Annotated in this window: 60 protein-coding genes, 1 tRNA gene and 1 pseudogene (2 of these 62 running past the window's edge); 18 read left to right on the top strand and 44 right to left on the bottom strand. The window is 48.1% G+C overall.

The features are described 5' to 3' along the window. The 3 genes in view from ACJ2PR_RS01105 to ACJ2PR_RS01095 are tightly spaced (at most 60 nt apart) and all read right to left on the bottom strand, a layout consistent with a single transcriptional unit that may run on beyond the window. Positions 1-266, bottom strand: partial view of a hypothetical protein gene (locus ACJ2PR_RS01105; RefSeq protein ID WP_446867775.1) — the 5' portion only. It extends 49 nt beyond the left edge of the window; only the first 266 of its 315 coding nucleotides appear in the window; its start codon is at positions 264-266; its stop codon lies off the left edge, out of view. Beyond that, positions 266-1,690: a radical SAM protein gene (locus tag ACJ2PR_RS01100; protein ID WP_446858866.1), complete on the bottom strand. Its 1,425-nt coding sequence runs from the start codon at positions 1,688-1,690 to the stop codon at positions 266-268. The genes ACJ2PR_RS01105 and ACJ2PR_RS01100 overlap by 1 nt, the downstream gene beginning before the upstream one ends. 60 nt (positions 1,691-1,750) lie before the next feature. Further along, positions 1,751-2,506 (bottom strand): prolipoprotein diacylglyceryl transferase, encoded by a 756-nt coding sequence (locus ACJ2PR_RS01095; RefSeq protein WP_446875603.1) that lies wholly within the window; start codon positions 2,504-2,506, stop codon positions 1,751-1,753. Positions 2,507-2,583: 77 nt separating this feature from the next. On the opposite strand from ACJ2PR_RS01095, the gene ACJ2PR_RS01090 reads away from it, so the two are divergent. Further along, entirely contained in the window at positions 2,584-3,294 is a 711-nt protein-coding gene (locus tag ACJ2PR_RS01090; protein WP_446875602.1) for a M15 family metallopeptidase, read from the top strand. A gap of 268 nt (positions 3,295-3,562) precedes the next feature. Next, the gene (locus ACJ2PR_RS01085; protein WP_446867779.1) at positions 3,563-3,844 is read left to right on the top strand and encodes a hypothetical protein; all 282 of its coding nucleotides are present in this window, start codon (positions 3,563-3,565) and stop codon (positions 3,842-3,844) included. A 109-nt stretch (positions 3,845-3,953) separates the two neighbouring features. Here the strand turns inward: ACJ2PR_RS01085 and ACJ2PR_RS01080 are convergent, their stop codons facing one another. From ACJ2PR_RS01080 to ACJ2PR_RS01055, 6 genes are all read right to left on the bottom strand, one after another. Next, the gene (locus ACJ2PR_RS01080; RefSeq protein WP_446867780.1) at positions 3,954-4,373 is read right to left on the bottom strand and encodes a peptidylprolyl isomerase; all 420 of its coding nucleotides are present in this window, start codon (positions 4,371-4,373) and stop codon (positions 3,954-3,956) included. Positions 4,374-4,636: 263 nt separating this feature from the next. Beyond that, positions 4,637-5,131, bottom strand: a complete 495-nt coding sequence (locus ACJ2PR_RS01075; RefSeq protein WP_446875601.1) for a TspO/MBR family protein — start codon at positions 5,129-5,131, stop codon at positions 4,637-4,639. Between the two features lie 144 nt (positions 5,132-5,275). After that, positions 5,276-5,437 carry a hypothetical protein gene (locus tag ACJ2PR_RS01070; RefSeq protein WP_446875600.1) on the bottom strand — a complete coding sequence of 54 codons (162 nt, stop codon included), beginning with the start codon at positions 5,435-5,437 and terminating at the stop codon, positions 5,276-5,278. After that, complete coding sequence (locus ACJ2PR_RS01065; protein WP_446858860.1) at positions 5,430-5,696, bottom strand: hypothetical protein; 267 nt, start codon at positions 5,694-5,696, stop codon at positions 5,430-5,432. The genes ACJ2PR_RS01070 and ACJ2PR_RS01065 overlap by 8 nt, the downstream gene beginning before the upstream one ends. A 51-nt stretch (positions 5,697-5,747) precedes the next feature. Continuing rightward, positions 5,748-5,906, bottom strand: a complete 159-nt coding sequence (locus ACJ2PR_RS01060; protein ID WP_446858921.1) for a tetratricopeptide repeat protein — start codon at positions 5,904-5,906, stop codon at positions 5,748-5,750. Positions 5,907-5,926: 20 nt separating this feature from the next. Next, positions 5,927-7,294 (bottom strand): tetratricopeptide repeat protein, encoded by a 1,368-nt coding sequence (locus ACJ2PR_RS01055; RefSeq protein ID WP_446875599.1) that lies wholly within the window; start codon positions 7,292-7,294, stop codon positions 5,927-5,929. A gap of 217 nt (positions 7,295-7,511) precedes the next feature. Between ACJ2PR_RS01055 and ACJ2PR_RS01050 the strand changes: the two genes are divergently transcribed. Both ACJ2PR_RS01050 and ACJ2PR_RS01045 read left to right on the top strand, forming a co-directional pair. After that, positions 7,512-8,492, top strand: a complete 981-nt coding sequence (locus ACJ2PR_RS01050; protein ID WP_446875598.1) for a carbohydrate kinase family protein — start codon at positions 7,512-7,514, stop codon at positions 8,490-8,492. Positions 8,493-8,572: 80 nt separating this feature from the next. Next, entirely contained in the window at positions 8,573-9,055 is a 483-nt protein-coding gene (locus tag ACJ2PR_RS01045) for a CYTH domain-containing protein (protein WP_446875597.1), read from the top strand. 39 nt (positions 9,056-9,094) lie between these two features. Here ACJ2PR_RS01045 and ACJ2PR_RS01040 read toward each other — a convergent pair whose 3' ends face one another. The 12 genes from ACJ2PR_RS01040 to ACJ2PR_RS00985 all read right to left on the bottom strand — a co-directional run bounded on the left by ACJ2PR_RS01040 (position 9,095) and on the right by ACJ2PR_RS00985 (position 17,752). Continuing rightward, the gene (locus tag ACJ2PR_RS01040; protein ID WP_446875596.1) at positions 9,095-9,238 is read right to left on the bottom strand and encodes a type II toxin-antitoxin system HicA family toxin; all 144 of its coding nucleotides are present in this window, start codon (positions 9,236-9,238) and stop codon (positions 9,095-9,097) included. Beyond that, positions 9,178-9,402, bottom strand: a complete 225-nt coding sequence (locus ACJ2PR_RS01035; protein ID WP_446875619.1) for a type II toxin-antitoxin system HicB family antitoxin — start codon at positions 9,400-9,402, stop codon at positions 9,178-9,180. The genes ACJ2PR_RS01040 and ACJ2PR_RS01035 overlap by 61 nt, the downstream gene beginning before the upstream one ends. Positions 9,403-9,493: 91 nt before the next feature. Next, positions 9,494-9,991 (bottom strand): gluconokinase, encoded by a 498-nt coding sequence (locus ACJ2PR_RS01030; RefSeq protein ID WP_446875595.1) that lies wholly within the window; start codon positions 9,989-9,991, stop codon positions 9,494-9,496. Between the two features lie 144 nt (positions 9,992-10,135). Beyond that, positions 10,136-10,741, bottom strand: coding sequence for a 3-isopropylmalate dehydratase small subunit (gene leuD / locus ACJ2PR_RS01025; RefSeq protein ID WP_446875594.1), 606 nt, complete (start codon positions 10,739-10,741; stop codon positions 10,136-10,138). A gap of 76 nt (positions 10,742-10,817) precedes the next feature. Continuing rightward, on the bottom strand, positions 10,818-11,177 hold the full coding sequence (locus ACJ2PR_RS01020; RefSeq protein WP_446875593.1) for a hypothetical protein: 360 nt from the start codon (positions 11,175-11,177) through the stop codon (positions 10,818-10,820). Between the two features lie 297 nt (positions 11,178-11,474). Next, positions 11,475-12,638, bottom strand: a complete 1,164-nt coding sequence (locus tag ACJ2PR_RS01015) for a glycosyltransferase family 4 protein (RefSeq protein ID WP_446875592.1) — start codon at positions 12,636-12,638, stop codon at positions 11,475-11,477. Between the two features lie 123 nt (positions 12,639-12,761). Next, on the bottom strand, positions 12,762-13,553 hold the full coding sequence (locus ACJ2PR_RS01010; protein ID WP_446858852.1) for a class I SAM-dependent methyltransferase: 792 nt from the start codon (positions 13,551-13,553) through the stop codon (positions 12,762-12,764). Positions 13,554-13,563: 10 nt separating this feature from the next. Then, positions 13,564-14,517 (bottom strand): PhoH family protein, encoded by a 954-nt coding sequence (locus ACJ2PR_RS01005; protein WP_446867789.1) that lies wholly within the window; start codon positions 14,515-14,517, stop codon positions 13,564-13,566. Between the two features lie 303 nt (positions 14,518-14,820). After that, complete coding sequence (locus tag ACJ2PR_RS01000; RefSeq protein WP_446867790.1) at positions 14,821-15,204, bottom strand: KH domain-containing protein; 384 nt, start codon at positions 15,202-15,204, stop codon at positions 14,821-14,823. Further along, the gene (rpsP, locus tag ACJ2PR_RS00995) at positions 15,197-15,484 is read right to left on the bottom strand and encodes a 30S ribosomal protein S16 (protein WP_446858849.1); all 288 of its coding nucleotides are present in this window, start codon (positions 15,482-15,484) and stop codon (positions 15,197-15,199) included. The genes ACJ2PR_RS01000 and rpsP overlap by 8 nt, the downstream gene beginning before the upstream one ends. 172 nt (positions 15,485-15,656) lie before the next feature. Continuing rightward, complete coding sequence (ffh, locus tag ACJ2PR_RS00990) at positions 15,657-17,150, bottom strand: signal recognition particle protein (protein WP_446858848.1); 1,494 nt, start codon at positions 17,148-17,150, stop codon at positions 15,657-15,659. A 158-nt stretch (positions 17,151-17,308) separates the two neighbouring features. Continuing rightward, positions 17,309-17,752, bottom strand: coding sequence for a hypothetical protein (locus tag ACJ2PR_RS00985; RefSeq protein WP_446858847.1), 444 nt, complete (start codon positions 17,750-17,752; stop codon positions 17,309-17,311). 63 nt (positions 17,753-17,815) lie between these two features. On the opposite strand from ACJ2PR_RS00985, the gene ACJ2PR_RS00980 reads away from it, so the two are divergent. After that, on the top strand, positions 17,816-19,015 hold the full coding sequence (locus tag ACJ2PR_RS00980) for a DUF2252 domain-containing protein (RefSeq protein WP_446875591.1): 1,200 nt from the start codon (positions 17,816-17,818) through the stop codon (positions 19,013-19,015). Between the two features lie 147 nt (positions 19,016-19,162). Here the strand turns inward: ACJ2PR_RS00980 and ACJ2PR_RS00975 are convergent, their stop codons facing one another. Then, a complete protein-coding gene (locus ACJ2PR_RS00975) occupies positions 19,163-19,552 on the bottom strand; it encodes a histidine kinase (protein ID WP_446875590.1) in 390 nt (129 codons plus the stop codon). A 218-nt stretch (positions 19,553-19,770) separates the two neighbouring features. Here ACJ2PR_RS00975 and ACJ2PR_RS00970 point away from each other — a divergent pair, with 218 nt between their 5' ends. Then, the gene (locus ACJ2PR_RS00970) at positions 19,771-20,367 is read left to right on the top strand and encodes a hypothetical protein (RefSeq protein WP_446875589.1); all 597 of its coding nucleotides are present in this window, start codon (positions 19,771-19,773) and stop codon (positions 20,365-20,367) included. A 112-nt stretch (positions 20,368-20,479) separates the two neighbouring features. Here the strand turns inward: ACJ2PR_RS00970 and apcB are convergent, their stop codons facing one another. Further along, positions 20,480-20,992 (bottom strand): allophycocyanin subunit beta, encoded by a 513-nt coding sequence (apcB, locus tag ACJ2PR_RS00965; RefSeq protein ID WP_446858843.1) that lies wholly within the window; start codon positions 20,990-20,992, stop codon positions 20,480-20,482. Between the two features lie 562 nt (positions 20,993-21,554). Here apcB and glnA point away from each other — a divergent pair. Together glnA and ACJ2PR_RS00955 are read left to right on the top strand one after the other, a co-directional pair. After that, entirely contained in the window at positions 21,555-22,973 is a 1,419-nt protein-coding gene (gene glnA, locus ACJ2PR_RS00960) for a type I glutamate--ammonia ligase (protein WP_446858842.1), read from the top strand. 215 nt (positions 22,974-23,188) lie between these two features. Next, the gene (locus tag ACJ2PR_RS00955; RefSeq protein WP_446875588.1) at positions 23,189-24,304 is read left to right on the top strand and encodes a class I SAM-dependent methyltransferase; all 1,116 of its coding nucleotides are present in this window, start codon (positions 23,189-23,191) and stop codon (positions 24,302-24,304) included. Positions 24,305-24,602: 298 nt separating this feature from the next. On the opposite strand, the gene ACJ2PR_RS00950 is transcribed toward ACJ2PR_RS00955, so the two are convergent. Together ACJ2PR_RS00950 and ACJ2PR_RS00945 are read right to left on the bottom strand one after the other, a co-directional pair. Beyond that, positions 24,603-24,683: transfer RNA gene (locus tag ACJ2PR_RS00950), tRNA-Leu, on the bottom strand. A 157-nt stretch (positions 24,684-24,840) separates the two neighbouring features. Then, entirely contained in the window at positions 24,841-27,051 is a 2,211-nt protein-coding gene (locus ACJ2PR_RS00945; protein WP_446875587.1) for a BamA/TamA family outer membrane protein, read from the bottom strand. 403 nt (positions 27,052-27,454) lie between these two features. On the opposite strand from ACJ2PR_RS00945, the gene ACJ2PR_RS00940 reads away from it, so the two are divergent. Together ACJ2PR_RS00940 and ACJ2PR_RS00935 are read left to right on the top strand one after the other, a co-directional pair. Further along, complete coding sequence (locus ACJ2PR_RS00940) at positions 27,455-28,276, top strand: cysteine hydrolase family protein (protein ID WP_446875586.1); 822 nt, start codon at positions 27,455-27,457, stop codon at positions 28,274-28,276. A gap of 125 nt (positions 28,277-28,401) precedes the next feature. Next, positions 28,402-29,301, top strand: a complete 900-nt coding sequence (locus tag ACJ2PR_RS00935) for an FG-GAP repeat domain-containing protein (protein WP_446875585.1) — start codon at positions 28,402-28,404, stop codon at positions 29,299-29,301. A gap of 57 nt (positions 29,302-29,358) precedes the next feature. Here ACJ2PR_RS00935 and ACJ2PR_RS00930 read toward each other — a convergent pair whose 3' ends face one another. Both ACJ2PR_RS00930 and ACJ2PR_RS00925 read right to left on the bottom strand, forming a co-directional pair. Beyond that, positions 29,359-29,781, bottom strand: coding sequence for a hypothetical protein (locus tag ACJ2PR_RS00930; protein ID WP_446871404.1), 423 nt, complete (start codon positions 29,779-29,781; stop codon positions 29,359-29,361). A 296-nt stretch (positions 29,782-30,077) separates the two neighbouring features. Then, the gene (locus ACJ2PR_RS00925; RefSeq protein WP_446875584.1) at positions 30,078-30,710 is read right to left on the bottom strand and encodes a Uma2 family endonuclease; all 633 of its coding nucleotides are present in this window, start codon (positions 30,708-30,710) and stop codon (positions 30,078-30,080) included. 23 nt (positions 30,711-30,733) lie between these two features. Between ACJ2PR_RS00925 and ACJ2PR_RS00920 the strand changes: the two genes are divergently transcribed. Continuing rightward, positions 30,734-30,994 carry a DUF2584 family protein gene (locus ACJ2PR_RS00920; protein WP_446875583.1) on the top strand — a complete coding sequence of 87 codons (261 nt, stop codon included), beginning with the start codon at positions 30,734-30,736 and terminating at the stop codon, positions 30,992-30,994. 72 nt (positions 30,995-31,066) lie between these two features. On the opposite strand, the gene ACJ2PR_RS00915 is transcribed toward ACJ2PR_RS00920, so the two are convergent. The 3 genes from ACJ2PR_RS00915 to cysS all read right to left on the bottom strand — a co-directional run bounded on the left by ACJ2PR_RS00915 (position 31,067) and on the right by cysS (position 35,385). Beyond that, positions 31,067-32,404: a TldD/PmbA family protein gene (locus ACJ2PR_RS00915; RefSeq protein ID WP_446875582.1), complete on the bottom strand. Its 1,338-nt coding sequence runs from the start codon at positions 32,402-32,404 to the stop codon at positions 31,067-31,069. Then, positions 32,401-33,840 carry a TldD/PmbA family protein gene (locus ACJ2PR_RS00910; protein ID WP_446875581.1) on the bottom strand — a complete coding sequence of 480 codons (1,440 nt, stop codon included), beginning with the start codon at positions 33,838-33,840 and terminating at the stop codon, positions 32,401-32,403. Before ACJ2PR_RS00910 ends, ACJ2PR_RS00915 begins: the two co-directional genes overlap by 4 nt. 93 nt (positions 33,841-33,933) lie before the next feature. Further along, the gene (cysS, locus tag ACJ2PR_RS00905; RefSeq protein WP_446875580.1) at positions 33,934-35,385 is read right to left on the bottom strand and encodes a cysteine--tRNA ligase; all 1,452 of its coding nucleotides are present in this window, start codon (positions 35,383-35,385) and stop codon (positions 33,934-33,936) included. A gap of 151 nt (positions 35,386-35,536) precedes the next feature. On the opposite strand from cysS, the gene ACJ2PR_RS00900 reads away from it, so the two are divergent. The 3 genes and pseudogenes from ACJ2PR_RS00900 to dtd all read left to right on the top strand — a co-directional run bounded on the left by ACJ2PR_RS00900 (position 35,537) and on the right by dtd (position 37,804). Next, positions 35,537-36,685, top strand: a complete 1,149-nt coding sequence (locus ACJ2PR_RS00900; protein ID WP_446875579.1) for a CobW family GTP-binding protein — start codon at positions 35,537-35,539, stop codon at positions 36,683-36,685. A gap of 55 nt (positions 36,686-36,740) precedes the next feature. Then, complete coding sequence (locus ACJ2PR_RS00895; protein ID WP_446858829.1) at positions 36,741-37,025, top strand: (2Fe-2S) ferredoxin domain-containing protein; 285 nt, start codon at positions 36,741-36,743, stop codon at positions 37,023-37,025. A 26-nt stretch (positions 37,026-37,051) separates the two neighbouring features. Then, positions 37,052-37,804: pseudogene (dtd, locus tag ACJ2PR_RS00890) on the top strand (D-aminoacyl-tRNA deacylase). Here dtd and cpdA read toward each other — a convergent pair. The 9 genes from cpdA to ACJ2PR_RS00845 form a co-directional block, all read right to left on the bottom strand. Beyond that, positions 37,798-38,649 (bottom strand): 3',5'-cyclic-AMP phosphodiesterase, encoded by an 852-nt coding sequence (gene cpdA, locus ACJ2PR_RS00885; protein WP_446875618.1) that lies wholly within the window; start codon positions 38,647-38,649, stop codon positions 37,798-37,800. The pseudogene dtd and the gene cpdA sit on opposite strands and share 7 nt — an antisense overlap. Before the next feature lie 588 nt (positions 38,650-39,237). Next, positions 39,238-39,909, bottom strand: coding sequence for a sugar transferase (locus ACJ2PR_RS00880; protein ID WP_446875578.1), 672 nt, complete (start codon positions 39,907-39,909; stop codon positions 39,238-39,240). Positions 39,910-40,078: 169 nt separating this feature from the next. Continuing rightward, entirely contained in the window at positions 40,079-40,837 is a 759-nt protein-coding gene (locus ACJ2PR_RS00875; protein WP_446875577.1) for a WecB/TagA/CpsF family glycosyltransferase, read from the bottom strand. A 202-nt stretch (positions 40,838-41,039) separates the two neighbouring features. Further along, positions 41,040-41,588: a hypothetical protein gene (locus tag ACJ2PR_RS00870; RefSeq protein WP_446875576.1), complete on the bottom strand. Its 549-nt coding sequence runs from the start codon at positions 41,586-41,588 to the stop codon at positions 41,040-41,042. Positions 41,589-42,567: 979 nt separating this feature from the next. Further along, complete coding sequence (locus tag ACJ2PR_RS00865; RefSeq protein ID WP_446875575.1) at positions 42,568-42,825, bottom strand: hypothetical protein; 258 nt, start codon at positions 42,823-42,825, stop codon at positions 42,568-42,570. 124 nt (positions 42,826-42,949) lie between these two features. Next, positions 42,950-43,186, bottom strand: coding sequence for a hypothetical protein (locus ACJ2PR_RS00860; RefSeq protein ID WP_446858822.1), 237 nt, complete (start codon positions 43,184-43,186; stop codon positions 42,950-42,952). 364 nt (positions 43,187-43,550) lie between these two features. Beyond that, on the bottom strand, positions 43,551-44,186 hold the full coding sequence (locus tag ACJ2PR_RS00855) for a hypothetical protein (protein WP_446875574.1): 636 nt from the start codon (positions 44,184-44,186) through the stop codon (positions 43,551-43,553). An 883-nt stretch (positions 44,187-45,069) separates the two neighbouring features. Further along, entirely contained in the window at positions 45,070-47,628 is a 2,559-nt protein-coding gene (gene leuS, locus ACJ2PR_RS00850) for a leucine--tRNA ligase (RefSeq protein WP_446875573.1), read from the bottom strand. A gap of 102 nt (positions 47,629-47,730) precedes the next feature. Next, on the bottom strand, positions 47,731-48,372 hold the full coding sequence (locus ACJ2PR_RS00845) for a Uma2 family endonuclease (RefSeq protein ID WP_446866271.1): 642 nt from the start codon (positions 48,370-48,372) through the stop codon (positions 47,731-47,733). Positions 48,373-48,490: 118 nt separating this feature from the next. Here ACJ2PR_RS00845 and ACJ2PR_RS00840 point away from each other — a divergent pair, with 118 nt between their 5' ends. Further along, positions 48,491-48,961, top strand: a complete 471-nt coding sequence (locus ACJ2PR_RS00840) for a gamma-glutamylcyclotransferase family protein (RefSeq protein ID WP_446875572.1) — start codon at positions 48,491-48,493, stop codon at positions 48,959-48,961. Between the two features lie 30 nt (positions 48,962-48,991). Here ACJ2PR_RS00840 and ACJ2PR_RS00835 read toward each other — a convergent pair whose 3' ends face one another. From ACJ2PR_RS00835 to ACJ2PR_RS00825, 3 genes are all read right to left on the bottom strand, one after another. Beyond that, positions 48,992-49,549, bottom strand: a complete 558-nt coding sequence (locus tag ACJ2PR_RS00835) for an anti-sigma factor family protein (protein WP_446875571.1) — start codon at positions 49,547-49,549, stop codon at positions 48,992-48,994. Between the two features lie 233 nt (positions 49,550-49,782). Then, positions 49,783-50,442: a sigma-70 family RNA polymerase sigma factor gene (locus tag ACJ2PR_RS00830; RefSeq protein ID WP_446858815.1), complete on the bottom strand. Its 660-nt coding sequence runs from the start codon at positions 50,440-50,442 to the stop codon at positions 49,783-49,785. 202 nt (positions 50,443-50,644) lie between these two features. Continuing rightward, the gene (locus tag ACJ2PR_RS00825; RefSeq protein WP_446875570.1) at positions 50,645-50,806 is read right to left on the bottom strand and encodes a hypothetical protein; all 162 of its coding nucleotides are present in this window, start codon (positions 50,804-50,806) and stop codon (positions 50,645-50,647) included. A 438-nt stretch (positions 50,807-51,244) separates the two neighbouring features. Here ACJ2PR_RS00825 and ACJ2PR_RS00820 point away from each other — a divergent pair, with 438 nt between their 5' ends. Continuing rightward, on the top strand, positions 51,245-51,760 hold the full coding sequence (locus ACJ2PR_RS00820; protein WP_446875569.1) for a L,D-transpeptidase: 516 nt from the start codon (positions 51,245-51,247) through the stop codon (positions 51,758-51,760). Positions 51,761-51,841: 81 nt separating this feature from the next. Here the strand turns inward: ACJ2PR_RS00820 and ACJ2PR_RS00815 are convergent, their stop codons facing one another. Continuing rightward, a complete protein-coding gene (locus tag ACJ2PR_RS00815) occupies positions 51,842-52,384 on the bottom strand; it encodes a late competence development ComFB family protein (protein ID WP_446858813.1) in 543 nt (180 codons plus the stop codon). A 486-nt stretch (positions 52,385-52,870) separates the two neighbouring features. Here ACJ2PR_RS00815 and ACJ2PR_RS00810 point away from each other — a divergent pair, with 486 nt between their 5' ends. Next, the gene (locus ACJ2PR_RS00810; protein ID WP_446875568.1) at positions 52,871-55,192 is read left to right on the top strand and encodes a cation:proton antiporter domain-containing protein; all 2,322 of its coding nucleotides are present in this window, start codon (positions 52,871-52,873) and stop codon (positions 55,190-55,192) included. 30 nt (positions 55,193-55,222) lie between these two features. Here the strand turns inward: ACJ2PR_RS00810 and ACJ2PR_RS00805 are convergent, their stop codons facing one another. Further along, complete coding sequence (locus tag ACJ2PR_RS00805; RefSeq protein ID WP_446858811.1) at positions 55,223-55,438, bottom strand: Hfq-related RNA-binding protein; 216 nt, start codon at positions 55,436-55,438, stop codon at positions 55,223-55,225. A 148-nt stretch (positions 55,439-55,586) separates the two neighbouring features. Here ACJ2PR_RS00805 and dapF point away from each other — a divergent pair, with 148 nt between their 5' ends. Further along, positions 55,587-55,735 carry the start of a diaminopimelate epimerase gene (gene dapF / locus ACJ2PR_RS00800; RefSeq protein ID WP_446875567.1) on the top strand. It continues 694 nt past the right edge of the window, so only the first 149 of its 843 coding nucleotides appear in the window; its start codon is at positions 55,587-55,589; its stop codon lies off the right edge, out of view.

Here is a 55,735-nt window from a genome sequence, read left to right as displayed (position 1 = left end):
GCTGTGATTACTGCACCGATGATCACGCCTTTCATGCGTCCCCACTGTTGTCTTCTTGCAAATCGAACGGCGATCGGAACAATATAAATTAACTGAGATAATCCGATTCCAAAGGTCAAGTACACAAAAATAATTGGAATTGAAGGGAGTTGAAGGTTTGTAAACAGCGCTGCCATTCCTACAAAGAAAATAACTGCTAGAATGTTGAGTCCAAATGCCAGAAAAACGCCTCCAACAATATCTCTCAATTCGCTTTGTTGTGACATTACACTTGCTCCTGAAGTCGATTTGAGACGAGAGGATAACCTACACTTCCTTCGCGGTAAAACATATTGTAAGTATCAAAAGGAATGATTCTACCGTCAGGGTGAGCAATGTGAATACAGGAACGCTTGACCGATCGCACGTCAAAGTTAAACGGATCTAGAAACTGCATAATAATCACTCGAAACACATTCTCATAGGTAATTCCTGACGGCACTGGCAGCATCGGTAAACAACACAAAAGCTGTCTTAAAGTTGTCGCCGAAGAACTTGGAGAATGACTGGTTGAAAAAAGTTTGAAAATCTGTTTTTTCAGGTCTTCATTTTGTTCATATAAAACTGAGTTTGGCATCACTTCTAAAAACGCTGTAGGGTCGAGTAACCCAGTTAAAGGAATCACTTTACCGTTAACTTTTAGCGCGTATGCCAGTGCCAAACAGTCCGGATGACAAGGAACAGGCAGCAAATCTTTGGGCTGAAAATGAGGACTTTGTTCTAGAATGGCACGACGAACCTCGGTCAGGGTGTAGCGATCGCGCTTCGGGTCAAAATCCTTCAGTCTTCCAGCGGCTTGAATGGGCTGAAAGGTGACACCTCTCACACATCGCTGTTGTAGTCCGTATTCAATAATCTTGCCAATCTCGTGATCATTCAATCCTTTTTTAAGCGTGACGACCAACGTGGTTGAAATCTTGAATTCATTGAGGTTAGCGATCGCTTTCTCGCGAATATTTCTTAAGTCTGCTCCTCGCAATTCTTTCAAGGCTTGTGCTTCAAAACTATCAAACTGCAAGTAGATTTCGATACCCGGCATGTATTGACTGAGGCGTTCACAAAAGGCACGATCGGTCGCAATTCTCACGCCATTGGTATTAATCATCAAGTGTTTAATGGGCTTGCGCTTAACGATTTCTAGAATTTCAAAAAACTCTGGATGAATCGTCGGTTCACCACCGCTAATTTGTACAATATCCGGTTCTCCTTCATTCGCAACCACGTTGTCTAGCATTTGTTCAATTTGTTGTAGACTGCGATGTTGGCGCGGTTGATTCGCAGAGGAAAACTCTTCAGCCCCGGAGTCTGCATAACAGATCGGACAAGAAAGATTACAGCGATCGCTCACTTCCACCAAGGTCAAACAACTATGCTGTTCATGATCAGGACATAGCCCACAATCATAAGGACAGCCATACCGGATTGGTGTATTGAATTTGCGCGGCATATCTCCTGGTTTAATAAACTCTTGACACTGTTTGTAATAGTCAATGTCGTCAGCAATTAAAACTTCTTCTTGACCGTGAATCAGACAGTGTTTGACTAAATAAACATTCTCATCTCTGAAAATAATTTTTGCTTCAACTTTCGTTAAACACTTCGAGCAAACACTATTGGTTAAAGCGTAGAAGAGGTAGGGGCGAGTAGGCATGATGAGGGATGAGGGATGAGGGATGAGGGATGAGGGATGAGGGATGAGGGATGAGGGAGGTTATAGTTTTGAGAATTGGAATAACTTGGGAATCGTGGCTCGGTAGCATAAGAGAGCGAATAGACAGGCGATTTGAATGGCGCTCAGGTTGAGAACGGGGTGGAAATCAGGTTTGATGAAGTCAATGAGAAAGCGAAAGCTTAAATAAGCGATCATATAAAACTTGAACAAATCACCAGATTCTGATTGGAAGCGCGCATCGCTTTGCGAGAGCCGTTGGCAACGCCACCTCAAAAATATTAACAACGCAAATAGAAATGCAATCTCGTATAACTGAGTGGGATGACGGAGAATTCCATCTCCAAAGTCAAAGCCCCACGGGAGCATGGTGGGAGTGCCATAGGTTTGATCACTTAACCCAGTTAAAAAACAGCCGATGCGCCCGATCGCCGTTCCCAAAATCAACGGATAAACGAAGGCATCTCCAGTCGATTGCTTGACCCCGATAATTTTCTTGATCAGTTCAACGCCTGCTACTGCACCAATCAGCGCACCCACCACCGTTTTACCCTGTAGCAACAGTAACCAGAATTGTTCTTGATGTTGCCAAAATAAATCAATGTGCTGCAAAATGACGAGCAGCTTTGCGCCGATCAATGCACCGACTAATCCACCGACGACGATCGAACTTCTTTGAGTAGCGGGAATAATGTCCTTCCGAAAATTTCGCAAACTGAGGCGCAGAGCGACACTGTAAGCGATCGTCTCAAACAAAAAATGTGGATGAATACCCCAGATGTAAACAGGAAAATTCACGCTGATTTTGAATGACAGAAGACTGCTAAACTATACGCGACTCAGACCCAAAAGCAGCCGACTTGTCACACTCTTTTATGCTTTCTATGAAACCTTATCAGCAAATTGCGATCGTAGAGTGCGGCGAACCTCTAGTTGCGATTCCAGCTAATTTCTCGCTTGTGTCGCCTCATCCTTATCAAAAATTGGGTGCGCCTTATGGAGAAAAATCGCCCTTTTATCTGCGTCAGGGAGTGGTCGATCGCTTGCTCACGGCTCAAAAAATGCTGCAAAAAATCCATCCCGGTTGGCAACTTCAAATTTTTGATGCTTACCGTCCGGTTGCGGTTCAACAATTCATGGTGAATTACACTTTTTTAGAACTTGTGCAATCCAGAAGTTTAGATCCAGCCAGCCTGACCGATGAGCAGCGTCAAGAAATTTTTCAGCAAGTCTATCAATTCTGGGCAGTCCCAAACCTTGATCCCACAATGCCACCGCCTCATAGCACGGGAGCCGCGATCGATATTACTTTAATTGATGAATTGGGAGACACGATCGACCTGGGTTCAGCGATCGATGAAATCTCGGAGCGATCGCACCCCAATCATTTTGCAAATAGTACTGCTTATAAAGAACAACAATGTCATCAACATCGCCAACTGCTTGAGAAAGTAATGCTCGCGTCTGGATTCAAACAACACTGGAATGAATGGTGGCATTTCTCTTACGGCGATCAGATTTGGGCATGGCTGATGGGTCAAGACACCTCAACCCGACCATTGACCGCCAAATATGGGCGAGTTTGAGAACGTTGAACAAGCGCCTTTTGCATTAACCCCGTAAAACCCGCAGAAAATATTAAAGACTTAGTCAAGAAAACACCTTGTTTATTTTAATTCTTCGTGAGGCAGGCTAAAACTGGACTGCAATCTTTCTCTCCAAGCAAGTTATGGCGGACACCTGAACGACAACAATGAAATTGTTCTATACCCCCGATCAGGAGAAGGATTCCATCCGCTGGATGCGTTGGAATATAAAACCCTGATTGCTTACCAGACCACCCAGGGGAATCCGATGAAAGCAAGGGAATTGATCAAAGTTTGGCGCACAAAACGGCTGAAAACCTCGGTCGATGAGAAGCTAATGCGGCTCAAACAGTTTAATCTTCCGAAGCAGTTCGTTCTCCTAGTCTTTAAAGCTGCTGCACCGTTGATAGGGCTGTTTTTGGAAAAGACTGGAACAACTCTGAATGCTAAGGTTTTAGCAAAGTTCGGAATGTGGCTCAGGTGGCAGGGGTTCGATCGCGTCTTCCTGATCTACCAGGAATGCGAATCCGCCTTGAAGCGTGGTTTTTAGTATGGGTGGATCACCAAATGGTGAGAGCTGTTAGCGTTTGGGAGATCAGCTTTGGGTTCTGAAAGGTGAGAGCTGCGGTTTAACTCATCCTCCAAAACCCAAGCGTCTCTTAGGCTTCGATCTTCACTGAGATAATTTTGTCACCTTGACGAATTGCATTCACGACATCCATATCCTGGGTTTGCCCAAAGGTGGTGTGTTTTCCGTCTAGATGAGACTGAGGCGAATGGCAGATAAAAAATTGACTGCCGCCTGTGTTGCGTCCTGCGTGAGCCATCGACAACGTACCCGCCAGATGCTTATTTTTGTTGATTTCACAGTTGATTTCATAGCCAGGGCCGCCCGTTCCAGTCCCTTGAGGACAGCCGCCTTGAATCATAAAATTGGGAATGACCCGGTGAAAATTAAGCCCGTTATAGAAGCCCTTGTTGGCCAAATCGACGAAATTCTGAACCGTGTTGGGAGCATCTGCATCGAACATGTCGATATGAATAGTGCCCTTGTCCGTTTCCATGATTGCGCGAGTCATATGTTGCTCCTTTTTTGCACTTTCTGATCCTACAACGTTAAGGAGAGATGAGGGAGAACAGCGTTCCGCTGCGCGAGGAAGGATGAGGGATGAGTTAGGCTTCTCAATACTTTCTTAATATCAATTAGAGGAAGCTTCCGTTTTGATTACAGATTTAGATTGCCTCCAAATTCCTCTCCTCTTAAAGTCCTCCAGATTGGGGGGTTGGGAGGCAGAAGCGTTGTACAACAAAGCAGAAAAAACCAGATCAAATTCATGTTTTCTCAAGCAGATTCAGGATTGAGTTTGCTCATTTCCCAGGTGGTGTAGGTGCCGATCGGACTCCACAATAAATAAGGCACTAACAACAAAGCAGCCCAGCCTGAAACTTGCCATACGAGAAGCGTGAGCGGGATTCCCAGCAAAAACCCTAATCCCCCAATGAAGGTGCCTACTTTCAAACTGCGCGTTCGGAACATGACCGGGGAATAGAGAATAATTGCAATCTCAACCAGCAGATAATACGCCATTAAGGGCCAGCTTTGAGTCTGCTCCCACACACTGTAGGCTGACCATGCACCGCAAATGAAGACAATCGTCCAAATCACAGGAATCAGCTTCTCAAACGTCAGCCAGCGAGGGCGGCGCAAGCGATTGAACCATTTGATATCTTTGGGACTGAGAAGACTACCGCCCAACGCCACCAAAAACGTTACGAGTCCGATGACCATCCACGATTTGATCATAATTCTCAGCCCAAAAAGAACAGACGACATCATTTTTTTGCCATTCAGCGTTATTGTGTCAGAGTTCTTCCAGCGTGATCATCAATCTTGAGAGCGATCGTTCTCGTCTCTTGATGCTTCTAGAGGACGCTTTTGATCCACAATTCAATTTGCAAAAACTCAACTATCCAAACAGCATTAGGCCAGCAGTTCTTCGATTTCCTTGTCTGTGAAACCAAATTGTCTGAAGATTCTCAATACATAAGCTGGAGCCATTTCACCTGCACCGATATCGATCGGGACAATTCTTTTCTGGTCTTCAACGGTTCGACAGTAGAGTGAAGGGATGTTTTTAGGCATAGACAGCCCGTAATTCATAAGTTTCTGAGGTTGGTTCTTGAGAGCCGATGTTTAGAAACTCATGCAATGCTCTGATGGAGACGGGCTCTGAGTAAATATCTTTGTCTGACTCATCGACCATTTGAAGGGAGTCGATCGCTGCTTTGAGCTTTTGAATGGCGGTGTCTTGAGTGTCTCCCTGCCCAACGATGCCATTTTCGAGACATAGGGCGACCCAATGGCCTGCGCTTTGTCTCAAGACGAGGGTGTAGAAGTCCATCAGTTTGAACCAGTAAGGGATGTTTTTAGTGTATCAGCCGTGTTTGAGAGTTTATGGATGTTTGGGGTTGTGAATGGCTTGCCACCATTGATGGGCACTTGTGGCGTGGGGATGATCCTGTCCGAGGGTACGATCAAAAATTGCGACGGTTCTGGGTATTAGGGGCTTTGCTTCATCCAGTCGATTCAGGCTGTCGTAGAGAACTGCCAGATTTCATAAGCTGATCGGGGCTATCTGAGGGGCGGGGACTCTCGGAGCGACGGGGCAGGGGGGATGGGAGAGATGATTGGATTGGTAGGAAATGAGGGAATGCGAGGTGAGGGAATGGGAGACGCGAATGGGGAGGCGTTGATTGATTTGGCGAGGTCTAATGCTTGTGAGAGGAGAGGAGAGGCTTTTTCGGGTTGTCCGGCTTGGGTGTAGCGCTTGGCTATCTCAGGAAGAAGCGTCGCTAGAAGCGTAGAAGTCTTGATTGTATTTGCAATCTTTAACGCTGTATCAGGCTGATTGAGCTTGAGGTAGTGTCGCGCAATCTCAACCAATGCCTGATCTTTACGAGACCCGTCTGGTAACGTTTGGCTAATTTGTAGTGCCGATTCGATTTGACCTTGTTTGGCAGATTCAGCCGCGATCGTCGCCAACACATTCTCCTTAAGATTAGAGTCTTGAATGCTCTGAGCGATCGTCACTGCCAAAGACAACCGCTGCTTGACTTGGTCAGATCTGTCAGACTTATCCAAAAATAGCCGCCCTCGTGCTGCACTTTCCGCCGCTTCGTATCTCGCACAATCATCACGTTCCAACCCAATTAACTGAGCAAACTGGCTTGTTTTACCAGAATCCAAAGCTGCCCACATCAGGTCTGACAACGTACTACGATGAGCACCGTCACGCTGCGATCGACTGACTCTAAAGGCTTGCTCATAGTCTCCTGCCTTAGCGTACTGGAGCGCCAATTGATTCATTGCTGTCTCTTGAGCATCACGGCCCGAAATCGTTAGAATGGCTTGCCTTGCTTGATCGGATTGCCCCACCAAAGCCGATTTGAGTGCAACTTGGGTCAAAGCCTCTACCCTCGAAGCATTCTCTTTGAGCGATCGTCCCAACTGCATCGCCGTCTTAAAGTCACCCGCCGTCACATAGCCCTGAGCGATCTCAATCATCGCAGCATCGTAGTCATAATTATTTTTGAGCGATCGAGCCGTTTTGAGCGCCAGAGCCAACGTAGAACGGGCTGCTTGCGGCGGTTGAAGATTCGCAATCTCGACCAGCTTTGTCGCCTTCAAAAACGGATCTTTGACTGAAGTGATCACCCCCAACGCTCTATCGACTTGCGCGATCGCAGCATACTGCACCGCAACAGATGCCAAAGGTTCGTCCGCGGAATTTGCCAAAAGCGATGGCATTCGATAAGAGAGAAGACTCAGAGGACGAATCGGGCGCATCAAGGTACAGAGAGAACTAGCAGGAATGAAGAGTCTCGAAGGCGGCAGGGCAGCAGGCGATCGACGCGGCCTTGGGGCAGCCGAGAGAAGACCGGGCATCAACCCCAATTGCAGACCGACCAACAGCACTGAGACCGTGAGCTTTTGAAGCATGAGTTCTTCGCCGATTCAAAGACAACCTATCGAGAAAAATTTTACCACTGAGAAAAAGAAGATCTGTGTGATTTCTCGTAGGCTCAAGAAACTTTTGAGAAATCTACCTTATGGGAGGGGCGTTTGTTAAATCAATCCAGCAAATTCGATTGTAAGATTCATCCTTCTGTATAAGTAAGTTGCACAGTATAAAAATACTATTCGCAAAGGAACTGCCGTGACTCATCCCCGTGTCATTTGTCTAGGCGAAATCTTGTTCGATCGCATCTCCAATCAGCCCGGTCGATCGCTCGAAGCCGTCGATTCTTGGACATCATATCCGGGAGGCGCTCCGGCAAATGTGGCTTGTGCATTGCCAAAATTAGGGACTCCTTCAGCGTTTGTCGGCTGTGTAGGACAGGATGAAATGGGGCGATCGCTGGTCGAGTTGCTTAATTCAATTCCGGTAGACACGACGGGCATTCAGTATCATCCGACTGCGCCAACTAGAACGGTCATGGTGTTGCGATCGGAAACAGGCGATCGTAGTTTTGTGGCCTTCGGAGACCAGCGCAACTCAGCAGAATTTGCAGACACGCATCTCCAAGCGAGTCAGTTGCCTTCTGCATTATTTGAATCAGCCGACTTTCTAGTTTTGGGCACATTAGAACTCGCGTATTTTGACAGTCGAGCCGCGATCGCGCGTGCACTAGAACTGGCAGAACAATTTTTTGTCAAAGTGGTTTTAGATGTCAATTGGCGACCCGTCTTCTGGTCAGATCAAAACGCGGCCCCGCCGATGATTCACGAATTGATCAAGCGAGTTGACTTTCTCAAACTAGCCGACGAAGAAGCCCAATGGCTGTTTGACACAACCGATCCGGGCGCGATCGCTCATCGGATTGGTACGCTAGAAGGCGTATTGGTCACGGCTGGCGACCAGGGTGCTGCTTACTGTCTGGGCGACAACGAAGGCAAAATTCCCGCTTTTGAAATCGATGTCGAAGAAACTACGGGAGCCGGAGACAGTTTTGTAGCGGGGTTTGTTCATCAGCTTTGTCAGCGAGGCATTCACAATTTGAGTGATCCAGAGGTTGCGAGACAAGTCGTTGCGTATGCCAGTGCTGCGGGAGCGTTGACGACCACTCGATCGGGTGCGATCGATGCCCAACCCACTGCCGCAGAAGTCGATGCGTTTTTGTACATGCAAGGTAAATAAAGGGATGAATGAGGCAAAAAGCAGAAATCACTGTTTAACTTAAAGATTGTCAGTAATAATTTATCTCTCGTCATTTGAGTATGGCTGTTGAAATTGAACGAAAGTTTTTAGTCAAGAACGATCGCTGGCGCACACTAGCCACCGGAGTGTTGTACCGTCAGGGCTACATCATCAGTCAACCGGGAAGAACGGTGAGAATTCGCGTGGCTGGAGATCAAGGATTCTTAACCATCAAAGGAGATACCAAAGGAATCGCTAGAGCAGAATTTGAATATGAGATTTCAATCACTGATGCGAATGAACTGTTAAACACGCTCTGCGAACCTCCGATAATCGAAAAATATCGCTATAAGATCAGTTTAGGAAACTTAGTTTGGGAAGTCGATGAATTCTTGGGAGAAAACCAGGGATTGATCATTGCTGAAGTCGAATTACAGAATGCAGAACAAGCGATCGACCTTCCCGACTGGATTGGCGAAGACGTTTCCCACGATCCGCGCTACTACAATTCCAACTTATCAAAACATCCCTTTAGCCGCTGGTCAATAAAAACATCTGATTAAAGCACAATCGCCCACACACGGCAATCTGCTCATTTTCCCTTAGCTATAGAAGTACGGATACAGTTCTGCTTCAGGAACGTACTGGCTTGCCTGGCGAAAAATAGCCTTGCAGGTTCCTGCATCTAGTTCTCGATGGTTTGGAATTGTGAAAGTTTCATTGCCATCGTCGCCAACCCGACGCAACTTAACGTGCAATCTAGATGTAGAGCAACCGCCTCTTGTAGATTACTCACCAACTCATCAAGCGTGTCAGCCTGGGTGACAACGGCGACCTCTGAGCATTCAGCTACATAACCACCCTGTTCGCTCGACTGGACAATGGCGGTAATCGTTTTGCGTAGATCCATAAAGACCCATGAGCGGGAATGTCCGCACCATTTCAACTACCTCTGCCACAATTGTAATCGACCTATCAAAACCAGGAATCTAACGAATCGATCAATTGCGATCCCACAAGTCGAGCATGAGTAGAATCTGATGGGCGGTCTCTTCGGCAGATTGGTCGATGTTGACTTCATAAGCGTTGTGAGGTTCTTCGATCGTCGCCAATTGAGTAGACAACATCGAAGGCGACATAAAGTGCGGTTTACGATCGCGAAAGCGTTGTCGCAGCAGTTGTGTAGACCCTTTGAGATAGACAATCTTGACCTCATCGTTATCCAGTCGTAGCCGATCTTGATAGCTGGCTTTGAGCAGCGAACACGCCAAAATTAAATTGCTGTTTTCTCGCAAACTATACTCAACTGCATCTTGAAGACATTCTAACCACACCTGGCGATCGTCATCCGTCAACGGTACGCCCCGCATCAGTTTGTGAATATGTTCCATCGAGTGCATATAGTCAGCATCAATAAAGTTCCAGTCGAGCATGTCGGACAACATTAGCCCGATCGTCGATTTACCAGAAGCCGTTACACCAACTAGAAGAATCACCATAGCTTGAGGGATGAGGGATGAAGGATGAAAAGTGAACGATTTCGTTCTCATGAGTGGCAAAAACTTCCAGAAGGCAATTATTTCTTCTTGACCACCTTACCGAAACTCACAAACAAGTCTATTTTGCCTCATCCCTCATCCCTCTTAAGCCGCTATTTTACTCCAGGTCACATAGGGCAGGTTAGCAGCCGTTTTCTGGATTTGATCTTTCTGAGCGACTAGCTGACCGCAAGCATCCCACGTTCCAGAAGTCAGCATCATTCGCGCTCCGTCACCCATTGCGATCGCGCCCTCAAATTCGCCGCTCGTCACCTGTAATGTTTCCAAATCCACCTTAATTTCAGCCTGCGGATTGTCAGTGAGAATTTCTTGTAGCTGCTTCGTCACGCTGGAATCAGCCGTCACACAGGGAATACCCATCGCTACACAGTTTCCAAAAAAGATTTCGGCAAAACTCTCACCCACGATCGCCCGAATGCCCCATTTAGCGATCGCTTGTGGTGCATGTTCTCGACTAGAGCCACAGCCAAAGTTTCCATTCACGACCAAAATCTTAGCGCCTTGATACTGCGGCAGATCAAAGGGATGCTGACCGTTTGCCTGAGTGCGATCGTCAATAAACACCGCTGCACCCAACCCATCAAAGGTTACAGAACGCAAAAATCGAGCGGGAATGATGCGATCGGTGTCAATGTCGTTGCCCACCAGCGGAATCCCACGCCCTGAAACTGTCTTCACTTCGCTAACCATAATCCACTCTTTGCTGCAATTTGTCTATTTTCTCACTTTTAGTTTCTCACTTTTAGCATCTGTTAGAACTGCAAACTTAGGGACTATCTCCCTGTAGCTCTTGTAATTTCGCCTCCATTTCTACCAAACGCGCTGCCATTTCTTGTCGAGCCGCCGCTTCCTGATTTGCCCGTTCTTCTGTCTCTCGAAGTGCCTGATCTAACTCTTTATGCGCCATCAGTTTTTGACCCGTTGTTGGATCATAAAAGCGAAGTTCACCACTAGAATTGACGCGCAAATCTAACCCCAAAGTGTCACTGTGAATAGAAGTTACATCACCTTCAACAACGCTAGATGGAATGGGATAGTAATTACTTTCGTCAAGCCGTAATCCTTGTAGTTGAGGAACGAGATAGTCACCTGTGGGATCATATTGAAAATATTCGCGAACGCCCAAGAATGCATAGATTCCTTTTTTTTGCGCCCTGATCGTTACTGCGGGTTGATTTCGACGTGATTTCTAGAACAAAGTCGGGCGGTTTGTCTCCTTCTTCCCAGGTTTTGTAGGAGACATCCGATCGCTCCCGAAAATAACCTCTCAAAGATGTGCGAGCGTAGATCAGATACTCACACTGAACATCACCCTCTGTATCTCTCAAATGTCATTCACCAATCTTTTTTTGCTTTTGATCCGTGTCAATAGACTGCTAATTCTGCTTCATTACTGTTCTTATTTCTATCGTTCAACTCTGCATCACAGCACTTTATTAAACATTTCCAGGTACTTTGGACGCAGCGTATCCCAGGAGAAGCGATCGTAAACGCTTTGATGACGGCGGTCGCTCCGAGTTACCTGCAAGGGGTCGCACTGCTCAAAATCCTGGCTTGCTAATACTTGAGTGATTTGTTGTGCAAGCATTCCACGTTGACTAAAATCAGCTAAACAGCCTTCCTTACCAACGACAAACTGTGTCACTTCATAGTCGTGCGCCAAACAAGGTAAGCCATACGCCATCGACTCAACCAGCACTCGCCCAAAGCCCTCTGACACCGAAGCCAGCACAAAACAATCTGCAACTTTGTAGTAGTGATCAATCTCACTCAACGCCACCGTTCTCACCTCAAAATTGTCGCCTAGCAGACGCTTTCCAAGCTGAATGACTTCGACGGATTCTGAGGACTGTTGCCCCATTAATAGCAAATAAGGACGTGGCTCAGGCAGGCTTGCGACTTCTTGAATCACATAATCCATGCGCTTGTGGGAGCGATCGATCGTCCCGACAGACAGCACCAAAGGACGATCAGTAGGCAGATTTAACTGCTGGCGTAATGTTGTTTTTTCGGTCGCCGTCAGCAGACATAAATCACGGGAAATATTGAACCCCAAAGGAAGCAGCGTTTGCGTATCAGCAGGCACACCATGATCGAGAGCGCGTTGAAAATGGGCAGGCGCTAACCGTTGAACGTGATCACAGCGAGGAGCAGCCGGAGACATCGGCCCGCCATCGCAAAAGATCAACTTGTAAGATTGCTTCGTTAATCGCCGCCAAACGCCCAAAAAGTTGCCAACGCTATCGTCGCTAAAGTAAATGATGTCCGGCTTGTGGCGTTGAATATGAGGCAAAAGACTCAGGGTAAAGGCTGCCTGCTCAACGTAGTATGCGTCGTAGTTGCGTCGTCCTCTTACCCGTTCTCCGATCGCCAAAACAAGTCTCCCTAATTGAATGCCAATCCAGCTTTTGCGAGGAATGTTCCACAAGAGAATTTCTTTTTTTGCCGCCGATCCGCCGCCTTTAAATAGCGTGATGTCGATCGACGATTCTTTAGACAGTTCATCAAAGCATTCTCGCGCAAAGGATTCGTAGCCTCGCTGCACATTCCCCAAGCCAGAACAAACCAAGAAAATCTTCGTTTTCATAGTGCAACCTTTAGTGCAAGCTTTATAATGCAACCGCCGTTTTAGAACCTCCTACTTATCTGAAGTTATACAGGGATCTGCTAACAGTTGGACAAGAACCACATAGACTGCACTAAAATTTCATTAAAGCTTGTAAGCAACCACAAAAAAGGTCGTGGCTTCATCCCACACGCCCTGATCAGTGACGAGAGTTTCGACGATCGCATCAAATTCATGTTTGAGCTGTTGAATGCGATCCGACTCTAGCGCTACGAATGGATCGTCTGGATGTAGCCAAAATTGACCATTCCAACGACTTTTAGCATCCTCAAGACTCCGGTAAGTTCCTCGTTGCTCGGTATGAATTTCAACCGCATGGAACCCTATTTCACCCAGTAGTTGACGAATTCTTTCAGGCGTTCCAAGTGGAATGTGGAGATTGGGAAGGGAAATACCACAGCGGTCACAGGCCTGACTAATTGCAGGCGTGAGAAAGGACGTTTCAGAAAAACTGGTGAATGCTAAAACCCCGTGTGATTTTAGATAACGAAACCATTTTTGTAACGCTAACGGAATATCAGCAAGCAGTACGATCGCATATGAACAATAAATCCCGTCGAATTGATCCGGTGCAAATTCGATCGTCTCAGCGTCCGTTTCAATCCATTCAATATTCTGTAACTCAACTGATTTCTGTTTTGCTAGATTCAGCAGATTCGTAGCGATGTCAATCCCAATCACATGTCCATCAGCACCCACGATTTGAGAGGCCGCGATCGCCACGGTTCCTGTCCCAGTGGCTACATCTAAAATCTGCTGTCCAGGCTGAGGGGGCGCATAGTTGATCAGACGCAGGGCCCGTTCGCGAGTCACCTCATTATCGTAGTCAGTTCTGGAATTGTAGAAGTTGGCAACTCGCTGTTTGTACGCATCCATAATTTACCGTCTAACTCTCAAACTTTTCGTAAGCTTCCACGATTTTCTGCACCAGTGGATGACGCACCACATCTGCCTTTGAGAGATTGCAAAACGCTACGCCATCCACCGATCGTAAGATTCGTTCTGCCATTCCCAACCCTGATGTTTGATTGTAGGGCAAGTCAGTCTGTGTCAAATCGCCCGTTACGACCATTTTGGATTTAAACCCGATGCGCGTCAGTAACATTTTCATTTGCGCTGGCGTTGTATTTTGTGCTTCGTCAATGATCACAAAGGCGTTGTTTAAAGTGCGGCCTCGCATGTAAGCGATCGGAGCCACTTCGATTACACCTCGCTCCATCAAGCCTGCAATTTTTTCAGGATCGACAAATTCATACAGCGCATCATACAGCGGTCGCAGATAAGGATTGACCTTCTGCTGCAAGTCTCCTGGCAAAAAGCCCAACTTTTCTCCCGCTTCGACCGCCGGACGAGTCAAAATCAACCGTTCGTATTCATTAGCCAATAGGGCCTGAACCGCCAAAACCGCCGCCAGATAGGTTTTTCCTGTTCCTGCTGGCCCAATACAAAACGTCAAATCATGCGTCCGCACCGCTTGAATATATTGCCGCTGCCGAAATGTCTTCGCTCTGATCGCATCTCCGCGTCGAGTCCGCGCCAGCATATCTCGCTGAAGGTCTTGCAGTTCGTCTTCGCGATCGGTATCCAATGCCTGACGAGCCGTGAGAATATCAACGCTGGTAATCGGCTTGCCCTGAGTCCAATAATCCTTAAGCGCCTGAATCAACCGATGGCACAACTCCACTTGATTAGCAGTTCCAGAAATCAGCAACTCTTGACCCCGCAAAACCAGCGCTGCTCCTGTTTGACGAGCCAACGTCTTCAGGTTATCTTCCTGGGTTCCTGAGAGAGCGATCGCGCTTTCAATACTGGGCAATTGGACGGTTAAAGTGTCTACCATGCAGATTCTAAAAGTTTTGTAATCGACAATAGGAACTCAAACTACTAGTCTGTCAGGAATGAAGTGAGGGATACTAACATCTCTGAACCGATGACAGCAGTTTTCTCACCCCTCATCCCTCTCGCGAAGCGTGCCGCCAGCGGCAACCCCTCATCCCTCTTTTAATGAGGTACTAACCCTTCAAACCGGAAATTAAAACGTTAAAGACACCCGAATTCCTGTCTTAATGTAGACATTTCAGGTGCCTTCTTTCAATTCTTATAGGTTGCGCCCTTGCGAACGGCGATCGACTTTAAGCAGCGTTTACTCACTCAGCTTGGGGCGAGGTTTTGGCACACTTCTGGGAGCCGTTGATCGAGACGGAGCTTCGCCGCGTGACCCGACTGAAGGCCTTTCAGAGTCAGACTCTCGATCGCTCTGACTGCCAAAAATATCTAAAACAGCAGAATAGCCCGCCGCCTTTGCCACACCTTCTAGCACCGATCGAATCGCCTGAATATTGCGCCCACCGCGACCAAACACACGCCCTTTATCCGACCCGTCAAACGCCAACCGAACCCAAACCCGCGATCGATTTGCCACAACTTCGCAGTCTACTCTGAGAGACTCTGGTGCCTCCAAAAAGGGCTTCACCAAAAACGTGACCAGCCCCGCATAGTCAGGATGAATAGAAGAATTATCAGCCACTGACCTGCTCACTGACGGGTTCACTCACTGGCTCACTGCTTGCGGTCGCAAAGACGTTTTCTCTTCTGAGAATGCTCCGGACGGTTTCAGTCGGTTGTGCGCCTTTGCTGATCCAATCCAAAATTGCGGGGACATTCAGCCGGGTTTCATCGGTTCTGGGGTTATAAAAGCCAAGCTCCGCAAGGGGTCTACCGTCGCGTCGGGTGGTGCTTTGCGCGGCTACGATCCGGTAGCTGACTTCACGCTTTTTGCCATATCGCTTTAATCGCAGTTTGATCATGCTAAGAAAGTGAACTCCTGTGAATTACTAAGTTGAGAGTCGATTAACGGTTTGCTTGGGGCAATTCGATAACCTGCACTGAAAAGATCATGGACTATCCATATTATCACAGCCCGATCGCGGTTTCTTAATTTGAGGGAAGCGATCTCTTCGAGTTACCCGCAAGTGGTCGCTACAGATTGCCAAATCCTTTCTTTTTCTTGTCTTTGTTTTTCTTCTTTTTGCCAGGGTTGCCCATTGCAGGATAGCCGCGCCAGCCGGGAGGAGGGGCCTGGCCGTAGGGATTGCCACCACCCATTCCAGGCATTCCGCCGCCCATTCCGGGCATTCCGCCACCCATCCCAGGCATTCCGGGCATTCCAGAAAAGTTGCCCTGACCCATCTGCTGCATCATGTTCCGCATTTTTTGGAAGTTGCTCACCAGATCGCTGACATCTTTCTCCCCAAAGCCCGATCCTTTAGCGACCCGACGACGACGACTGGGAGAACTAGCCAACAGATCGGGATCTTTGCGCTCTTGCACAGTCATCGAGCCGATCATCGCTTCTGCTTTTTTAAGCTGCGTTTCTCCTTGCTGGAGTTGTTCGCTGCTCAGTTTGTTCATACCGGGGATCATTTTGAGAACGCCGCCCAAAGATCCCAGATTTTTGAGTAAGCGAGTCTGTTTGAGAAAGTCGGTAAAGTCAAACTTGGCAGAGAGAATTTTCTCCTGCATTTTCTCGGCTTCGGCAAAATCGACTTCTTCGCGGGCTTTTTCGACCAGCGTCAGTACGTCGCCCATGCCAAGAATACGGGAAGCCATGCGATCGGGATAAAACGGCTGCAACGCATCAACCTTTTCGCCAACCCCAATAAATTTGATCGGCTGCCCAGAAATTCGTCTCACTGACAGGGCCGCACCACCGCGGGTATCCCCATCCATCTTGGTGAGAATTGCACCCGTGATGCCAATCTGCTCATGAAAAGTGCGCGTCAGGTTAGCGGCTTCTTGCCCCGTCATCGCATCGACGACTAACAGCGTTTCGTGGGGCTGAATGGTTTCTTTGATTTGAGCGAGTTCGCCCATCATCGACTCGTCAATTTGGAGCCGCCCCGCCGTGTCAATGATTACAAAGTCAAAGCCTTCTGCTCTGGCTCGTTCGACCCCCTGACGCGCAATCTCGACGGGGTTGGCATCTTTGCCCAATTCAAAAACGGGAATGTTGATTTGTTTCCCTAATGCGACAAGCTGATCGATCGCAGCAGGTCGGTAGACATCTGTTGCCACCAATAGCGTTTTGAATTCTTCTTTCTTCAAATACAGAGCAAGTTTGGCGGTGGCGGTGGTTTTTCCAGTTCCTTGCAGACCTGCCATGAGAACGATCGTCGGTTTGGTCGTCGCCTCAGCCAGGGGAACGTTCGCCTCCCCCATCACCTCGACCAGTTCGTTGTAGACGATTTCGATAAACTGCTGATCAGGACGAACGCCCGAAATCACCTGTGCGCCAAGGGCTTTTTGCTCCACTTCAGCGACAAAATCTTTGACGACTTGTAGATTGACATCGGCTTCGAGCAAAGCACGACGAACTTCCCGCAAAGCGTCTTTTACATTGGATTCCGAGATTTTGTCTTGACCTCGAATCTTTGTCCAGGCTTGTTCTAAGCGGTCGGCGAGAGCGTCAAACATAATTCAAGTAGGGGCAGGCGATCGGCTTTTTCAGAAGAATACGATAGAGCAACCGTAAAAAATGCTCATTTATTTAGATTAGCGTGTTCTGCTCGATCGCTGCCGAAACTTGAAAGATGTTTGAACAGCCTCCACAGGATCAGGCGTATCAATCGCGCTCAATAACACTGATGCACCTCAGAGATTGCCTGACGAATTGAGTTCCATTCGCTGATCAAGCTCGTCTCGTCTCCTCGAATCTTGCGCCCTTTAAGATTGGGATAACGACTATAAAGCACCCCATCTGCAACACTGTCTAGCAGACGAATGGGCAATACCCACTGAAAGGTAACCTTGCCATCGCCACAGTCTCCATTTTCAATCAAGTTCCCTTTTAGCCTAATTTGAATCGCTTGCCACTCCTGGATATAAATAGAATCACCAGATCGAATCTTGCGCCTCAGCCCAACATTAACTCTGTAGAAGTAGTGGTCTGTTAGCTTGTCAAGTGCGCTCTGTGGCGGACTGCTTTGCGCCCGGACTCTATCTCGAACTCCATCGGGTAAGGTAACAGAGAATAGACTGATGGCGACGATCGTAATGGCCCGCAGAGATCGGTTCATAGCGTTAGCAAAGCGTAGAGTGATCAGTTAATCGATTCTTGCAAGCAATTTCAGGACTTTTTCATGACCAGAGATATCGTTGCTCAGATTCAAGCCTTCAACCAGGGGCGCAACCCAGAGCTGCTCAAGCTCAAATATCAATCGATGGCCACGAATGCGTTCGTTTTTTTGCGGGGCACTTGCCATCTGTTTTATCAAGATTTGCCTGCGGACGCTGCGATCAATAATGCTCCCCCGGTCTGGAGTTGTGGTGATCTACATCTGCAAAATTTTGGCAGCTACAAAGGAGACGATCGCCTTGTTTATTTTGACCTCAACGACTTCGACGAATCGGCTCTAGCGCCCTGTACGTGGGATGTAACCAGATTTCTCACCAGCGTTTTGGTCGGCGCGCATACTTTGGATATCAGCGACGAAGAAGCCCAGGGACTCTGCAATTATTTTCTAGAAAGCTACACCGCTGCCCTCGCTACAGGTAAAGATCGCACCATTCATCGTGAAACCGCTAAAGGGTTAGTGGCTGACTTGCTCAATCGGTTGAAACTGCGCGATCGCAAGTCCTTTCTCGCCGATCGTACTGACCTCAAAGGCAAACAGCGCAAGCTGAAATTAATTCCAGAAAAAACTACTCCGGTCACGTCTGAAGCGCGATCGCAGGTCACCGATCTAATCCACACTTGGGCAACGACTCAGAAGAATCCCCAATTTTTCAACGTATTGGATGTCGCCCATCGCATTGCAGGAACGGGAAGTCTGGGACTCGATCGCTACATCATTCTCGTTGAAGGCAACGGCTCACCTCACGCCAACTATTTGCTGGATTTGAAGGCGGCGCGATCGTCCTCACTCTACCCCCATCTCCAGATTCCCCAACCCAACTGGAGCAATGAAGCAGACCGAATCACCAGCATTCAGCATCGCTTTCAAGAATCACCGCCCGCCTTGCTCAACCCCTTACCGCTAGACGGCAAATCCTATGTGCTGCGAGAACTCCAACCGACCGCCGATCGCGTCGATCTCACCGCCTGGAATGGCAAAATCAAACGCCTTCAGCGAGTCATGCAAACAATGGCAGAAGTCACCGCCTGGGGACAGTTACGCAGTGGAGGCCGACAAGGATCAGCGATCGCTGACGATCTAATCGCCTTTGCCCAAGATGCTCCCAACTGGCACAGCGTTGTATTAGATTACGTTCGCTCCTACGCCGCCCAAGTTGAAGCAGACTACATCGTTTTCCGAGACGCTTTCGACCAGCAAATTTGAAGCGGTTCAGTTCGCCTGAATTCGATGAAATACTTCTCCTTAATCTTTCTGAAACCTTGAACCGAAAATTTATCTTAAAGTCCCCCAGAATTGGGGGGTTGGGGGGCAGAAAGACACCATAACGAAGCGAAAACCCTTGATCAGGCGCTAACTTCCGACTCTGAGTGAAGAAGCTACTGTACGATCGCACGCCTGTACGCCCAACTCTGGATGCTTACGATACTCGTCGCTTGTCGCCCAAACACAAACAGTACGATCGGCACCCACAAAGTATAAATACTCTGCCGTTGGATCATATTTCAGTCCGACTTTAAGATTTGAGAAATCATCCTCACAAATCTCGTAGCCAAACCGCACAATAATTTGCGCCACCAGGCATTCTGGCGTATCGATCGATTCTCCAGATGTGTCGCGTTCTTGCCAAAACTTATCCAAAAATCGCTCCAAAATGGGCAAAACTTTTTCGGGTCTGCCGCCTCTGCTGGCGTAAACGATCGCAGGATTACCCTCAACAATAATGTGACAAGCAGTGTTCATGGGGAGGGATGAGGGATGTAAGGAGGGCTTTGCCCCGCATTCGCGAGGAAGGATGAACGTATCATTTCACATTTTTTGTAGTGCGGCCTAATCCCTGATCTTTGGGGCCTCATCTTTCAAAGTTAGGGGATTTACGGTTCTGAATGGGGAACAGTTGTGAGGACAATATTCTTAAGTTTTGATACAAACCTTCACAGTTAGCTAGAAAGTTGTACTCTATGGTGTTTCAGGTTCCTCCCTCGGCGATCGCAGCCTCCAAGCAGATTACTGATCATCCTCGCTGCCGGATTCTCAAACGCACCCAGTATCGCTCCTGTCACATTCAGATACCAGATGACAGTCAGCGGCTCGCAGCCATTTGTGTTGAGGAAAAATATTACAGTTTTTTTAAGCTAATCAAAGATCACCCAAAAACCCTGCAAGTTGCGGCTCGACTGGTTTATCGGGGCAATGAGGTCATGATTACGCAGACTGTAAAAGGAGATGTTCTTTGGGTTTATGAACCAGATGCCCAGACAAAAACGTTGCCCTATGAGTCTGCTAATCGTCACTCTGAAGACGGCCTCTGGAGGATCTTGAACTCTTCTCAGCAATATCAGGTGTGTCAGATTCGCGTACCAGATGTCGCAAAACCTTTGGAGGCGATCGTCGTTGACCACAAATATTACGGCTTTATGAGAAGACTTCGCACTGAGAATGAGGCGATCGAGTTTGCAAATCGTCTTGCCAAGAAAGGCAACGAGTCCATGATTACCAAGAGCGATCGTGCCTGTGCTATTTGGATTTTAGAACCCGATGCCACACTCAACCAGTAGTCAGTTGCTCAACCCCAGTACTTATCTGAGATGCAGGGATGCCAATGCCAACAAATCAGTTGTTTTCATCCCTCCTCGCGAATGCGGGGCAAAGCCCTCCCTCATCCCTTCCCTAGAGATCCTTCTCGCCCAACTCACGAGACATATAATCAAACGGCTGATCGACAAAATCTGGCTTCTCAACGCCCGTCGCCGCAGACACCTGCTCTTTCACGATCTCCTTCATGATCTGAATGCCGCGCACTGTTGGCCCGCAGGGCACGCCGAGGGAATTGTACGTTTCCCGCAGACCTTCTAAAACACGCTCATCCAATACATCGGTATCACCCGCGACCAGAGCATACGTGGCATAGCGCAGGTAATAATCCATGTCTCGCAGACAAGCGGCGTAGCGACGAGTCGTATAAGCGTTTCCACCGGGGCGGATCAGTTCAGGGAGTTCTTCAAAGAGTCTTGAGCCAGCTTGTTTGACGATCGCCGCCGCATTGGAGTTGATCACAGCAGCGGCCTGCACTCGCCCCATCCCCGTGTCAAAGTAGGTTTTCAGGCTATCAATGGCGTTGCGATCGAGGTAGCGACCCGTCACATCGTAGTTTCTAATCAGGCTTGTTACTGCGTCCCGCATGAAATTTTTCTCCCTATAATCCCTGTAAACCTTGACAAAATAAACTTGAGAGCGCCGACCTACAGCGATTCGTCGATCGCTCACCGTCTATGGAATTTAAGGAAAAGTCTACCACGTGGGGTTGAGCCTAATTTTATGGAGGGGACGATCGTGAAGCATCTATTTAAGAATTTTTACATTGCTTAACATCGCTTAGAACGAAGCCACCCTACTGAGACTTTTCTCCGGTAGCATTTGTAATCCTTAATCTGAGTTTAATTCTATAGAATCCTCAGTTTTTTGTAGCAAAGGATACAAAACCCCTGTAAGCCTCTTTCTACCATGATGCAGGTGACTAAAACCCTGGCGCTAGAATCCTTGCCAAAGCCGCAAATTCCAGCCGTTAGACGACTAGTTTCTAGCGTAAAGAAAATGGACTTAAGAAAATTCTGAATGAATCTCTCCACAGGGTTGCAGGTTAAGGCGAGTGCTTCTTTAATCTGAGACATTCGGAAGGTTTCGCAAAGCTAAGTTTTCAACCCCAACGCTCTCGCAACGCAAGACACGAATTAAGGAGTCATTCATGGCAACCCCGCAGGAAATCCTGGCAAAGATCAAAGACGAGAACATCCAACTGATCGATCTAAAATTTATCGACACGCCGGGTATTTGGCAGCACTTGACGCTGTACCAGGATCAAATTGACGAAAGCAGCTTTACCGAAGGTGTGCCGTTTGACGGATCGAGCATTCGGGGTTGGAAATCGATTAACGAGTCAGACATGGCGATGGTGCCCGACCCTAACACTGCCTGGATCGATCCTTTTATGGAAGAACCGACCCTGAGCATGATTTGCAGCATTCGGGAGCCTCGCACCGGGCAGCCCTACAGCCGCGATCCGAGATCGATCGCCCAAAAAGCCCTCGACTATCTCAAATCCACAGGGATTGGCGATATGGCCTTTTTTGGCCCAGAAGCAGAATTCTTCATTTTTGATGACGTTCGCTACGACCAAAATCAGCATGAAGGCTACTACCACGTCGATAGCGTCGAAGGCGTATGGAACTCTGGTCGTCAAGAACCGGGCGGCAACTTAGCGTATAAGCCTCGCAACAAAGAAGGCTACTTTCCTGTCGCGCCGACCGACACCTCTCATGACATGCGGACTGAGATGCTATTGACGATGTTGAAGTGCGGGGTGCCGATCGAGAAGCATCACCACGAAGTTGCGACAGGCGGGCAGTGCGAGTTGGGCTTTAAGTTCGGTGAGCTAGTACAAGCGGCTGACTGGCTGATGACCTACAAATACTGCATCAAAAACGTGGCCAAAAAGTACGGCAAGACCACGACATTTATGCCCAAGCCCGTGTTTGGAGACAACGGATCGGGAATGCACTGTCACCAATCGATCTGGAAAGACGGACAGCCCACTTTCTTTGGCGACGGATACGCAAGTCTGAGCCAAAATGCTCTCTGGTACATCGGCGGCATTCTCAAGCACGCGCCTTCTCTGCTGGCCTTTACTAACCCCACGACCAATTCTTACAAGCGGTTAGTTCCAGGCTTTGAGGCTCCGGTTAACCTGGCTTACTCTCAAGGTAACCGTTCTGCTTCGGTGCGGATTCCGCTGTCTGGTGGCAACCCCAAAGCCAAGCGTTTAGAATTCCGTTGTCCCGATGCGACGGCGAATCCTTATTTAGCGTTTGCGGCGATGCTCTGTGCAGGAATTGACGGCATCAAGAATCAGATCGATCCGGGTGAACCGTTGGATGTAGATATTTACGAACTCAGCCCCGAAGAGTTAGCAAAGGTTCCTTCGACACCGGGTTCTCTCGCAGAAGTTCTCAAAAATCTGGAGAAAGACCACGAGTTCTTAACGACGGGTGGCGTGTTTACCGAGGACTTTATCGAAAGCTGGATTAGCTACAAGCTCGATCGTGAGGTCATTCCCATGAGCATTCGTCCTCATCCGTATGAGTTTGCGCTTTACTACGACTGTTAGTAAGTGACTGTTCAGGCGGGATTGGGTGAATCTGTTTTGAGCGGCGATCGAAATTTAAGTCGATCGTCGCTTTTTTGTTGGCAAAATAAATCGGTTGTATTGACTTGGATTTGAGAAGAGTAAAAGTACTGGAAAATCTGTCGATCGGGGGTGAAACTCTCTCATCCTATTCGTTACACTTATTCACATAGTTGATTAATGTTTCCCAACCTACCATGCCTGAAACGTTGACAAAGCTGGCATATCAAACTTTTTCTCAGGGCAAAAGCTACTTTGGATTGGCACACAAAGCCCTCAGTATGCAAATTCTAAAGCTCGTTGACCCCGCTCCCTCCGAAAAGAAAACGACTCCCATTTCTGCTGATTTGCTGCTCAACATTCAGCAGCGCTTTAATCGAGTGCTTGAAGCCGACTGGCAGGATGCCGAAAATGGGGTGTATCCCGATAGCATTTTGTTTGACAACCCCTGGGAAGACTTTTTCCGGTTTTACCCGTCTGTTTGGTTGGATATGCCCCAGATTTGGGATCGGGCTAACCAGAAGCGTCACCAGGAGTTTTCACCTCAAGTCGAGACGAGTGGCTATCCCAGCTACTATGTGCAAAACTTTCATCATCAGACAGACGGCTATCTGAGTGATATGTCGGCCAACCTGTATGACTTGCAGGTGGAGTTGTTGTTTAATGGGGCGGCGGATGCCATGCGGCGACGGGTGCTGGCTCCCTTAAAGCAGGGATTGCAAACCTTTAGCTCGATTGACCCGCGTCAGATCAAAGTGTTGGATGTGGCTTGTGGAACAGGGCGGACGCTTAAAATGCTGCGTGGTATGTTGCCCAAAGTTTCTCTATATGGAGTGGATTTGTCTCCAGCTTATTTGCGTAAAGCTAATCAAATGCTGTCCCAAAATCCGGGTGAGTTGCCGCAGTTGCTTCAGTCGAATGCAGAAGAGTTGCCTTATCTGGATCACTACTTCCATGCAATTACCTGCGTTTTTCTATTTCACGAACTGCCCCCACAGGCGCGCCAGAATGTGATCAATCAATGCTTTCGAGTGATCAAGCCAGGTGGAACGTTTGTGATTTGTGACTCGATCCAAGCCAGCGACTCACCCGAAATGGCTCCTTTAATGGATGGGTTTGCGACCACGTTCCATGAGCCTTACTACCGTCACTACACAACGGATGACTTGGTAAAACGGCTTCAAGATGCGGGCTTCTCAGACGTTTGGACGCAGGTTCACTTTATGAGCAAGTACTTGATTGCCCACAAGCCCGCTGAGACTGAGCAAATCCGTCAAGATTTCGAGCAGACACAAATTCCGTTAGAGGTTTAGTTGACGCGAATTTGATGAAATCTCTCGCTGCGGTGGTCAATTCGGCAGCCCCATAAATTCCCCACTCGTGAGGGATTTTGGGTCTGCCTTAATTTGTAACGACAGCGAAGGATTTCATCGAATTCACGTCAGAATTGGCAGCATGGAGGCAGACGACTTGACCACTGCACCGAAAAAATCTTGTCGAACCAATTTTTAATCAGCTTGCTTGGGAGCTAGGAAGTGAAGTTGCTTCTCCTCCTGACTCCAAAATTTCTAAAAAGAAAAGGCACCTCATCGCGAAGTGCCCTTTTTTTGATGCGGATGGCGAGACTCGAACTCGCAAGGCAAAGCCACACGCACCTCAAGCGTGCGCGTATACCAATTCCGCCACATCCGCATAGGCTGGTTTGATCACCAGAGCAAAAGCCGTTTGATTGAGGTTGACTTAAGCCTTAACTAGCATAACAAAAGAATGGAGCTTTGAAGCGCGGAGTTTAGAGATTGATTGTTTTATCAGAAGTTTCAGAAGTAACTTGAGACAAAACCCAGGTGAATTAGAATTTTTGACCCACTCCAAATTGAAGTCGAGTTGCCCCTTGATCATTCACCCCAAAATCGGCTCGAATAATTCCTAGAGGAGAGTTTAGTCGGAGTCCTGCACCGATGCCAAATCCGGCTCCCGGACGATTACGATCGACCCCCGGTTCGCCCAAAACGCCCTTAGCTGACCCCAAATCAGAGGCAAAATCAGCAAACAGGGCACCGCCGACAATTCGGTAAATCGGAAAGCGATATTCTGCCGAAGCTAATAGGTAACTGCGACCAATACCCACTTCGCTGCCACCGTAACCCCGAACTGAATTAGGCCCGCCCAGCGTAAAGGCGTTGTAGGGAGGCAAATCGCCGATCGTCGTCCCTGCCTGCACATTAAAAGCGAGAACTTCTGGCTGCTTTTGAGTTTGCATTGAGTTCAACAGATTGACGGGTCGGTACTCGGTGTAGTTGGCTTGCAGACGATTAGAAAGAATGTTGCCCTGACCGATCGGTAACGACTGCTCAGTACTCAGCGTCAATAGCGATCCTTGAGTGGGGTTGATGGTGTTGTCGCGCAGGTCGCGGGTCGCGTTGAATCCGACCGTCACCAGATCGTCAATGCCCGTTCCACTAAACGAAAGCGGACTGCCATCACGATCACGCCTTGTCACATCACCAGCAGCATCTCGTAAACTAACGCGGGTGTAATTGAGTCCTAGTGAGCCGTTCCAGTTATTGCCCAGGGGACGATTGACCTCAACGCCGCCGCCAAATCGACCTTCTCGCGCTCGATCGCCGTTGGCCAGTTTGCTCTCATCGTCGTCAAACACACGAGAAATGCCTCGTCGTCGGAAAAAGTTGGCGCTGTAGCCCAGTTTGTCAGGTTCAGTCGAGCGGTATGGGCTGACAAAGCGACCGTCGAACTGTACATCCTTCGTCCCGGCTAGAACGTTACCGCTGATCGTTTGTCCGATGCCGCCGACGTTGCGATCGCTGTAGTTGACACTGCCATAGATGCCCAAATCATCATTGAATCCGCCACTCAGGTTAGCCGATCGACTGCGGGCTTCGGTCACAACATAGACAACATCCAGCTTGCGGGCATCGCCTTGGAGATCGACTCGCGCATTGCTAAACAAGCCTGTGTTGACGAGCCGTTGTAAATCTTGGCGAGCCACGTCTTCTCTAAAAATTTGCCCCGGACGAGTCTGCAACTGCTGCTTGATAAAGCTTTCTTGAGTTCTACCGCGAATCGGCTCGCCTTTTTCGTCAACAGTTTTGCCCTGCTCATCGGTAAATTGGACTTTGATCTCGCCGATCGTGCCTTCTGCCACTTCGATCGTCACTACGCCGTCTCGACTCGGAGAAACCGCCACCACTCGCGCCAGATTAAATCCATTCTTGGCGTACCACTGATTAATTTGGTTTGCGCCTTGATTGAGAGCAGCGGGACTGACGATCGCGCCCAGTTGAGCTTTGAGAAAGTCGTTGGCGATCGCGGGAGTGAGGCTCTGCGCGCCGACAAGTTGGAGAGAACGAACGACGATCGGTTGGACTTGAAACGTCACACTCAACCCATTGGAATTCGGCCGACTGTTTACACTCGCATTGGCAAATAATCCCGTGTTCAAAATGGCGGCGACATCTTGCTGAAGCTGACTATTGCTGGTTGTTCCGCCTGGTTGGGTACGAATATTACTGCGAATCACCTGTTGAAGTTCGGTATTTGCGCCTGTGATTTGCACATCGGTTGCCGTCACGACCAGATCAGACGTGGGCTGAGGCGCATTGCGAACGGGAGGATTCGACGGCGCTGGGGCTTGAGGAACAATCCAGGTCGGCTGGTTAATCGAAGGTTGAGAACTGGGCTGAACCGGGGGCGGATTGATCGAAGGTTGAGGTTGAGCCAAGGGCGAATTTGGGGATGTCTGAGCGGTTTCTGTCGTGGGAATTTGATAGTCCTGATAATATTGAGCAGACCGATCGCCGGGTTGCCCGGTTGCTGAGGTGGTTTGAGGAGCCGTTTCTGAGAATTGCTGAGAGACGATCGTTTCCGGAGGTGCGATCGCTTGTACCCGAACAGAGGCTCCCCCTTCAGTCGGGACAACTACGTCTGATACCGCTCCGTTAGCCAAATTTGCAGCTTCGGGAACGTTGGCATTGGCAGGTTGTGAGACATCCCAAGCAGAAAGAGCAGCAAGGGTACAGGCGGCAACGGTAGGGAAACGCATGGGGGTGAAGGATGAGGGAGGGCTTTGCCCCGCATTCGCGAGGAGGGAGGAGGGAGGAAGTGAGATATTTATAGTCCAAAATGAAGGGTTTGAGCGGCTAATTTAGCGATCGGGACTATCACCAATGACAGATTTTGATGGCTGCGGTTATGAATCGTCGTCAGTTAATTTATCGGATTGGGTTGGTGCGATCGAGCGTCAAAATCCTCAACTGATCAGACATGCCAAGATCTGAAGTATCTTTTGAAATTTAGAGTTTGATTTCAATTATTTCTCGATTGGACAATCAATTCGTAATGCGATGAACAGCTTTTCAGCCAACATTCGTAGTAATTAATGAAGAGCGATCGTGCCTGAGAGTTCCCTTTGGGGATCGCTGGTTTTAACTGTACTGAACAATTTTATGAATTCACCGCTTCACACCTTGGGCGTTCCTCCAAATGCCTGGTTAGTTGATGAAACGACCGCAGATCTGACCCGTTCTCCTTTGCGATCGCATCCGATCATCGTTGCCACAGATACCAAAAAGCTGCGCGTTGATTTGGCTAAAACAGCGATCGTCGTCATCGATATGCAAAACGATTTTTGTCATCCTGATGGGTGGTTAGCTCATATTGGCGTGGATGTTTCTCCTGCGCGTCAGCCGATCGCACCGTTACAAAGATTTTTACCTGTGCTGCGAAGTCTTCAAGTACCCGTGATTTGGCTGAATTGGGGCAATCGTCCTGATCTTTTGAATATCAGCGCGGCAACTCGCCATGTTTACAATCCCAGTGGTGTAGGCGTTGGATTGGGCGATCCGCTACCCAAAAATCAGGCTCCCGTATTGATGAAAGGCAGTTGGGCCGCTGCGATCGTCGATGAATTGGAACCTCAGCCCAGCGATGTCAGCGTGGACAAATATCGGATGAGTGGCTTTTGGGATACGCCTCTAGACAGTATCCTTCGCAACCTCGGTCGGACTACACTCTTGTTTACGGGTGTTAATGCTGACCAGTGCGTGATGGCGACTTTACAAGATGCAAATTTCTTAGGGTACGATTGTCTGTTGATTCAAGACTGCACCGCCACAACTTCTCCAGAATTTTGCTGGCAGGCAACGCTGTATAACGTCAATCAGTGCTTTGGATTTGTCACCACCTCGACCGAAATCACGCAGGCGATCTCTTCGAGTTACCCGCAAGGGGTCGCTTTGAGTGACCCTCAAGGAGTCGCATCAACCTGAGAAACGCTTGCGAACTGAAAGTTTTCCGGTTTTGGGGTCGCCTGCTTTGTAAGTTTATTGTGGTCAAGAAATACTGCAATTGCGTGCATCTAAGTGCTAACCCAATGAGGCTTTAGGTACAAAATATGGTGATCTCAACTAACCTGAATCCATTAAGGCTGCCCGATTTTAATCGCGATGGCACGACTGATGTGTTCTTACGCAGCGATAACAACAACGCGATCGCGCTCCTCGACAATCTGGGCACCGTCAAGCAAAGAAGCTCACTTCCGTCCCTAGAGAGCAAGTCTGGCTGGACAGAACCAACTCTGGTTGATTTTGACAAAGATGGCACGACTGACCTGTTTTGGCGCAACGGAACCACAGGTGAAAATCTAGCCTGGCTGATCAAAGACGGCACCTTGCAAAAATCCGGCTCTCTGCCCACATTAGCGCCCATTTGGGACTACAGAACAGGCGACTTTAATGGGGATAGTAAGTCTGATATTCTTTGGCACAATCAAGCGACGGGTGAAACGGTGGTCTGGCTGATGGATGGGTTGGCGATCGCTCAATCTGGCAAGCTGCTATCCCTGCCACGAATTTGGGAAGCCGCGATCGCAGACTTTAACGGCGACGGCAAAACTGATATTTTCTGGCGCAACACTCAAACTGGCGCAAACAGTATCTGGATCATGGATGGCGCTAACGTAGTCAAGTCTGGTTCTCTAAAGTCACAGTCGCTCACCAATCAATATGAGATTGTCGATTTCAATGGCGACGGCAAAACTGACATCTTTTGGCGAGAGCGCTTTACTGGAAAGAATGTCGTTTGGGTCTGGGGAAAAGATGCGATCGGATCAGACAATCAAGCGATCGATCTCCCCTCGACACCGGGAGACTGGTCTTATCAAATAACCGACTTTAACGAAGACGGTAAAACTGATTTCTTCTGGCGCAATCCTCAATCGGGCGATAACGAAGTCTGGACTTCTGACGGCGCAAAAGTAAAAGTCAAGGCTTTTAAAGGAATTGGAGGTTTTTAATCTCCAATTCCTTTAATCTTCAAGAACAGGATGACCCTTTAATTTTGAGTCATCAACTCAGCCCTGCAAATCTCTGATTTCTTTGGCATTTCTAAACTGTTCCAAAGTCGTTTGCAGGAATGTAATTCTTCGATGCTTTTGGCTCACAATCGGTTGAGCTAAACACTCTAATGGAGTAATTTCTAGTTTGTAATAGCGTTTTTCAGATTGAGGTTCTGTAGGAAACAAGTGGGCGCGATCGACGATTTCGATCTTTTCCACTCGCGCATAATAGCGAATTGCATAAGCTTCATTTTCAAACACTTTAGTCTGATAAAACGCTAACCATTGAGGCTCCCAGCACTTTTTCAGAAACTTCTCAACACTTGCGATCGGAATTCGATACCAACGATACTCGCGCGCAATCTCCAGATCTCGCTGATTGTTCATAACAGCCACGAGAACTCGATCGCCGCTTTTGGCTACAGAACAGTTTGCCATAGAGAAGTGTTGAGCAGTTTCAATCTAAGAATTCCCTTTTTTAGACGTAAGTTTTAACGTGAATTCGATAGAGTTTTTTCGCTTCAGTATTTAACGCTTCTGCCCCCCAACCCCCAAATCTGGGGGACCTCCGGACAGGATTTCTTGCTCAAAGTCCCCCAAACTTGGGGGATTTAGGGGGCTGTCTGGAGTGATCGCCACAGCGGGGGACTTCATCGAATTCACGTTAAGTTTTACCTTATTTTTGATTGGTAGCTGACGATCGTCAATCCACTTAAACGCATTAATAATTGATCCTAATCGTCGGAAATTTGCGACGGTGATCCATTATTAGCGGCATCACTGACTGCAAAATCTACATCTTCATACAGCGCTTCTATACTGATCTGAAAATCTAAACTGGCTAACTGAATGCTCTCCTTTTGATCGTAGGAATAAAACACCCAAACGCCTGCTTCGCTACGACGAAAACATTCAACCTGCTGTCTTTTTTGGCTGATCAACACATATTCTTGTAGCGAGTCTAAATGTCGATAAGCTGCAAATCTATCCCCGCGATCGAAGGCTTCTGTCGAGTCAGACAACACTTCTACAATCAGACAAGGATAGGATTTTGAGTGAGAAGATGAACGATCACGATCGTCACAGGTCACCATCACATCTGGATAGTAGTAACAGTTTAGCGGTGGAATGTACGCTTTCATGTTTTCCATAAACACACGACACCGACCGCCTCGAACATGACTTCTCATTTGAGTAAACAAATTGCCCGCGATCGTATTGTGAGAATCGCTTCCTCCTGACATGGCATAAACTTGTCCATCAAAATACTCATGCCGAATTTGACTTTTCTCCTCTCCTGCTAGATACTCTTCTGGAGAAATGGCTGAGTGCTTGAGTTGGGCAATCATCGGCTTTAATGAAAACACTAATGTTATTTTAGGTCAGACGTATGGGAATGCCTTGCCAAGTTAACAGTATTCTAAAATTGAATCAAGATTATCCATCTGAGTTAACGCTGGACGCAACGCATCAAGCAACGAAACCAGGATACCGAATTTTTGCGATCGACGTTCCCATTCCCCTTGTCGATGACCACTGGAACGCTTACGCAGATGTAATTATTGAAAAACTCACCTGGCAACAGCAAGAAACACACCTCACCTTTCGGATCAGTCGCATTTACACACAACCGTTTGCGCTAAAGTCGTGAATACTTAGTGAGTAGCTGGATGAATCAGAAAATTAACAGAATTGAGAATTCAAAGCTCAAAAATCTGCGACGCTACAGCGTATAGGTAAAGTCATCGACGATCATTCCCGGAGTCCAGCTTCCGCCCAGATTGCGACTGCCATAGGTGCCGACATCGGGGATGAATTCTTGAACACTCGTCAAGGCGACCAGGTGACTGCCCCAAAACTGATAGACGCTATCATCAAAGCGCAAATTCTCGATCGGAGCCACAATCTCACCATTTTCCACCCAAAAACAAGCGTAGCGAGTCATGCCCGTAATCCGACCTGTGGGACGATCGCTCCAGTTTAAATAGTGCAAATTGGACACATACAAACCCGTATCCAGCGCAGCGAACACTTGATCAACGGGCAGATCTCCGGGCGTGATTTCGGGCGATCGCAATCCCTCATCTTGATTGGCCCCATTCGCAGTTAGATTGTATTCTTTGGCAGTTTTTGAAGACACCAGCAGATTGACCAATTGCCCAGACTCGATTAGCGCCAGTTCGAGAGGAGCCGTTTCGCCTAGCTCGTTAAATCGGGGCACCAACCCATGATGAAAGTTTTCTTTGAGCGTAAATTGAGGCGACAGTTTCTTTTCTCCGCGCCGCAACGCCCCAAAACAGCTACCCCCCTGCTGATAAGAAGCCTCACTCACGCCACCCCACGACAGCATTGAGAGCAATTCAGCGATCGCCGCAGGTGCCAGATAGGTGCGATATTGCCCCCGCCGAATCGATTTGGGAGGTTGGGCCAGACGGTCTAGCTGCGATCGCGATTCCTGCATTTTAGCCAGGTAAGCGGCTTGATCCCAATGACTGCCGGCCAACGTTCCCTTCAGGGCTTGCCCCTGGGAAGTAAACAGCGAGTAGTCGAGCGAAAAAGAATCGGTAGCAAACCAGTGCCGCTGTCCCATTGAGTCGGCATAAGCGCGAATGGTCAGTCCGGCGGCATACAGTCCTGTAAAATCCAAATCAGCGACCGGGGGCAACAGCGTCGAAACCACTGCCTCAGCCGAAAGAAGCTGACCCTCATGCACTTCTCGACTCACACCATTTCCAGAAGGTAGCACCAGATAGGGATTGACCGGAAGCTGAGGAACTTCTTGACGAAGCGCTGAGAGGGCTTGTTGGGACTGCTCGCGATCGACCGCTTCTTCTCCCGTAAACGGAAACTCCACATAGCTACTGCGCTGATCGTGCATCAACGTCAAATGAACGCTGCCATCGCTGACAGTGCCCGTTTGCCGGACTTTGGCGTGATTAAACCGGGTAAATTGGCTCTGTTCACTGTTGAGCGTCAAGGTAAATTGTTCGTCGGGTCTGAGTTGGTCGGCGATCGTCGCGGACAACTGATTAAAACTGGTTTCCATTGCGTCTGTCGTCATGACCCACCCCCAAACACTTCTACATTGGCAAAAACGGCCATCGGCGACCCGTGACCGACCCAAATGACCTGGTTGGGTTCTCCTTTGCCACAGACGGGCGTACCATACATCTGCCAGGTGTCGCGATCGCCCAGCTTAACAAGACTGCTCCAAAACTGCGGCGTGACTCCTCGATAGTTCGGGTTTCTCACCGTTTTGGTCAGCTTGCCGTTTTCGATCAGTTTGGCGTACTCACAGCTAAATTGAAATTTGTGACGCTGATCGTCGATCGACCACGATCGATTCGATTCCATATAAACGCCGTGATCGATCCCGCCAATGATTTCGTCAAAGCTGGCTGTTCCTGGTTCGAGGTTCAAATTAGCCATGCGATCGATGGGGGGGCGATTCCAGGAAGACGCGCGAGTGCTGGATACACCCAAAACGCCCGATCGCGCCTGACTTTCGAGTCCGCCCAAACCGCGCTGCAAAATGCCTTCTTTGACCAAATATTCACGAGAAGCGGGTGCCCCGGTATCGTCAAAATGATAGCTGGCAAACTCGCCCGACACGGTAGGGTCAAAGGTAATATTCATCAAAGGCGACCCATAGACTCGCTGTCCAAAGTCTTCTAGCTTGATAAAGCTGCCGCCTGCATAGTTGCGCTCGTCGCCCAAAATCCGGTCTAGCTCTAAGGGATGCCCCACACTTTCGTGGATTTGCAGCAGCATTTGATCAGGAGCCAGTACCAGCGTGGTCGTCTCCGTGGGGCAGTCCTCTACGGTAAGAAGCTCGATCGCCTGTTCGCCAATTTGTTGCACTCGCTCCCACAGGTCAGGCGTAACCAAATATTCCAGGCCGCCTTGATAACAGTGAGCCAGCCAGCCGTTGTGCGATCGTCGCTGAATGATTCCCCCATCTTGGGCGGTGGCTGCGTAGTCGGTGCCAATTTGCCAAAATTTTTGCTCAACTTCAGACCCGTTGCTGCTGACAAACCAAGTGTCTTTTTCGGTGGTTAAAGCAGTAGCGCTGGCTTGAACGATACGATCGTCTACTTTGAGCGTGTGACAAATCTTGACCAAAATTTCGTTAATTTCCCCTGGTGTCAGCGCGTCAAAAGGTTTGAGAATTGGTGAAGTGTATTGACCAACCACTTTAGGACGGGCCGAGAGAGCCGTGGCGTGAATATTCCATTCGCTGGCGGCGATCGCTTGTCGGTAGGCTGATTCGGCGGCGGCCTGCACGCTGGAAAACTTGAGTGAATTGGTTGCTGCATAGCCAATCTGACCGTTGACCAAGACTTCCACCATCAGCCCTTGAGTGATACTGGTGCCGTTGGTTTCAGGAATGCCATCTCGAACGGAACGGGTGGTAGAGGCTTCTCTCGTTGCCCTCAGCCCCACCCAATCGGCAGAAACCGTAAGCGCTGAGAGCAGTTTTGACAATTCAACAATCATTATTTGCTAGAAGAGGAATCATGAACAGTTTTTCCTGAGTGAATAATATTAGCTCACCCAGGTAAAAGCAGAATATTTGAGGATTCTAACAGTCTAACTGCGATGCCAGAGGGTTTCACCCCCCGCTTTGTCGATTAGCGTGATCCTCTGGGCTTGAAGCTCGTCGCGAATACGATCGGCTTCAGCAAAGTTTTTGGACTGCTTAAATGCTCGTCGTTGCTGAATTTTGGTTTCGATTTCAGCGTCGCTGATTTGATTAGAATCGCTCGTTTCGACTTCAAGTTCTGCCTCTAATCCCAGCACGTCAGCCAGTTCAATTAAGGTCAACCACTGCTGTTGAAGAGTTTGGGCATCAGTTCCAGATGGCTCTCCGTGAACCAGCAGATTCCCTGCTTTCTGCAATTCTTTAGCAATCTCAAACAAAACCGCCAGTCCGCCAGACGTGTTGAAATCGTCGTCCATCGCAGCTTGAAAGGCACTGTGAGCGGGAGAACTCTGAATTTTTGCCTCTGAATCCCAGCCCAACTTTTCGCCATGTTGATATCCAAACAGCAGTCCTTCTTTCAGTCTGTGCCAGCCATTTTCGGCGGCGGTTAGCGACTCGTCAGTGAAATCGATCGGTTTGCGATAGCTCGCTCCCAGGACAAAGAACCGAATCACCATCGGATCAAGGCCCTTTTTGTCCAACAAATCGCGAATCGTGGTGAAGTTGCCCAGCGATTTTGACATTTTCTCGCCGCCGACATTCACCATGCCGTTGTGCATCCAATATTTCGCAAGCGGTTGACCTGTGACGGGTTCAGACTGAGCAATTTCGTTTTCGTGGTGAGGGAAAATCAGATCTAAACCACCGACATGAAGATCGATCGCGTCTCCCAAAAATTCGCGTACCATTGCCGAACATTCAATGTGCCACCCCGGACGGCCCGCGCCCCAAGGCGATTCCCAGGCAGGTTCTCCCGGTCTAGCGGCTTTCCACAGCGCAAAGTCAAACGGGTTTCGTTTCTTTTGACGATCGGGATCATCCGATTCCACCCGTCCACTGGCCCCCGCTTGCAGATCGTCTAGCTTGCGACCAGAGAGTTTGCCATAGGAGCGATCGCGCCCCACTTCATAGTAAACGTCGCCCTCTGATGGATACGCAAAGCCTTTCTGCTCCAATTCGTAAATCAGTCGTTTGATGCCGTCCAGCGTCTGCGTAGCGCGAGGATAAGCGTCAGCCTCCATCACGTTTAGCCGTTCCATGTCCTCAAAGTAGGCTTGAATGTAGCGATCGGACACCTCCTGCATCGACGATCCTTCTTGCCGCGCCTTGTTGAGAATTTTGTCATCAATATCGGTGAAATTCTGCACATAGCGCACCTCATAGCCTCGCCATTTCAAATAGCGGCGCACCGTATCCCAGACGATATACGATCGCGCATGACCCAGATGGCAATAGTCATAGACCGTTACGCCACAGCAATACATCCGCACCTGACCGGGTTCGATCGGCTCAAAAGTTTCTTTGCGGCGGGTGAGCGTGTTGTAGAGCGATAACGGCATGGGGATGAATGAGGGCAGATTGGAACTTCAGTTTGGCTTAAGAGATAATCATACAAGTCTAGATCAGCGATAATCAGAAAGAGTGGTTTAAGGGGGGTTGAGTAACCATTTTCCCCGTTTCCACTCCCTGCTCTCTCATGTGAAATGCCCTATGCAATCAGCAGCGACTTCTTCCGATTTGGCCATGGATACGCCTAAAACTGGGCTGCCCGTCACGATCATTACAGGCTTTTTGGGTAGCGGTAAGACTACTCTACTCAACCACATTTTGACCAACCAGCAAGGGCTAAAAACTGCGGTTTTGGTGAATGAGTTTGGTGAGATTGGCATCGATAATGAACTGATCGTCCAGACCAGCGATGACAATAATATGGTGGAACTCAGCAACGGTTGTATTTGCTGCACCATTAATAATGATCTGGTCGAAGCGGTTTACAAAGTTTTGGAGCGAGAGGAGGCGATCGAATACCTCGTCGTCGAAACTACGGGACTGGCTGATCCGCTCCCTGTGGCGCTGACCTTTTTGGGAACTGAGTTGCGCGATATGACTCGGTTAGATTCGATTATTACCGTCGTCGATTCTGAGAACTTTAGTCTGGATTTGTTTAACAGCGAAGCAGCTTACAATCAAATCGCTTACGGGGATATCATTCTGCTCAATAAGGCTGATCTGGTAGATGAAGCCGATCTCGATCTATTAGAAACGCGAGTTCGAGAAATCAAAGAAGGTGCCAGAATTCTGCGAACTACGAAGGGACAGGCTCCGTTGGCAGTTCTGTTGAGTGTGGGATTATTCGAGTCTGACAAATATTTTGATCCCACTGCCGAAAAGCACGAGCATCACGACCACGAACATCACAATCACGACCATCATGATCACGACCATCATGATCACGACCATCATTCTAAGGGCGATCACGATCACGAGCAGTGCAGTCATGACCACGATCATGAACACCACCACCACTCTAATCACTTAGAAAATGATGGCTTTACGTCGGTCTCCTTTCAGAGCGATCGCCCCTTCAATATTCGCAAGTTCCAAAATTTCTTAGACAATCTACTGCCCGGAAATGTCTTTCGCGCCAAGGGTATTCTCTGGTTTGACGAAAGTCCCAAGCGTCACATTTTTCACTTGAGCGGCAAGCGTTTCTCGCTCGATGACACCGAATGGAGCAGCAACCCCAAAAACCAACTGGTGCTGATTGGGCAAGGTTTGGATGAAGAGACACTGCGATCGCAAATCACCGATTGTTTGGGCGTTCCCTCCACTAGTCGCGGCAAAGGGTTTAGAAAATAGGGAAGAATAAGTTTTGAGGCTCAAATTTCACCTTCAGCGCTCAAGACCCAAATTTATGACCCATCTACAAGTTCTCGTTTGCCAGTACCAAAACTGTCTTGAAAAAGATTCAGCGGAGGTGCTGGCAGCTTTTTTGGCGCATCCAATTTCTAACGTGACGGTGATCGAGTCTGGGTGCCAGGGACAGTGCAATATGGGAGTGACGGTGCGCGTGCTGCCTGACGAAGTTTGGTACTGTCGAGTTAAGCCAGAACAGGTAGAAACGATCGTCGAGCAGCATCTTAAGCAAGGAAAGCCAGTCGAAGACCTGTTGCATCCTCGATTTCATCCCCGGTTCTGAGGGGAGCAAATCTTCAAACTTCAACCATGCGAGTCATTCTTCAGCGCGTTAAATCTTCTCAGGTGACGGTGGATGGAGCGATCGTCGGCTCAATTAACCGAGGACTAAACCTGCTGGTAGGCATTGCGACAACTGACACTGAGACAGAACTCGACTGGATGGCGCGCAAGTGCTTGGATCTGCGAGTGTTTCCGCATGGAGACGGGGGACGGTTCGATCGCTCTGTGCAGGAAATTGGCGGCGAATTGTTGGTAGTCAGTCAGTTCACTCTGTATGGAGACTGTCGCAAGGGGCGACGACCTTCTTTTGATCAAGCAGCGGCTCCCGAAATAGCAGAATAACGCTATGAGCAATTTGTTTCAAAACTACGGCAGAGTGGGCTGCGAGTCGAAACTGGAAAATTTGGGGCAATGATGCAGGTGACGATCGAAAACGATGGCCCATTGACGGCTCCCCGTCCTGAAGTTCGGGGATTCTTGGATCATCGGGAGTCCTGCGACTTTACCCTCACCAAAATTCACTGCGATGCGCCCCACCGCTGTATCAATAGAGAAAATTCTTGCTGCTCCCTAGGAGCCAAAACTTTCTCAGGCATTACCACCCCTTGCGAGACAGGTTCCTCCGCTCAAGGCGTGAGCCTCTGCCTGTGTTGTGGACTAGCACAAGCATACCAAAGTCGCCCTAAAAGTGCGAGGCTTGTATCCCATTTTCTTGGTCACTCTCATTTTGGAACGATCGACAACCAGCGACTAACTGAGTTTCACCAGCGAAATCAATAGCCTGCCGCCACCATATCAAGCTGATGAGAATAGGCAATGCGTTTGACTTGAGTGTGCCACCGCCCCGATGACTCAAGGGTGAGCAGCCGAAATCCAGGTTTTTGATGATCTAGGGCAAACTTGGAGCTTTTTGGCTCAAACTGAATGCAGGTTGAAGGCGTTCCCAAATAAGTCACCTGTTTGCGCTGATACTGAAACTCTTGGTGAATGTGACCAAACAAAACAATTTTGACTTGAGGATGACGATCGAGCACCGCAAATAGCGCATCAGGATTTTGTAAAACGCTGGTGTCTAGCCAATCTGAATGCGTCAACAAGGGCGGATGGTGCAGGGCGACGATCGCCGGGCACCCCGAATTCTGCTGCAATTCTTGGTCAAGCCACGCTAATTCGTCGGCGCAAAGCTGACCGTGTACGCACCCCGGCACAGCAGAATTGAGCAAAACAACCTGCCAGCCATTGGGTTGAAATGATTTATCAGGCAAAAAGAGCGGATGAGTGAGCGATCGCGCCATCACATCAGGCAGGTCGTGATTGCCAGGGAGCCAATAGACCGGAATGCCCAAAGGACTCAAAAGAGATTGCAGACGATCGTAAGAGTCCGAGGTGCCATCTTGAGAAAGATCTCCAGTCAGCAACAGCAGATCGGGCTGCGGATTGAGCCGATACAGTTGCTCGATGAGAAACTCAAATGAGTCCGTAGTCGGCAAACCCAAAAGGGTACGATCGGTTTCTGCAAACAGGTGAATATCTGTAACCTGAGCAATGAGTAAGGGAGGATTGTAAACCATACTTGCTGAATTCGGAGCGCGACTCGAATATTGCACAAACTTTTGAACTTCCACGTCAGCCAATTCGTTGAACTTCAGAGCTATCTGACTGATCTCTAATTTAGCTGACAAAAATTAATTAACTTAACTTTAGAAACTAACGCACAGCGACAAATTTGGTCATTAACTTGTAATCCTATTTTTTAGCACACGGTTAACTGGGGACGGCTCATCTTTAAAGGTGGCAGGCTTCTCCTTAAGATTTACTACACCGCAGAGGGATGCATCGTTTTCAACCCTCCCAGAGTACCCTGTAACAGAACGTGGATTTGCGATCTGATCCCTAAGTTTGCCGTGATTTAGATCACACTTAATACTGACGTATTTCATCCGATCGAATAATTTATGATCTTTTAAGATCACCTGTAAGGTGTAGCCAGAAACAATTTTTTCGCTGATGCTGATAGAGAAGCTGGCTGAATTATTGTTTTTGACAAACGATCATTTGGATACTACAGCGTTTTCGCACTTATTATTCTATGAGTAGAAAAGCTAGAGCAGCGTGGCGGATTGCCTCAACAGGGTTACGCAAAGGTAGGGGTTGTGTAGATGGCTGTGAGTTGATTCGTTGGATTTTTTTAATTTGTGATTCTTTCATGATTCTTAGTAAGCACCTCTTCGAGCAAAGACAACCAAAATCGTTTTGCAAATGATCATCAAGTCATATCCGACACTCCATCGCTCTTGATACTTGAGATCGAGGTCAAGAACTTGCTCAAAATCTTTGATGTTGGATCGACCGCTGACCTGCCATTCGCCCGTGATTCCAGGTTTGACATTCAGGCGTTGCCAGTGACGATCGCCATAGTGAGCCGTCTCATCCGGCAAAGGGGGACGGGTGCCAACCAGACTCATCTCTCCTATCAACACATTCCAAAATTGGGGCAGTTCATCAAGGCTAGTTTTTCGCAAAAATTGACCGACTCTGGTCACTCGTGGATCGGTATTATTCTTGAAAAAGAGACTGCTCCCTTCGTTTTTGACGTGCTTCTTCAACTCTTCTGCATTAGTGACCATCGATCGCAGTTTGCACAACCGAAAAGGCTTTCCCCGTAAACCACAGCGAGTTTGACTATAAAAGACTGGCCCTGGACTGTCGAGCTTGATCGCTACGACGATCGGAACATAAAGGATTGCAAGAAACAACAGTCCAATCAAACTACCTCCAATATCAATCAACCGCTTGAGCAATGAAATTGTGGATGGATGCGGAGATACCGACGCAAACGGTGAGGTGAATGCAGAAGATTCGCGGGCTTTAGAACTTTTGATCATGGTGCTTCTTCCCAACTCATTGGTAGAGCGTGAGTTTTTGGGGACGTATTGAGTTTTCGCTTGCTTTGTGGGGGCTGTAGGCTGTGGACTTTGGACGGTGGACTGTGGACAGAGCAGCATTGAAAATTTTCGATCTTGGGTCTAGCGTCTCTAGTTGTTGGTCTAATCGCTAATCCAAAATTGCTTTGTCTGATAGTTTCTCTTTGACGACTAACCAAAAAAACGGCATCACATCTAGTAGATATCTCTTCCATAGCCTTCTCGGTTCTGACACCAGACGATAGAGCCACTCCAAGCCAACATCACCAATCCACTTGGGCGCTCTAGATTTGTGTCCGGCTTCAAAGTCGATCGCGGCTCCCAGGGCCATGAGAATCTTGATCATCGGGAGCTGGTCTCGATACTTCAAAATCCATTTTTCTTGTTTAGGACAGCCCACCCCCACAACTAATACAGTTGCTTCGGTGTGATTGATTAAGTCAATGATTCTTGAACATTCAGCCTCGTCTTTTTCAAAACCAAAAGAAGGAGAATGAGCGCCGACTACAATTCTGCGTCCGACTTTTTGGTTGATACAATTTTGCGCCTGTAGGGCCACCCCTTCGTCGGCTCCCAACAAAAAGATTTTGATGTCTAAATTTCTGCGGTGACAGGTATAGAAAGCTGGCAGGATATCTGATCCAGAGATTTTTTCTTGAATTGGCTTGCCCAAAAAATGTGAGGCATAGAGCACGATCGTACTGTCACAGACTACGTAGTCAGCAGCGTTGTAGGCGTTCTGCAATTCGCGGTCTTTTTGCAGTCTAACAATGTGATTAACGTTGGGTGTAAAGACGATTCCAGACTTAAGCTCTTGCAGAAACTCCAGCATTGAAAGATTGTCAATGTTTGTGTTAAAGATCTTCAACTTACGGGAAGCGTAGAACATAGATTGGCCTCGCAATCACTGAGTGTCGGGGGAGTGCGGAGTAAACGCAGAAGTTTGCAAAACGGGCCGTAGCAAGTTGATGCGGCACGGAGAACTCACCAGATCTCTACCTGGTGTCAGCGTAAATTGACGGGAGTGAATGCCCACAGAAGAACGATCAGGATTAACCTGCACGAGCAGGGCAACTTTGTATCCGAGAAGGCTACAGTTGGCTATGGGTGTAGAGAAAGCGTGTAAAAAACACCCAGCTAACAACGGTGAAAACCATTGCAGAATGAAGCAGAGATGTCGAAAACAAGATCGCAGAACAGAAAATGCCCCAGATGTAGCGAACCAGTTTTGAGTGCGGGCAGGCCTGCTTTTTCCCTGATTTTGCGCTCTGCGATCGCCCCTGTAAATAAGCAAAAACTTCTTGAAACCGAGTGCCCCATAAAAGCACCTTACTAAAGCTGATTTTTAGCGCTTTCTTGACGGTGGTCATTCCCAAGTTGGAATCAAACTCTAGCAATCGACTGTGATCAAACATCATGTTTGAATCTTCTTGAAAACTGACTGGTCTAAAGTAGGCGGGTGCATAAGGGAGAATCAATGAAGTCCGGCGATCGGACTGAGCAGTGGTAGCAGCATCAAACCAGAAATATCGAGTAGAGGGAGGTTCTGAGTCGTCATCCTCCTGCGTAGAAGTCAGAAGGGAAGTTGGTTCTGGCATCTGGGGATACACCTTAAAAAAAGCAGTTAACAGGTCATGCATTCACTATCAGGAATGACAAGCTGAATAGAAAAACAAACGGTTTAGTTAGAAGATTCAACGCAAATTTCCCACACGATCAACTATTTCTGAAATAGAACAGCGATTGCTGATTTGAGAAATTACTAACCAAAGAAGCCGAAATCTTACACAGATTTACTTTACAAACAGCCTCTATTTGATGAACCCTACTTTGACAAACCGATAATTTAGCGATGGCTTAATTTTCATGGATGAACGATAGATTAGTCAATAGATTTACAAATTCTTCATTTTCACTTGCGTCAACGATAATTCAAGATACTTACATCAATAGATCTATTGGAAAGGAAACAGCTTATGGTCAATTAATTACTGAGTAACAAAACAGTATTTACAATACTGATGCAATACTTCGATCAAAGCTGTGAATCAGACCTCTGATAGAATAAAAATATTTTAAGAATGCTGTAGCCACCCCTGGATCTATATCAGAAGCTTTTTGAACGACATTCTATGATGCACAATATTACTGAAGACCTAAGCGATCAGTAATGTAGATTTGGTCGGGAAAATGCTCAAAAGTTTTTAGGTCACGCTTCTAAAACTTAATTACATCTCAAGACAGTTCACTGTGGTTTTGCAAGGAAATTCACCATCAGAAATTTGGAGTTTGTGACACCCTGTAGTCTCGATCGATTTCTGCATTCATCTACTTCTAAAACGATGCGATCGCAACATTTTTAAGCCACGTCGCTGACATTCAGTTGACACAACAGCCCTGTAACCTGTGAGTATAAACAGCAGAACAGAGGCAAGGTTGTCGGGTCAGTAGCTGCATTCTGATTTCGTCTTCCAGGTCAGTCATATCAATTGGGCTTACCGCTGGTGCAAAATCTCAGAACTGCTGAAATTTCTCAAACAACGTTCAAGCGTCCATCTGTAGACCATCCGATCGCAGCAAATCACCCTGGAAAAAGTTGACGAGTTGCTAACCAGATGTTCAGAAGGCTTGAATAGGCGATCGGATGTGAGCTATCCCCAGTGCTACCAACCGCTTGAACTCATCCTCTCGAATCCAACTGGGATAGATTTGAGTACAGGCATCAGACAGACAGCACCGATCGCCAACAGACAAAACGCTTACCAAATACACCAATGTGTTAGACACAAAATTGAAAGGCTGACGGTCACGACAATAAAACGCAACCGCGATCGAGAAAACGAGGCTGAGTAAAGCCCAAAACCTTCGACTTGCCATAGGAGTGATTCAAGTTAGAAAAATGGGTCGAATGCGTCATACAACACCAGACAAAGCTGATCGCCAACGATCGAGTGTTTAGCAAGTAAACGCAAGGAAAATTGCTACACAGACTAAGACACCATTAATCTCGCGAATTTTGCGGGCTGCAAAGATTGAATTGAGCAACGCTATCTCGAACCATTTTTTCCAACAGATAGTGGCTCCAACGCTGACTATCAGGTAGTTTTCTCATCAAAAGAGTTGAGTCGGGGATCAAGAAGCCCTGATCATAGCTGCCCGTTTCATCGCTGGCATCTTGATCAGAGTGACTCTCATCCCGTTCTCTAACGAGCGCAATTAAAGCAGTTCGATCGTTCACAGCTACCTCCAAATAAATCATTCACAGTTACTGAGGTTGAATTCAAAAAACAACCTCCTGAAACACAGCAACGAAAAGTATCAACTTCAAAAACAGCTAACTCAAAACTAGACTGGAGATTTTGAACTTCAGGTCGCGTCTGAGTAAATAGGTCTACCCAGTCTGAAGTTCTCTCAGGTCTAGCTTTCTTCTACTTGCAACAGCCGCCAATCAGCATTTGGGGATTTCTCCAACAAATACTCACTCGTCCATCACAACACTTTAGAATCGCAGAAATAGATCAGGGATTGCTATCACTCACCTCAATCTGCGCCTTCCCCTTAAATCAAGCTTGAATCAAGGCTCCATTCACCGATCCAAGGCTCTAAGAGCAATCTGTAACCACGATCGTCTTCATGGTCTGAGTCAGTAAAAGCAACAGCCGCTCAAGCAAAGAATACAACACAAACAGCCATAACCGCTTAATCGCGATTAGAACTAGCGGTTGCCCTGGCAAAAACCAGACTTGATTCTCTGGTTCTACCCCACGCTTCAACCTCTCTAGTGTGACAACTAGATTGTGAACGACCTGCACGCGATCGACGATGAAGCCAATCGGTTTCAGGCTGTCCGCAAACTGCTGAAAAGCAACGATCGCATCACCTCTCTGGAAGACCCAGTTCAACAGATGAGAAATTAGTGGCATTTTTAGCGTTGAGGCACTTTCGGCTTGAAAGACAATGCCTTGTACCTTCCCAACGACAGCGGTCATCGTGCAAGACGAAAGCCAGGTCGGAAGGGGAGGAACGTTTCCTTCAAATTGAGTAAAGCGCAAAGATTGAGGAAATTCCTTTCTGAGATGGTGTGTGGGAGCATATAAACTGAGCAGTAGACGCTTGCCTCCCAAATCAACCATTTGCACCTGTAGGGGCACCTGAGAGCGATATGCACCTTTGACTTTTGGTAAGACTAAATTCGATCCAACATCGCGATCAACAAAACCGCGAATCAGGTTGACCATTACACTCTTAGTATCACCACTACAGAGATTATGATCAAAAAACGCAGGGGTTGACATCTTTCAAGATTTTTTAATTAACTGGAAAGCGAGTTCGCGGCCCAATCTGAAATGCAACCAATATCAATTAGTTACTACATTTAAGATTTAGAGAAAAAATCTCCAGGACTACGAACGCATTTGCTGATGCAACCGAAGTAGACACCCAAATTTCCCAAGCTCACCCCAAAAGCAATGGTTGCTGAAGTTTGCTCGGTAGCTTCCGCTATTGAGGTAAATACTATGGTGAATATAAATTCGCGATGATGCAAGTTAGTACAGTCTGAGAAGCGTCACATAGCTGCCAGAAATTGAGGACAGCCGTCACTAACCAGTTTGACGCTACTGTAAAGATCTTGAGTAATTGATACAAGTTGTGAATCGCGATCGCAATGGTCTAGTTTAAACTCTGTCCACTACAAAACCCATTATTGCGAGATTGTGGTTTGAAAGCTAACGTGTTCTACAAAGTATCAGTTTTGTATTAAGAGTTATCTTAAGTTAATAATCTCTGTATTCCTAAACAGGTTCTATCACTGATATTTTTCGATTCTTTTTTTATCTCTTTATGTTCATCTTACGATTTATCAGAGCGTTTTGATCCGCATAAATTCAGTGAGTTTTTCCGCTTCATTCTCTAGCGCTTTAGACATTACATTTCCATTTTGGAGAACTTCGAGCCGGAATTTTTGACCCAAAGCTCTCCAATTTGAAATCTAGGTATCGGTCAGAACGAATGCTTAACAGGCGTACAGGAGTTTCTTGATTCAACGTCCGCTACAAGAAATCGTCTCTCTCAGATTCGCTTGGCGATCGCGCTCTAACCGCTACTTTCATCTATTGCTAACTAGATCACAAAGTTCACCAGTTTTCCGGGAACAACGATCACTTTTTTGGTCATTTTGCCTTCAAGGTAGCGTTGAGCAATTTCTGACTCGCGGGCTGCCTGCTCGATCGCCGCCTTGTCCGCCTGAGTCGAAACCTGAATTGTGCCGCGCGTTTTGCCCATAACTTGAATCACGATCGTCATTTCATCAGCCACCAAGGCGGAAGGGTCAACGATCGGAAAGGATTGAGTATGAATCGAGTCAGCCTGTCCGATTGAATGCCACAACTCATCGGCAATATGCGGAGCAAACGGGGCTAACAACAACAGCAACGTCTGAATGCCTTCGGCATAAACGGGAGAATCTTTACAAGTTGCATCCGTCAACGCATTGCTGAGTTTCATCATTTCTGAGACAGCCGTGTTGAACTGATAATCACCCTGCAAATCTTCGGTGATTTCTTGGATGGCAATGTGAATCGATCGCCGCAGTTCCTTCTCAGGTTTGGCGAGATCAGAGGTTTGGATTTTGGACTTTGGACTTTGGATTTTGGATTCTGTGACCAACCGCCAAACTCGATTCAAAAAGCGAAATTGTCCTTCTACGTCAGCGTCTTCCCATTCCAAATCCTTTTCGGGGGGCGCTTTAAAGAGAATGAACATACGTGCGGTGTCTGCGCCATATTTGTCAATTACATCGCCCGGAGCCACACCGTTGTACTTTGATTTGGACATTTTTTCATAAACGACTTCTAGCGGCTCGTGCGTTTCCGGATCGGTTGGATTCGCCAAATCAGCAATATTGCTGGCAGTTACATATTTGCCCGTTTTGGGATTTTTGTAGGTCTTGCCCTGCACCATGCCCTGCGTCAACAATCGTTGAAACGGTTCATCAAAATTGAGTAAGCCGCAGTCGCGCAGCACTTTTGTAAAAAATCGCGAATACAACAGATGCAAAATCGCGTGTTCGATCCCACCGACATATTGATCGACGGGCATCCAATCATTGGTTTTGGCACGATCGAAGACCGCCTGATCATTCTTCGCATCGGGATAGCGCAGAAAATACCAGGATGAATCGATAAACGTGTCCATCGTATCGGTTTCCCGTTTTGCCGGAGTGCCGCAGGTTGGACAAGGCACATTTAACCAGGAGTCTAATTTACTCAACGGAGAACCGCACCGCCCAGACAACTCGACATCTTCGGGCAACTCCACAGGCAACTCAGACTCAGGTACGGGAACCGCACCGCAATCAGGACAGTGAACGATCGGAATCGGGGCCCCCCAGTAGCGCTGGCGCGAAATCAACCAATCCCTGAGCCGATATTGAATCCGGGCTTTGCCGTACCCTGCTTTTTCTGCCTTTTGAATCACAGCTTGTTTGGCCTCCAGCGAAGGCATTCCGTCAAACTCAGCAGAATTGATCAAAACGCCCGGTTCGGTATAGGCAGCCGTCAACGGAGCAGACCCATCCCCCTCTTGAGGAATAATCACCGGAACGATCGCCAGTTCATTCTGTCGAGCAAACACAAAATCTCGCACATCATGCGCCGGAACCCCCATCACCGCCCCCGTCCCATACTCATACAGAACGTAATCGGCAATCCAAATCGGGATCTCCGCCCCTGTAAACGGATTGATCGCCTTGCCGCCCGTAGGAATTCCTCGTTTAGGCTTATCTTCTGCCGTCCGCTCCAATTCGCTCTGACCCGACACTTCTTGAACAAAGGCCTCTACCGCAACGTGTTGATCCCCAGTTGTGACTTGTCGCGTCAAAGGATGTTCGGGAGCCAGCACGACATAAGTTACGCCGTACACGGTATCAGGGCGAGTCGTAAAAACGCCAACTTTTTGATCGCTACCGACGATCGGAAACTCTAAATACGCGCCGACGGATTTGCCGATCCAGTTTGCCTGCATCAGCTTGACGCGATCGGGCCAGCCGCTCAACTGATCCAAATCATTCAGCAACTGTTCGGCATAATCGGTGATCTTCAAAAACCACTGACGCAGCAATTTTCGTTCGACTTTTGCGCCCGATCGCCACGACTTACCATCGGCATCGACTTGCTCATTAGCCAAAACCGTTTGGTCGATCGGGTCCCAGTTTACTGTCGCTTCTTTTTGATAAGCCAATCCCCGCTCAAAAAATTGCAGAAAGATCCATTGCGTCCAGCGATAGTAATCAGGCGAACAGGTTGCAACCTCGCGATCCCAGTCAAAGGAAATGCCCAACCGATTGAACTGATCCCGCATCTGAGCAATGTTTTGATATGTCCATTTGGCAGGCTGTGTGTTACGCTCGATCGCCGCATTTTCGGCTGGCAGCCCAAAGGCATCCCACCCCATCGGATTCAAGACGCGGTACCCTTGCATTCGTTTGAGACGAGCGATGACATCGACGATCGTATAGTTCCGAACATGCCCCATATGCAGGTCACCAGAGGGATAGGGAAACATCGACAGGGCATAAAATTTTTCTTTGCTGCTGTCGATCGCAGTCTGGTTGAGTCCTTGCTCAGTCCAAACTTGTTGCCACTTCTGTTCAATCTCTGCTGGGGTATAGCGGGACTCCACGATCAAAACTCCTAATAAATCAAGTGTTTACCCATTCTATTCGCGTTAGGCACTGGGAGAGGGGTTTTGAGTCTTCAGCCAGTGGTTTTCAGCCATCGGTCTTTAGCGATTATTCTTTAGCCATTGACGGAGCGATCGCACCACGCTAATGTCATCTTCTGTCTCTGCAAGTTGAAGAAACTGCCCCAAAACAGCTCCAGAAATCATCGGAAAAGTTGGACTAAACTCACATTCCACGTACTCACCTTTTTGTAGCTGATAGATGACTACACCTCGCGATTCTGTATATCGCCAAACTTCAGGAATTTGTAATTGTAGGTAAACGCCAAATCGCCGACGAGAAGAGCTGGTGATGTCTACTTCAACGGCCAAATCAGGAGGGGGATCAGTCGTAATATCGAGCTTTTTACCCAAAATTCTGCCTATATTCTGAATATAAAAGCAGGCATCAGGTTCAGCCCCTTGTTCCAGATCTTCGCGATTAAGCGTCGTCGAACCGTACCCTCTTAGCCGCATTTTTGATTCTTCAGCCAATACTCTCACCAAGGCTTCTAGAAATCGATTAATAAATTCGTGTAAATCAGAAGGCATAATAATTTCTAAAGTACCTCGATCGTAAGCCAGCCGAGAAGACCGACGATCGCCCAAATCCTGAAGCAGTGCTTGATACGTTGCCCAACTGACCCCTTCAACGACAATGTGTTGCGTCTGCTGACTTGAGGATGGAATGAGTGTAATTGCCATAACCAATACCTCCTTTGCCCGTATTCTATCGGATTCACCCTCTCGTTACACTTCTGGAAACTGCCCATCTCTTAAGCGCAGAGTCGCTTAATCTAAACCTATCCGCCATCGCCCACCCATGACCCTGATTCGCGTCTTTACCTACGGAACGCTACAGCCTCAAGAGCTTCTTAAACCAGATGCCAACTCATATCAGCGATCGTGTGCCCAAAAGCTGGTTGAATCCTGTGAGGCGATCGCCTTTGGCACCCTTTACCATTTACCGCTCGGCTACCCTGCCATGACTCCGGGAACTGCTCCCATCTATGGCTCTCTGCTTTCTTTTAGCGATCCCAGCATTCTGCAAATTATGGACGACTACGAGCGACACGACCCAGATGACTTAAAGCAGGTCTTCCCAGATCAGAATTTGGAAGATCACGAATATGGACGGCAAGAAATCGAAGTGTTCGATCGCCACCTACACGCTTTAGGGATTGCCTGGGCCTATGTGATGACGATGCCACAAATCGATCGTCTGCAAGGAATCCCAGTTGTGAGCGGCAGATGGAGCAGTAAAAAAAATAATCCGCAGCCAAGAACTTCCTGACTCCGGATTCATCGATTTCTAAAATAAAGCCTAGTGAGCGCTGGTCGATTTGTTTTCCAAACCAGTCGGAGCTTTAGAATCAACGGTAGCCGTTTTGGGAATCGACAGGACAGGTTGATCGAGCGCCACCAACAGCCCATCCCCATCAGATAGGTTTTCTTGAGGAGACTGCACCGCAGGCCGCTCAACTCTTCTTGCCATTTCGGGAGTCGGGGACTGACCCATCGGCGCAAAGATCGTCACTGCACCTACAAATAGAGCGGCGATCGCCGTCCCACCCCAGACGAGAGAAAGTTTAGGGCGGCGGTCAAGGCGAGCAAATACCTTCTCAACCGTCACTTCTACCGGTTGACTTTGAGGCGTGGGTAGAGAGCGGAAGCCCTGACGCAACTTGAGTAAACGGCTATGAAGCTGCTGCACCGTCACATCAGTCACCAGCCACTCTTCTACTTGCTTGCGCTCTGCCGCCGTCACTTCACCGTCTAGATAGGCACTCAGCAACTCGAAGCGATCGCGCTGCGAAGGGTTTGACTCAACCTGATTATTCATAGTGTCGGGTGTGGACGGATCGATCGGAGATGGTTGCATGGAATTTTTGTGCGAATCAAAATCGGGGTTCATCTTAGGATCACTTCAGTTGAGATGAGAATACCCAGTCATCAACAAACGCTAGTCTACTAAGTCAGTCTGAGAAACTTCAACTCACGCTAGATAGGTCTCGAAATCGCCGCTATTGAGGGAAATATTACCAAAAAGGGTAGATGAAATATCACCAAAAAGGGCAATTGTACTCGCAAGCTCACAGAGACTTTAAACTTTGTCTAGCCGCCGTTTAAGTAAGTCTGCAATTGGGTCTGGAGTCGGTGGCGCGCTCTGGCAATCCTCGACTTGACGGTGCCCAGCGAAACCCCAGTCAGTTCAGCGATTTCTTCATAAGCCATTCCTTCAATCTCGCGCAACACGATCGTCGTGCGAAAAACTTCGGGAAGGTCAGCGATCGCTTCATTTAACTGGTCATAAAACTCGCGCGTCGTCAGATCTTCTTCGGGGCCTGGGGTTTCTGAAGCAAGCTCCCAATCGAGTTCGCCATCTTCAAGCGACAGCGGTGCATCTAAAGAGAGCGGGCTAGAATTACGTTTGCGTTTGCGTAGCTCGTCATAAAACAAGTTGGTCGCAATCCGACTTAGCCAGCCGCGAAACTTCACTGGCTCATTGAGACGCTTGATATTGCGATAGACGCGAATCCAAACTTCTTGAGCGAGGTCAGCTCGATCTTGCCAGTCAGGAGCCAGGTGATAGAGAACTTTGTCAACGTGAGACTGGTACCGCCGCATGAGTTCAGCAAACGCCGCTTTATCTGGACGGTGCCCTGTCTGACACTGCAAAACCAAGTCGTAGTTAGGGAGTTTTTCTGCTTGCACTGGTGTCTGAGGGGCTGTTGCCTCAACCGCAGACCAGGATACAGGAAGGGAGTGACTCATGGGCGGAATTTAGCGATACGTTCCTACTTTCCTTCCATGACACAGACTCTATTGAAGAAGTTCCCTAAAAGTTTCCTAATCCTTGTGGTTGTTCTACCAGCATATCTTGCACCGGGAACAAAGTTTTTCTCCCTCCAAGGAGTGAGCCGTTCAGTGACTTTGTTTGGCGGTAGAACATTGGAGCGAAATAAAATCGTTCTAGCTACTTGCTCCAATCAACACTTGCTAACAGAGTTGTGACCTGTGTTTGAGCAATCTGCAACTCCAGAGGAACTTTTGTTTCTTGAAGGGAAGCTGAAGAAATCCCTAAAAAATAGTTCAGCGAGAATGTGATTGTGACTGCCAAAAATAATTTGTTGAACATAGAAACCTCACCTCACAACACCTGGAAACTGTCTTACCGACTGAATTGTAGATTCAAATACTTACTATGGAGAGCAGTTGACAGACTCTTTAAACACGGGTGAGTCAGCTGTCAAAATAAAGTGCCCTGTTTTGTCTAAATTGATCGAACTTAGAAAGTAAAAGACGAAAATAGAAACTGCGGAAATGTACCTTTGTATATAAGAAATTTTGAGAAGGCTCAATCAAACTGATGGAAATTTATTCCCCCTAAAGGGTTACATTTTGAACTTCATCCGTGGCGTGATTGCTTCCGGAGGAATACTCACAGAATACGATCGCAGTCCGAAAAAGTTGACCGCATTTTTACAGAGATCAAGTTGATAAAGTATTTTAGGAAGAAAGACATTTCTCCAAGATGGCGGCAAAGATCCAAAACACATCCCTATCAAGAACGTTCATGTTTCTCTGTGTCGGAACAGGCGCTTTAATCGTTGGGGCGCAGTGGCAGCAGTTTCCAAAAATTTCTCTCCCCAGAGTCGAGTTAGCATCGCCAAGTCCGGAGCCGTCTCCAATAGTGCCAACTTCTAACGCTAGAGTCGTGGTTGATCTGAGCGATCGCCGCGTTTATCTCTACAGAGGCAATCAGCTAAAAGCCAAATACTTTGTGGCGATCGGGCAGGCTGGCTGGGAAACGCCGACTGGCTCCTTTAAAGTTTTTCAGATGTATCGCAATCCAGTTTGGCAGCATCCGATCACAGGGCAGACAGTTCCGCCTGGCGAAAAGAATCCGCTAGGAAAGTGGTGGATTGGCTTTAGTACTGAAGAGGACTTGTTGATTGGGTTTCACGGCACTGACGAAGAAGAGCTACTCGGTCAGGCCGTCTCGCACGGCTGCGTCAGAATGAGAAATTCCGATGTCGGCAATCTGTATCGCCAAGTCTCGATCGGAACTCCTGTCACCGTGAAACCTTAATTTTTGCTAGATCAAAATCTGAAAGGGATGATGGTCTGTTTCACTTTCGAGGTCGCTTTGAGGTCGCGGTGTCAATTGACTCTAGCGAGGCTCTGCTTCAAAACTGGGCGCATATGCCTGAAGTAAAGCGCTGACCTGAGTCAAGATTTCATCCTTAGAACTCTTCCCGATCGCCTGACGCTCTGGAAAGAATTCGGGCTGATCGAGGTTTTTGGCGATCGCTTCTCCAACTCGTTGAGAAATCACGCCCTGTAGCTCTTCTTTGGCAGTTTGACGCTGATAAGTTGCCCCTTCTTCGGTCGTGGCGTAAAGCGGGGGAAGGCGGTTGAGCGCATAGGCGGCAATATCCCCCAGATCTAAAGTGCGATCGCTGGTTGCCTCGATCTCCGCTACTCGTGCGATCGCCTCCGTCAACACCAATTCTTCCATCACATTAATAAACTGTTTGCGCGGGACTGCCACCACCTCGCCTGTCAGCAGTGCACCCATCAAACGGTCTAAAGCCATGTATTCTTCGATCGAAAGCTCTAAGGCTGTGTCGCAGATACGCCCTACTTCTGCTTCCATTGCTGGTGTCAAATAGCCATCCTGTAGGGCTTGTTCAACGATCTTTTCAATGCTCATAGCGCCTCTTAAAAACTCCAAACAGCGTTTGAATGGACTAACCCCGGAATCATTTTGCCCCAGATTCTGCATCTAGCAACATGCGGATCTGATTGATCAGTCATGAATTATGCAATTTCTCGATTCGATAAATGCAGATTAGGCGATCGAACAGAAGCTTGACAAGTGTGAACGATCTAGCACGTCTCGCGCCTTGAGAAGGGCAGACTCTTGAGAAAGGCAGACTAATGGACTGCGATCACAATTTATCCTAATCAATCAGTTTATTCACGCGAATTATTCACGCGAACGGCTTGACGCATTCTGAAGACAGCGCGTGCAAATTATGCATCAAATTTCATAAATGGTTTCACTTTACGAGCCAGAGAATTCATCCAGAATAAGACAACTCTAGAGAAAGGAGAGTGCGCCTGTTCCCTAGATTATGAAAACTTAGTATTCTAAAGTTTATAGACTGTAATATTTTTTCTAATATTTAGGACGCTCGTGCAAGAAGACTTCAGACTGATTGTCGATCTCGTTTCTGTTTTGGCTGCTGCCGCAGCAGGAGGTTTGCTGGCTGCCCTGCTCAAACAACCTGTTTTGTTAGGCTACTTGCTAGCAGGGATGGTCGTTGGCCCAACAGGGTTAGGACTCATCAAAGAACTGATTCAGGTAGAAACACTGGCGCAGTTTGGAGTGGCCTTTCTGCTGTTTGCCCTGGGAGTGGAGTTTTCTTTCTCAGAGTTAAGAAAAGTTAAAAATATCAGTTTAGGCGGCGGTGGGCTACAGATTGCGCTGACGATCGTGGTGACGACTCTAGTCTCGATCGGCATGGGGTGGGTCGCTTCTCCGGCTCAGGGCGTTTTCTTGGGAGGGATTTTGTCGCTCTCTTCGACCGCTGTGGTTCTCAAGTGCTTGATGGAGCGTAATGAAACGGGCACGCCTCATGGACAGGTGATGCTGGGAATTTTAGTCGTGCAAGATCTGGCACTGGGTCTGATGTTGGCGGTGCTGCCTGCGCTAGATAAACCCGCCGAAGAAATCAGTCTGGCGGTCGGTTGGGCCCTTCTGCAAACAGGACTTTTTGCGCTGGGCGCGGTGGCCGCTGGCATTTGGGTCATTCCTCCACTTTTGAGGCTGCTGGCAAAAACAGAGAGTCGTGAATTATTTTTGCTAGGAGTGGTGGCGATTTGTCTGGGAATTGCCCTGCTAACTGAGCATTTGGGACTCTCGATCGAGATGGGGGCCTTTGTCGCTGGGTTGATGATTTCTGAGGCAGAATACGCCGACCAGACGCTGACCTATGTCGAGCCGTTGAGAGATATCTTTGCATCTCTATTTTTTGCGTCGATCGGAATGCTCATCGATCCCGGCTTCCTCTGGAATAATTTGGAACTGATTTTGGGGTTGGTGGCTCTGGTTTTTATTGGCAAGTTCATCATCATTACGCCTCTGGTTCGGCTGTTTCGCTATCCGCTCAAGACGGCTTTGATCACAGGATTGGGGCTGGCTCAGATTGGGGAATTCTCTTTTGTGCTGGCTAGTGAAGGTCAATCGCTGGGACTAGTTTCTCGCCGGGTTTACCTGCTGATTTTAGGAACGACGGCTGTCACATTGGTTTTGACTCCTTTTGTGTTGCGATCGGTGCCAAAGCTTTTTGATTGGGCTGAGTCACTACCCTGGATGCAGCGCTATCTCGAACAAACTGACGTACCTTTGGGTGTTGCGGATGATCTGCCGACTCAAAACCATATTGTGGTCTGCGGTTATGGACAAATCGGGCGAAACATTGTGCGGCTGCTCCAAGATCGCAATTATCCCGTTCTGGTAATCGACCAGTCTGAGAGCCGAATTCAACAAGTGCGAGAAGCGGGACTGCCTTACATTTACGGCAACGCGGCCAGTCTGCATGTGTTGGAAAAAGCAGGCGTGGCTCAGGCCAAGGGTATGGCGATCGCCCTTCCTGATCCAATGAGTACGCGCCTTTGTTTGAAGCGATCGCTAGAAGTAGCTCCTGATCTAGATATTGTCGTCCGTGCCAACAAAGATAAAGACATCGAACTGCTTTATCAATTGGGTGCGCGAGAAGTTGTACAGCCTGAGTTTGAAGCCAGTTTAGAACTGTTGGCTCATCTGCTTAACGGAAGCGGCGTGTCTCTGTTGACGGTGCAGAAAGACGTGCAGAAAGTTCGTAATTCTCACTATTTGGAACTGCGTCCAGAGCGTCCTTCTTATGAAATTTCTCGCGATCTAAAAGCCGCCACAGGCGAAATGAATAGCAAATGGTACTCATTGCCGGAAGCGTCGCCGCTATTGGGGATGACGATCGAAGAAACCGATATCCGTCACCTCACAGGCGTTTCTCTAGTGGCCATTCGTCGGGCAGGTGGAGCCGAACTTGACTACCCTGACTCATTGACCACTTTGGAACAGGGCGATCGCCTCTTGATTGTTGGAGAACCGAATGAAGTCGCTGCTTTTGATGAACTGGCCAAAGGGGAAGCGGCCGTTCCTGCGCCCAATGCCTCTTGCCAATGGATTCAGATGCCCGGAGACAGCATGATGGTGGGCAAAACGATCGCCCAAATTGATCCGCTACAACAGTACGGCATTCGCATTCAGGCAGTGCGGCGAGAAGGCAAGTTTTTGCGATCCCCAGAAGATGAGGTGGCGTTGCAAGAGGGCGATCGACTTCTCTTGTGCGGCAGTTTTCATGCGCTGATTCAGGCAAGAGAGGCGATCGCGCCCAAACTACAACCTTCCCTACTCTCAGAGATGGGGGCTGAAACCAATGGCGGGCTTCTAGAAAAGCAGGTGGAGTCTTGACGCTTTGCGCTATACAGAGGTGAGCAGGCTTCAGAGCTTGGGTTTGACGTACACGATCGCCTGCCGCCAAACGATAATCGGCTGATCGTATTGATCCAGCACACAGATACAATGTGGGTCTTGCCAGCGAACTTTTCCGGTGAGCAGATCGCCCGTAACGAGTTTCATCTCGACTTCTTTTTCCTCACGGATGATCGTCTGCACCTGACGAATGCTGGGTAGCCCGGTTTCTAGTTCAGTAGACATGTTTTCTTCCTCTGGCAAATGACAAACAGCTTAGAGTCGTGAGTTTTGAATTGAAGCAGCTTGCAGCCGCAGATTCAAAATTTGGATCTCAAAACTTTTTCTATAGTTCCGCAATCTCAACTCTACACATCCTTCGGAGTCGCGAATCATGAATGTTGAATTCACTAAGTATCACGGTTTGGGGAATGACTTTATTCTGATTGATAATCGCAGTTCATCAGAGCCTTGCTTGACTCCAAAACAGGCGGTTGAGCTGTGCGATCGCCACTTCGGAATCGGAGCAGACGGCGTGATTTT

The sequence above is a fragment of the Phormidesmis sp. 146-33 genome (assembly GCF_052939515.1).
The sequence above is the reverse complement of the archived record's forward strand: the minus strand, read 5'-3'. Positions and strand labels throughout refer to the sequence as shown.

Bases quoted from the DNA above. Each gene is read 5' to 3' on its own strand.
- ACJ2PR_RS00820 (WP_446875569.1), top strand. From the start codon at position 51,245: ATGTTTCTCTGTGTCGGAACAGGCGCTTTAATCGTTGGGGCGCAGTGG.
- ACJ2PR_RS00940 (WP_446875586.1), top strand. From the start codon at position 27,455: ATGAATTCACCGCTTCACACCTTGGGCGTTCCTCCAAATGCCTGGTTA.
- ACJ2PR_RS00855 (WP_446875574.1), bottom strand. From the start codon at position 44,186: ATGGTCAACCTGATTCGCGGTTTTGTTGATCGCGATGTTGGATCGAAT.
- cysS (WP_446875580.1), bottom strand. From the start codon at position 35,385: ATGCCGTTATCGCTCTACAACACGCTCACCCGCCGCAAAGAAACTTTT.
- ACJ2PR_RS01055 (WP_446875599.1), bottom strand. From the start codon at position 7,294: ATGCTTCAAAAGCTCACGGTCTCAGTGCTGTTGGTCGGTCTGCAATTG.
- ACJ2PR_RS00805 (WP_446858811.1), bottom strand. From the start codon at position 55,438: ATGTCTACTGAACTAGAAACCGGGCTACCCAGCATTCGTCAGGTGCAG.
- ACJ2PR_RS00830 (WP_446858815.1), bottom strand. From the start codon at position 50,442: ATGAGTCACTCCCTTCCTGTATCCTGGTCTGCGGTTGAGGCAACAGCC.
- ACJ2PR_RS01010 (WP_446858852.1), bottom strand. From the start codon at position 13,553: ATGGATGCGTACAAACAGCGAGTTGCCAACTTCTACAATTCCAGAACT.
- ACJ2PR_RS01085 (WP_446867779.1), top strand. From the start codon at position 3,563: ATGAAAGCAAGGGAATTGATCAAAGTTTGGCGCACAAAACGGCTGAAA.
- ACJ2PR_RS00845 (WP_446866271.1), bottom strand. From the start codon at position 48,372: ATGGCAATTACACTCATTCCATCCTCAAGTCAGCAGACGCAACACATT.
- ACJ2PR_RS00975 (WP_446875590.1), bottom strand. From the start codon at position 19,552: ATGAACACTGCTTGTCACATTATTGTTGAGGGTAATCCTGCGATCGTT.
- ACJ2PR_RS00870 (WP_446875576.1), bottom strand. From the start codon at position 41,588: ATGCATGACCTGTTAACTGCTTTTTTTAAGGTGTATCCCCAGATGCCA.
- ACJ2PR_RS00840 (WP_446875572.1), top strand. From the start codon at position 48,491: ATGACCCTGATTCGCGTCTTTACCTACGGAACGCTACAGCCTCAAGAG.
- leuD (WP_446875594.1), bottom strand. From the start codon at position 10,741: ATGGTTAGCGAAGTGAAGACAGTTTCAGGGCGTGGGATTCCGCTGGTG.
- ffh (WP_446858848.1), bottom strand. From the start codon at position 17,150: ATGTTTGACGCTCTCGCCGACCGCTTAGAACAAGCCTGGACAAAGATT.
- ACJ2PR_RS01075 (WP_446875601.1), bottom strand. From the start codon at position 5,131: ATGATGTCGTCTGTTCTTTTTGGGCTGAGAATTATGATCAAATCGTGG.
- ACJ2PR_RS00880 (WP_446875578.1), bottom strand. From the start codon at position 39,909: ATGATCAAAAGTTCTAAAGCCCGCGAATCTTCTGCATTCACCTCACCG.
- ACJ2PR_RS00980 (WP_446875591.1), top strand. From the start codon at position 17,816: ATGACCAGAGATATCGTTGCTCAGATTCAAGCCTTCAACCAGGGGCGC.
- ACJ2PR_RS00910 (WP_446875581.1), bottom strand. From the start codon at position 33,840: ATGATTGTTGAATTGTCAAAACTGCTCTCAGCGCTTACGGTTTCTGCC.
- ACJ2PR_RS00875 (WP_446875577.1), bottom strand. From the start codon at position 40,837: ATGTTCTACGCTTCCCGTAAGTTGAAGATCTTTAACACAAACATTGAC.
- ACJ2PR_RS00915 (WP_446875582.1), bottom strand. From the start codon at position 32,404: ATGACGACAGACGCAATGGAAACCAGTTTTAATCAGTTGTCCGCGACG.
- ACJ2PR_RS00835 (WP_446875571.1), bottom strand. From the start codon at position 49,549: ATGCAACCATCTCCGATCGATCCGTCCACACCCGACACTATGAATAAT.
- glnA (WP_446858842.1), top strand. From the start codon at position 21,555: ATGGCAACCCCGCAGGAAATCCTGGCAAAGATCAAAGACGAGAACATC.
- ACJ2PR_RS01065 (WP_446858860.1), bottom strand. From the start codon at position 5,696: ATGGACTTCTACACCCTCGTCTTGAGACAAAGCGCAGGCCATTGGGTC.
- rpsP (WP_446858849.1), bottom strand. From the start codon at position 15,484: ATGATCAAACTGCGATTAAAGCGATATGGCAAAAAGCGTGAAGTCAGC.
- ACJ2PR_RS00930 (WP_446871404.1), bottom strand. From the start codon at position 29,781: ATGGCAAACTGTTCTGTAGCCAAAAGCGGCGATCGAGTTCTCGTGGCT.
- ACJ2PR_RS00945 (WP_446875587.1), bottom strand. From the start codon at position 27,051: ATGCGTTTCCCTACCGTTGCCGCCTGTACCCTTGCTGCTCTTTCTGCT.
- ACJ2PR_RS00985 (WP_446858847.1), bottom strand. From the start codon at position 17,752: ATGAACCGATCTCTGCGGGCCATTACGATCGTCGCCATCAGTCTATTC.
- ACJ2PR_RS01035 (WP_446875619.1), bottom strand. From the start codon at position 9,402: ATGGATCTACGCAAAACGATTACCGCCATTGTCCAGTCGAGCGAACAG.
- ACJ2PR_RS00900 (WP_446875579.1), top strand. From the start codon at position 35,537: ATGCAATCAGCAGCGACTTCTTCCGATTTGGCCATGGATACGCCTAAA.
- ACJ2PR_RS01015 (WP_446875592.1), bottom strand. From the start codon at position 12,638: ATGAAAACGAAGATTTTCTTGGTTTGTTCTGGCTTGGGGAATGTGCAG.
- ACJ2PR_RS01090 (WP_446875602.1), top strand. From the start codon at position 2,584: ATGCTTTCTATGAAACCTTATCAGCAAATTGCGATCGTAGAGTGCGGC.
- ACJ2PR_RS00920 (WP_446875583.1), top strand. From the start codon at position 30,734: ATGGGAATGCCTTGCCAAGTTAACAGTATTCTAAAATTGAATCAAGAT.
- ACJ2PR_RS01005 (WP_446867789.1), bottom strand. From the start codon at position 14,517: ATGGTAGACACTTTAACCGTCCAATTGCCCAGTATTGAAAGCGCGATC.
- ACJ2PR_RS00815 (WP_446858813.1), bottom strand. From the start codon at position 52,384: ATGAGCATTGAAAAGATCGTTGAACAAGCCCTACAGGATGGCTATTTG.
- ACJ2PR_RS00895 (WP_446858829.1), top strand. From the start codon at position 36,741: ATGACCCATCTACAAGTTCTCGTTTGCCAGTACCAAAACTGTCTTGAA.
- ACJ2PR_RS00865 (WP_446875575.1), bottom strand. From the start codon at position 42,825: ATGGCAAGTCGAAGGTTTTGGGCTTTACTCAGCCTCGTTTTCTCGATC.
- ACJ2PR_RS01045 (WP_446875597.1), top strand. From the start codon at position 8,573: ATGGCTGTTGAAATTGAACGAAAGTTTTTAGTCAAGAACGATCGCTGG.
- ACJ2PR_RS01080 (WP_446867780.1), bottom strand. From the start codon at position 4,373: ATGACTCGCGCAATCATGGAAACGGACAAGGGCACTATTCATATCGAC.
- ACJ2PR_RS00955 (WP_446875588.1), top strand. From the start codon at position 23,189: ATGCCTGAAACGTTGACAAAGCTGGCATATCAAACTTTTTCTCAGGGC.
- ACJ2PR_RS01100 (WP_446858866.1), bottom strand. From the start codon at position 1,690: ATGCCTACTCGCCCCTACCTCTTCTACGCTTTAACCAATAGTGTTTGC.
- ACJ2PR_RS01030 (WP_446875595.1), bottom strand. From the start codon at position 9,991: ATGGTGATTCTTCTAGTTGGTGTAACGGCTTCTGGTAAATCGACGATC.
- ACJ2PR_RS01070 (WP_446875600.1), bottom strand. From the start codon at position 5,437: ATGCCTAAAAACATCCCTTCACTCTACTGTCGAACCGTTGAAGACCAG.
- ACJ2PR_RS00970 (WP_446875589.1), top strand. From the start codon at position 19,771: ATGGTGTTTCAGGTTCCTCCCTCGGCGATCGCAGCCTCCAAGCAGATT.
- ACJ2PR_RS00935 (WP_446875585.1), top strand. From the start codon at position 28,402: ATGGTGATCTCAACTAACCTGAATCCATTAAGGCTGCCCGATTTTAAT.
- ACJ2PR_RS00825 (WP_446875570.1), bottom strand. From the start codon at position 50,806: ATGTTCAACAAATTATTTTTGGCAGTCACAATCACATTCTCGCTGAAC.
- apcB (WP_446858843.1), bottom strand. From the start codon at position 20,992: ATGCGGGACGCAGTAACAAGCCTGATTAGAAACTACGATGTGACGGGT.